Here is a 55514-nt window from a genome sequence, read left to right as displayed (position 1 = left end):
TTCAACACGATGGCCGACCGGGTCGTCGAACTGCTCGCCACGGAACGGGAGCTGGTCGCGGACCTCTCGCACCGCCTGCGGACCCCGCTGACCCGGTTGCAGCTGGAGGCCGAGCGGATCGCCGCGCAGGTCCCCGGCTACCGGGGCGAGGACCTGGAGGCCGCGATCGCGCACCTGGAGAGCGAGCTGGACTCGATCATCGACGCGGCCCGTACACCGCTGTCGGCCCCGTCCGACCGCCAGGGCCGCGCGCAGCGGTGCGACGCGTCGGCCGTGGTGCGCGGGCGGGTCGAGTTCTGGTCCGTCCTGGCGGCGCAGCAGGGGCGGGAGTGCCGTCTGGAGGCGACGGCGGAGGCGACCGCGGTCCCGCTCGGCGAGGACGACCTCGCGGCGGTCGTCGACGCGTTGATCGGCAACGTGTTCAGGCACACCCCGCAGGGCACGGCGCTGGCGGTGCGGGTGGAGCGCGGCGCCCGGGCGGTGCTGCTCACGGTGGACGACGCGGGGCCGGGGATCAGCGACCCGGACACCGCCCGGGCCCGCGGGGTGAGCGTCGGCGGCTCCACGGGCCTCGGCCTGGACATCGTGCAGCGGACGGCGGCCGCCGCGGAAGGCGGCATGGAGATCACCAGGGGCCCGCTGGGCGGGGCGAGGGTGCGGGTGACGCTCGGGCTCGCCGGCGGGCCGCCTGTGGGGGGAAGGAAGGCGGCCCGACGCGCGAGGCGTCACCCGCACCCGGTCTGAGGCCGGCCGGCCGCTCCAGCCGGCCGACCGGTCGGCGGTTCAGCGGGGTGTGCCGAAGTCCTGGGTCCACCAGGGACCGTCGGACGAGGTGTTCACGCCGACTCCGATCTGCTCGAAGCTGCAGTTGAGGATGTTCGCCCGGTGCCCCTCGCTGTGCATCCAGGCGTCCATCACGTCGGCGGCGGTCCGCTGGCCCACAGCTATGTTCTCGCCGAGGGTCGACCACTGGTAGCCGGCCGCCTCGACGCGCCCGGCCATGGTGGACCCGTCGGGCCCGGTGTGGGAGAGGACACCCGAGCGGGCCATCACGTCCGTGTAGTCCTGCGCGGCCTCGGTGAGCCGCTTCTCCAGCGTCACCGGACGGCATCCGGCCGAGGCGCGCTCCTCGTTGACCAGCCGGACGATCTCCTCGACCACCGAGTCGTCGCCGTCGGACCGGGTGGGCTGTGCCGCGACGGTCGTCTTCGCCGGTGACGGTGCCGCCGTGCGGGCCGGCGTGGCGGAGGGCCGCGGTGTGCGGGTCTGCCGCGAGGCCGGCTTGCGCCGCTCCGGGGTGGCGGAAGCGCTGGGGCTCGCGGTCGTCGGCGCCGGGCTCGCGGTCTCCGGGCGGGCGTCGGACGCGACAGGGTCGTCGCTCTCCCGGTCGCCGGCCGCCAGGGAGGCCCGGTCCTTGCCGCCGGCGCCGTTCCCGAACTGCGCACCGGCCCCGACCAGGGCGCCCGCGGCGACCGTCGCCACCGCGGCGGCCAGCGGCCAGGACCGCGCCGAGGGGGCCCGGCGGGCGCGGTGTCGTTTCCTGTGGGAACTCATGCTCGGGGGTACCTCCGGACGACGGGACTTCCACCGGGCACGTCGGAACGCGGCGTGCCGGGCACTGCGACCCTAGGCGCCCCGGGCGGAGAACTCGCCGGTCCGGAGCGGATCTTCAAGAACACATAAGGCTGCGCTCAGGTAGGGCACCGGTTCCACCGGCCCTCTCCGCCCGGGTGTGGGGAGCGTCACAGGGGCCCCGATGGGTGTCAGCACCCATATCGGCCCGGTTCGCCGGATGAAAGGATGAGGATCCACTGGGGGGCGAAACGGACAAGGAACCGGGCGGCGGCGCGCCGTCCGTGAAGGGAATCGAGCTGTGCCTGCTCCGCGGATGAGCACGACGCCATTGCCGGGCATCGGTGTCCGGTACGACCTCACCACGCGGGACCGGCGCCATCTGTCGGTGGTCGCCCACCGCGACGGATCGCGGACGGTGAACGTGTACCGCGTCGACGACCCGGACGCGTGCGCGCAGTCGCTGCGGCTGACCGGGGCCGAGGCGATGTCGCTGATCGACGCGCTGATGCCGACGCACCACAGCCCGAACCTGCTGCACACCACCGACCTCGGTCTGGTCGCGGAGCGGATCGAGCTGTCCGCGACCTCGCACTGGAACGGACGCCTGCTCGGCGAGACGCGGATGCGCACGGACACCGGCGCCTCCATCGTCGCGGTGCTGCGCAGGGCGGACGCCATCCCCTCCCCCGCACCGGACTTCCGCCTGTCGGGCGGCGACACGCTGATCGTGATCGGCACCCGTGAGGGTGTCGAGGCCGCCGCCGCGATACTCGGGCGGGAGTGAGCCCTTGCACTCCGCGGTCTTCCTCATCGAATTCGGCGCCATCATCCTCGGTCTGGGCCTGCTCGGCCGGGTCGCCGGCCGGTTGCGCTTCTCCCCCATCCCCCTCTACCTGCTGGCCGGCCTCGCCTTCGGCGAGGGCGGGATCCTCCCGCTGGGCACCAGCGAGGAGTTCGTGGCGATCGGGGCCGAGATAGGCGTCATCCTGCTGCTGTTGATGCTCGGCCTGGAGTACACCGCGAGCGACCTGATCGGGAACCTGCGGACGCAGTACCCGTCGGGCCTGGTCGACATCGCGTTCAACGCCCTGCCCGGCGCGGTGGCGGCGCTGCTGCTGGGCTGGGGCCCGGTGGCGGCGGTGGTGCTGGCGGGCGTCACCTGGATCTCCTCGTCCGGGGTCATCGCCAAGGTGCTGGGTGACCTCGGGCGGCTCGGCAACCGCGAGACGCCGGTCATCTTGAGCATCCTGGTCCTGGAGGACCTGGCGATGGCGGTGTACCTGCCGATCCTCACCGCCCTGCTGGCCGGTGTCGGCTGGGCGGCGGGCAGTGTGACGCTGGCCGTGGCGCTGGGCGCCGCGGGCCTGGTGCTGCTGGTCGCGGTCCGCTTCGGGCGCGTCATCTCCCGGTTCGTCTCCAGTGACGACCCGGAGAAGCTGCTGCTCGTCGTGCTGGGTCTGACGCTGCTGGTGGCGGGCATCGCCCAGCAGCTGCAGGTGTCGGCGGCGGTGGGCGCGTTCCTGGTCGGCATCGCGCTGTCCGGGGAGGTCGCCGAGGGCGCCCACTCGCTGCTGAGCCCGCTGCGTGACCTGTTCGCGGCCGTGTTCTTCGTCTTCTTCGGCCTGCACACCGACCCGGCCAGCATCCCGCCGGTCCTGCTGCCGGCGCTGGCGCTGGCGGTCGTCACCGCGCTCACTAAGATCGCCACCGGGTACTGGGCGGCGCGCCGCGCCGGGGTCGCGGTGCGCGGCAGGTGGCGGGCGGGCGGCGCGCTCGTGGCGCGGGGCGAGTTCTCCATCGTCATCGCGGGGCTGGGGGTGACGGCCGGCATCGAGCCCGCGCTGGGCCCGCTGGCCACGGCGTACGTCCTGCTGCTGGTGGTCTTCGGTCCGCTGACGGCCCGCTACACCGAGCCGCTGGCCCGGGCGCTGGCGGGGCGCCGCGCCCCGGCGCGCGAGACCGGCTCGGAGCCGGAGCGGACCCCGACCCCCGTCGCCGGGGACTGACCCCGCGCCGCGCGCACTGAGGCGGGAGCCCGGTGCCCGCGCGTTCCCCCGAGAGGAGGCCCTTGGGCCGTGTCGCTGTTCTGGCGGATCCTCCTGCTCAACGCCGTCGTGCTGGTGGTGGCGACGATGCTGCTGCTGGGGCCGGTCACGGTCTCCTCCCCCGTCCTGCCGGCCGAGGCGGCGGTGGTCGTGGCGGGACTGGTCGCGATGCTGGTCGCCAACGCCGTGCTGCTCCGGGTCGGGCTGGCCCCGCTGCGCCGGCTGACCCGTGCCATGGCGGCGGACCTGCTGCGACCCGGCAGCCGGACGGCGGCCGCCGGGCACGGCGAGGTCGCCGAGCTGATCACGACGTTCAACACCATGCTCGACCGGCTGGAGAGCGAACAGGCCGCCGGCAGCGCCCGCGTATTGTCCGGCCAGGAGGCCGAGCGGCAGCGCATCGCCCAGGAGCTCCACGACGAGGTCGGGCAGACGCTCACCGCGGTGCTGCTGCAGCTCAAGCACGTCACCGAGTTGGCGCCCGGCCCGTTGCGCGAGGAGCTGCACCAGGTCCGCGAGACCACCCGCGGGAGCCTGGAGGAGATCCGCCACATCGCGCGCCGCCTGCGGCCCGGTGTCCTGGAGGAACTCGGCCTGCCCAGCGCACTGCGGGCGCTGACCGCCGAGTTCACCTCCCCGGCACTGGGGGTGGGCCTGCGCCTCGACCCCGACCTGCCGGCCATGGGCGAGCAGACCGAGCTGGTCCTCTACCGGGTCGCCCAGGAAGGCCTGACCAACGCGGCCCGCCATGCGGGTGCCGGCCTGCGCGACCGTCTGGAACTCACCCGGTACGCGATCCGGGCCGGGCTGATCGAACCGTGAACGGAGGAACGATACTGGCGGAGTGCCTGTTTGAGTGGGCACCCATGCTCATGGTCACCACCAGCCGACCGGCGTGGGCAGGTAGGTGATGTCCGAGACCAGCTTGGCGCCCGGCTCCGCAACGGTGAAGTCGCGACCGACCAGGTCCGGCGACGGGCTACCTTGACCTGCTTCCTCCGGGACCTTCCGTCCCAGGATCAGGCCGTCCAGCTCACAGGGGGAACCTCATTCAGAGCCAGGCGACGTCGATGCGGAACCGGGGGATTTTCGGGCTCCGTGCGGTGCGTTCGACGAGCGTTGCCCTTCTTGCGGGGGAGCCTCCCAGGTCGCGGTGATGTCGCGGGCGACATCACGCAGGAGGTCGATGAGCATGTCCGCGAGTGGTGTGAGGCTGGCGTCGGCCTTGGTCACGGCGTAGAGCTGGCGGTGGGGCCTGGGGTGGGCCAGTTCGCGATGGGTCGTGCCGGGCGCATGGGTCAGGGCCAGGCGCGAGACCAGGGCCACCGCGATGCCCGTGCCGACGAGGGCCTGGGCGACGTCGTACGACTCGGTCTCGAACCGCACGGTGGGAGTGAAACCGGCCTCGCGGGCGGCGTCGTGGAACTGTTCGCGGGCGGCATGACCGGCCAGGATGGAGACCCACGATTCGTCGCGCAACTGTTCCAGGTGAAGTTCGGTGTCCGCGGGCTGCCCGGTGGCCAGCGGATGGTCATCGGGGAGGACCACGACCATCGGGTCCAACAGGAGCGGGTGGGCCCGTACATGTGGGGGCGGGGCGAGCGGCGTGCCCCAGGACGCGACGATGGCCACGTCCAGGCGCCCCGCGCTGATCTCGGCCGCTCCGCGTGCGGACCCCACGTCCACGACGGAGACGTCGGCGCCCGGATGGCGGTGTCGCAGAGTCGTCAGGGCCGGTGGCAGCAGGTGCAGGGCAGCCGCCTGGAACGTCCCGATCCTTAGACGGAGCGACAAGTGGCCGAGCAATGCGGCGAGTTCCGCCTCGGCCTTGTCCGATGCCTCCTCGACAGTATGACCGTGGGAGGCGAGCAGCGCACCGGCCGCGGTGAGCGTTGCCCCGCGAGGACCACGGATGACCAGCGGCACCTGCCAGTCGCGCTCGGCCTTCGCCACCTGCTGGGTGACCGCGGCGGGCGTGAGTTGGAGTGCGTGAGCCGCCGCCGTCAGGGAGCCGTGCCGCTCGATCAACGTCAGAAGTCGCAGCTGTCCCGGATCCACCACCATTCACTAATCCTAACGCTGCACCCTTCTTTTTTAACTTCTCTTAGGAGCGTGAGGCAGGAAGCCTGGTGGTGTACACCCATCGGCCGCTGTCCCCAGAAGGGGTTCCTTTCCCATGCCCACGCATGTGCCCGTTTTCATCGCCACCACCTTGCTGCTGGCGATGCTGCCCGGCGCGAGTGCAGCCCTGATGATCCGGCAGGTTCTGGAAGGCGGCCAACGTACGCTCCAAGGCACGCTCGCGGGCAATGCCACCGGCTTCGTGCTGTGGTCCACGGCTGCCGCGGCCGGTCTCTCCGCCGTCCTGCTGGCCAGCCCCACCGCGTACGCGGCGCTCCGGATCGCAGGCGGGATCGTGCTGATGTACCTCGGGGTGAAGACGCTACGGACCACGTTCAACACCACCGTGTCCACCACCCCGACCGACGAGGGCGAGCGCAGCACCGGCTTCGCGAGTGGATATCTCACCGGCCTGAGCACCAACCTCGGCAACCCCAAGGCGGGTGTGTTCGCCATCTCGGTGCTGCCCCAGTTCGTGACCGCGAAGGGCCCGGTGTTCCTGTCGACCGTCGCCTTGGGAGTCGTGTGGGCGCTCGTCAGCGCCTCCTGGTACATGTTGCTCACCTGGGCCGTCAGCCGAGGGCGCGACCTGGCGTCGAAGCCGACCGTCCTGCGGGGACTCAGCGTGGCCACCGGCGTCGTCCTGCTGGCGCTGGGCGCCGCGGTGGCAGCGGGCGTCTGAGGGCCGGGCCGGTACGTCTTCCGGCTCCCGGCCGCCCGAGCCGTCTGCCGCCGGCCATACTGACCTTTGAGATCGCCCGGTACGACCGGTGGCGACGAAGCACATCGAAACGATCGCCCCGGCTTCGCCGTAGCTCAGGCCCGGGGCAACGCGGGCAGTCCGCCCGACAGCACGGGAGCAAGGAAGCCTTTGACGTACGCCGTGACACCGGACGGAACCCGCATCGCCTACCAACTCCGTGGTCAGGGCGCGCCGTTGGTGCTGCTGGCGGGTCAGGCCAGCAACCACCACTGGTGGGACGCGGTTCGTACCGACTTCCATCCTGCTCGCAGCACCCTCACGCTCGACTACCGCGGCACGGGCGACAGCGACAAGCCCGACGCCCCCCACAGCACCGACCTGTTCGCTCGTGACGTCATCTCAGTCCTTGACGAACTCGGCATCGACCGGGCTGACGTCTACGGCACGTCCATGGGCGGACGAGTGGCCCAGCAGCTCGCGGTCCGCCACCCCCACCGGGTAGGCGCCTTGGTCCTCGGCTGCACCTCACCCGGCGGCCCCCACAGCGTCGAACGCGACAACGACGTCCGCAAAGCCCTGGCGCAACCTCAGCCCGGAGCCGCGCAACAGGCCCTGCTGGAGCTGATGTACACCCCCCAATGGCTCGCATCCCATCCCGGCCCGCACCACACGCTCGGCGACCCTCACATGCCCGCGCACGCCCGGCGCCGCCACCTCGTGGCCAGCAACCAGCACAACGCCTGGCACCTCCTGCCGGACATCAGCGCTCCCACCCTGGTCATCCACGGAACCGCCGACCTGCTCAACCCCACCGCCAACGCACCCCTGCTCGCCGACCGCATCCCCGGCGCCCGGCTGCACCTGATCCCCGATGGCCGGCACGCCTACTTCGAGGAGTGCCGCGCCCACGCCAGCCCGCTCGTCATGGACTTCCTCACCACCGCGCACAGGCCTTAACTGATCGTTTCAGAATGACGTGCGGAGTCGTCGGAGGCAGATGATGCTGCAGGCGAGTTCCAAGAGGCTCTGGTGAAGGTCGGCGCGGCGTTCGTAGCGGATCCTCAGTCGTTTGAACTGGTGAAGCCAGGCGGTTGGGTCGGCCGCGCGGTGAGGTGCTCGCCGTGGGGCGAGTCCTGTTCCGCGCGGCCTCCCGCCGAACCGGACATGGCGGTTTCCCCGGTCATCCGGCTCTCCGGTGACTACTGCGTGAGTGGTCTGGCCAGCCCTGTGTGGGCCGAGCCGAGGAACCTCCATGGCACAAGCAAGAGCGACATCCGCCGTGGCGTCCTGCACGGGAAACCGCACCGGCCGCCTGGCGAGGCCATCGCGTACACAGACCGAACCGCCCTGCTCCTGAGCTTCCTTGCCGAATTCTCTCGGGCCCCCGGACTGGCCGGCCGGAGCCCGCATCAGCCCCCACCGCATGACGTCAGTCGCCAAGGCCGTTCTCACCCTGGAGTCGCGAAGCTGAAAACGCTCACGTGCAGCGTCAGGCGGCCTCCTCCGCGGGCGTCACCGGCTCCCCCTCGGCGGGCGTGCGCGGTGCCGCGCGGTGGGGCAGCGCAAGCAGTGTCGCCCCGAGGGCGAAGGCGAGGGCGGGCAGGGCGGCGAAACCCCCGCCGGGGGCGAGTCCGTGCACGGACCAGTACGCGAGGGCGGCCGTGCTGAGGGCGAGGCCGGTCCAGAGGAGGGCGGGGCGGTCGTGGCGGGCGACGGCGGGTGGGGCGACGGCGCCGAACAGGCGGGCCAGCACGCGTTCCAGCGGCCGCAGTGCCGCCAGCACGCCCGCCAGGAACACCGCGAGCACCAGCAGCCAGGGCACGCGCAGGGCCCACCAGGCGGCGGTGCCGAAGGCGGCGCCTGGGGCGAGGCCGACAAGGTAGAACACCGCGGCGAGCAGCACAGGCAGCATGTGCCACAGATACAGGGTCATGCTCGCGCCGCCCAGGAATCCGACCGCCCGCCCGACGCGTGCGCCCTCCAGTGCCCGCCGGACGGCCGGCGCGGCCAGCAGGCAGCCGCCGGCCTGGGCCACGACCCAGGCCAGCATCGCGGGCGACGGCGGGTCGGTGTTACTGACGGCCTCCCCGGTGACCCGGATCAGGCTCACCGGGTACGGCCCGAGCGTGATCAGCGCTGTGAAGGCCGCAGCGCCGCCTGCCGCCATCGCAGCAGCGCGCCGGCGCGTCAACTGGCCGTCGCGCCAGCAGAACCCGAGCTGGTACGCCACGCACCAGACCAGTACGTAGTCGACCGGCCGGGTGGAAGCCGAGACGCTCGCGGTCACCGCGACCGCGCCCAGCACGGCCGGGACCCACGATCCCCAGCGCCGGTGTGCCGCGTGCAGCACCGGGGTCAGGGCGCTGAGCAGCAGATACACCGGGAGGAACCAGAACTGCATGGCCATCGCCCACCCCGCGAGCTCGAGCGTGTGCCGGTCCACCCCGGCCACCGAGCAGATCGCGACGGCGAGCAGCACCAGCCCGCAGTAGGCGGCCGCGGGCAGCAGCAGGCGCAGGGCCCTTCGGGCCACCCAGGGCGCCGCCGTGCCACCCGCGGCCCGGGTACGGACCCAGGAGCCGCCCGCCGCGTGGCCGCCGGCGAGGAAGAACAGCGGCATGATCTGGAAGCCCAGGGTCAGCCACTGCGTCCAGCGGATCTCCGCCAGGAGCTCGGGCGCCACGATGCCCCCGCCCGGCTCCCGGACGAGGGCGGTGATCAGCCAGTGGCCGAGCACGACCATGCAGATCGCCAGGGCCCGCAGGAAGTCGACGTACCGGTCTCGCTCCATGCCCGGTCATGCTGCCCGACCCCCGCCGGCGGCGCCGCAATCGGCGGCGACCGCAACCGTTTCGTGCCCACTGCGCGACCCGGCCGGCGTAATTCGCGTGGCAGGCACGCCTATCGGGGCGAGGCCGGCCGGCCGGTCGCGAGGAGAGGCAGTCGCTGATGGCGGGCGAGGAGCAGCAGGACGTTTCCCTGCGCCGGTCGGCGGCCCTGGTGACCCCGTGGCGCTGCGCACGACAACGATGCCTGCGGGGGACGGCGGTGCGCACGGCGGGGGACATCGGCATCGTCGAGTTCACGGCCGTCTGACCGCGCCGAGCGGCCGCCCTCACCGCAGCGTCGGTACGGCGCCGCCCTCCACCCGGGTCACCTCGACGCCGGACAGGCCGCGGCTCCACGCGGCGGTGATCCCGGCGAGGCCGGCCGCGTCGGGCGGGGCGGGGCCGAGGCCGACGGCGTAGTGGGCGGAACGAGGGCCGGTACGGAAGGGCCGGGGCCAGGCGTGGACGCCGCCGGTGCCGGCGTCCTCCAGCGCGGTGAGGAGCGCGCGGACGCGGCCCCGGACCCGGCCGAGGGTGTCCTCGAACTCCGCTTCCGTCGCGCCGTGGACGGCCAGCACCACCCAGGCCGCGTGCCGGCGGTGGAGCGGTGGCGGGGCGGTGAGGGCCGGCCGGGCAGCGGCGCCCGTGCCGGCCGCGGCATCCAGCAGTTCCCACGCGCGATAGAGCTCCTGGGCGAGCAGGTCGCGGCCGGCCGGGCCGACCTGCTCGGTGCAAGGACGGACGGGCTCGGTGGGGGTGGCGATGGAGACCGCGGGGCCCGATTGCCCGGCGGCGCCCACCGGTTGACGCCAGTCCCAGGCGGCCCAGGTGGCGAAGAAGTGCCGGAGCAGCTCGGCCCCGGCCAGGCCCGGGGCGTCGTGGACGGTGCGGGCGGCGAGCAGCGCCCAGGCCAGGCCGGGCAGGCCGCCGAAGGGCGCGCAGTCCAGGCCGCGCGCCCTGGCCCAGGCTTTGACGTCGCGGGCGAGAACCGCGAAACGGTCGTGGTCACCGGCGAGTCCGAGGATCGCGTCGGCATCGCTGACGGCGCTCAGCGCCACGGCGGCGGCCTCGCCGAGTTCGGCGCGGCAGGGCACTGCCTCGGCTGGGTCGTGGCCTCCGGTGGCGACGACGACGAGGTCGACGTCGAGACCGCCGACGCGGAAGCGCAGTCCCGGCACACGGGCGCCGGTCACCTCCCGTACACGGGTGGCCTCCGGCAGCGCGGCCGTCACCTTGTCCCGGACCGCCGCCGTGTCGGCGGTGCCCGGCAGCGCCGCGACGAGGTCGAGGTCGGCGCCGGGCAGTGCGCAGCCCATGCGGCGGGAGCCGGCGACATGGACCACACCGTCGTCCAGGGCGGCGGCCACGCGCCGGGCGGTCTCCTCCGCGTGCGGGAGGTCATCGGGGGTGTCGGCGGTGTCGGCGGTGTCGGCGGTGTCGGGCACCCAGCGCAGCTCCCCCGTGCCGAGTGCGACCGTGGCCCGGACCCCCATCGGTTCGTCCCCGCGCCGGGAGAGCAGGACGAGTTCGCCGACCTGTGCCGTCGTCCCGCGAAGCCGGGCCGCGCAATCGGCGGCGACCCGCAGCGGGTCCCGGGTGCGGCCGAGCGACAGATGCGGGGTGTAGCCCTCGGCGCGGCCCCGGCAGCGGGGGAAGCGGCGGGCGAGGGCGTGCTGGAGGACCGCCCAGGAGGTGCCGCCGTCGGCAGCCGGGTCGAGCCAGACGGTGGCGTCCTCGCGGCGCCCGAAGGTGTGCACCCCGTCCAGGCGGGCGGTGAAGGGACGGACGCCTGCCGCGGCCTCGGACAGCAGGCGTGCGGCACGCTCGAAGGCGGCCTCCGGCACGAACCCGAAGAGCAGGTTGACGTGCGGCGGCCAGCGGTGGATCTGCGGATCGTGCTCGCGGCGGACGGCCTGGATCGCGGGCCACAGCTCGTCCGGGGGCAGCCAGGCCACGGCGGTGCGCACGGTGGGCGGCAGGCCGAGGGCGCCTTCGGCCTCGGCCTGCGCGCCGGCGGCGAGGCAGAGGGTGACTTCCACACCGTAGTGGTCGGAGACGAACAGGCCCTCCTGCGTCGGGGTGTCGCCGCGCAGGGCGGCACCGGTGACGCGGGGTCCGCCCTCCCGCAGCAGGACGCGGTCGAGCCGGGAGGCACGGCCGCTGAGCGAGGAGACCGCCGCCAGCGGATTGACGGCCGGGTCGAAGGTGGGGGTGCGGTCGTGCGGCCCGTGCGCCTCGGTCCAGGCGTCGCGCAGGCCGAGGGCGAGCGACGGCCCGTCGCCTCCGTCGTTGAAGTCTCCGAGCAGCAGCAGGTCGCCCTCGACACCGGCGAGTCCCTCCGCGAGCCGGGCGAGTTCGACCTGCCTGCGGGCCGGACCGTCGTCGCAGTGGTCGCTGCTGAGGTGGGTGGCGGCGACCACGAGCGGTCCGGCGGACGTTTCGACGGTGATCGCGGCGACGGCCTTGTGCGGACCGAGGGCGTGCTGGGCGGCCTCCCGTACGGGCAGCCGGCTGAGCAGCAGCACCCCGGTGTCGTCGGTGTCGCGTCCGGCCGGGTCGGTGCCGAGGGTGTAGCGGGAGCGCACCCAGTCGGCCCGCAGCAGCGTGTCGAGCAGCGCGGGCTCGACCTCCTGGAGGGCGATGACGTCGGCGTCCGCCTCCTCCAGGGCGCGCAGCAGCAGGGGGCGGCGGCGGGCGGTGTCGATGCGGTGGCTGTCGTAGCGGTCCCACAGGGTGTTCCAGGTCAGGACGCGCAGCCGGCCGCCGTCGGCCGTTCCCGCCCGGCCGGGCGGGACCTGCTCGGCGGGCCGCCAGCGGTGCCCGTCCTCGTCCCAGGCGTGCGGGACGCGGGCCGTGAAGAACGGCGGCCGCAGCAGGCGAGGATCGCGGACGCGCCCGGCGTCGGTGGCGTCGATGCGGTCGGTGCCGGTGGCCCGGTCCCAGACCAGCTCTCCGTCCGCCTCGACGAACAGCACGCGGTGCCAGGGGATCTCGCCGCCGGGCACGAAGGCGGGCAGCGGGACCCGCTTGGGGGCGGCCCCGCGCTGGTGGACGCCGATCACGAAGCGCGCCGGGTCGAACCGGGCGTCCCAGCGGACGCGGTGGTAGATCTCCTCGCTGGTGCGCATGTCAGGCCTCCTGTCCGGGCGCGGCGCCGCCGAGCGAGCCGTCGGTGTCCTCGACGGTGCCGCCCGCGCCGACGTACCAGGTGCGGTGGGCCTCGCCGGGGTACGGCGGGGCGAACCGGCGGGCCTGCGCGGTCAGCACCGCGGCCGGCACCGGGTGGGCGCGGTCCGCGTTGCGCCGGGCCAGCTCCTCCTCGTCGACCAGGGTCACCACGTGCGTGACCAGGGCGTCGCGGCGGCGGGCCACCGCGTGCACCAGGGAGCGCTGGTGCGGGTTGAGTGACGTCGCGTCCCACACCACCGTCGCACGCCCGGTCAGGGCGCTGTCGAGCCGGCGCAGCCCCTCGCGCAGGACGTCGGCGTTGGCCCGCTGGTCGGCGCGGGAGCCGCGGGCGAGGCGCAGGTCGTCGAGAGCGATGCGGACGGCGGTGCCGGGCAGGGTGCCGGCGAAGGTGCTCTTGCCGCTGCCCGCGGGCCCCGTCAGGTGGATCAGGCGGGGGAACTGCGCGGAACGCCGGCGCCAGGTGGTGGCGACGGCCTCCTCTGCGCCCGCGATCCGGCCCGCGGCGTACCCGGCGCGGGCCTCCGCCCAGCAGCGGTCGGCGGCTTCGGTGTCCAGCCCGGCGAGAGCCGCGCGCAGTCCGTGGCGAAGGGAGCCGAACGGGTCGGGGCCGAGCAGGCCGGCCTCCTCGGCGAGCAGGGCCGACCATTCGGTCTGCTCGCGGGACTCGGCGTCGGGCGCCGCCGCGGCCGCCACGGCGTGCAGGACGCCGAGGTCTGCGGCGAGCGCCATGCGGGCGAGACCGGCCACGCGGTCCTCGTCGGGGTACGGGCGCTGCAGCGCCGGGTGGAGTCCGGCCAGGTCGGCCACGCGCCGGGCCTGCGGCATGCCGAGCGGTCCGGCGAGGCGGGCCGCCAGTCGGGCCCGGGGGATGTCGTGCAGCAGGGCGGCGAGCACCCCTGCGAGCCGGGCGTCCCCGGTGCGGCGAAGGACGTCCAGCCGGCCGGATACCTCGGCGGCGCGCTCCGCGGCCCCGGGGCCGGCGACGTCGAGCCCCACCGCGGCGGCGAGCGCGCCGGCGTCGGGAGCCGCGCCGGAGCGCACCGCCCACAGCGCGGCGGCCGGGCCCAGCCCGTTCTCGACGACGGGGGCGTGCATCCAGTGGGTGCCGGTCGTCACATGACCGGTGCGTACCCACTTGGCGACATGGCGGCCGAACTCCTCGTGACGGAAGCCGTCGACGGTACGGACGACGTAGCCCTCCTGGCGTGCGGTGTCCAGGCGCAGTGCGCGCAGCGCGCGTTCGTCGTACCTACCGCGCCACAGCACGGGTGGCACCGGGATACCGAGCCCCCGCAGGAATCGGACCGTGCGGTCCCAGTCCAGGCACCGGTCGCCGTCCCAGACGGAGAAGCCGTAGAACCAGCTGTCCAGTTGCTCGTAGCCGAGGGAGTGGCGGGCGTGCAGATTCTCGCCGCAAACGCGCAGGCCGGGCCGCAGAAGGGGGCCGATCCGCCCCTGGAGCGCCTTGACCCATGCCCGGGAGGGGTGGTGGGCCGAGTCGGGCGACCGGGCGTGCGTCCCGTCCCGGTGAAGCGTGGTGTTCTCGCCGTCGAGTTTCTCGGTGACGACGACCTCGCGGCCCCGGAGCGCGCCGGGGTCCCCGGCGCGTATGTCGTCCGGCGTGGCCCCGGGCGACCAGGGCAGGTGCGGCGTGCGTGGATAGTGCGTGCGCATGATGCCGGATTCCCCCGTGACGATGTGGTGCGCGCCCACTGTAGGAGCGGGGGAGCCGGCAAGCCACCGATTAATCGGGGCGCGCCACCAGGGAGGAGTGAATTCCGGGAAAACGAACGGTTAATGCGCGGCATCCCAATTCCCGATACATATTACCCAATTAATTTGGTGCTAAGTTCTGCCCGTGAACGATTCCGGCTTCCTCACGCTCAACAGGCTGCTCCCCCTGCCGACGCGTCGTCGGACCCTCCGGCCGGCGCTTTGGGGCGGGGTGATCACGGCCGTCGTCCTGCTCGGCTATTCGACGGTGACTTCGGGCATGAACGGGGACCTCAGGTACGTCCTCGCCTGCCTGCGCAGCGCGAGGGGCGGGGGATTCTCGGCATCGGACACCTTTGTGCACCGGCCACTCTTCTACCGCTGGTTCGTCGCCGGTCTCGACTCACTCACCTTCGGGTCGACCGCGAACCGCGAGATGATCATCCGCATCGTGGCCGTCCTGCTCTGCGTGGCGACCGGACTGGCCCTGCGAGCGGCGCTGGCCCGCCGGATCCCGCTGCGCGACGCGACGCTCACGGCGGCGGCGGTGGCTCTGGCGCTGGCCTTCGCCCCGAGGATCGACTTCCTGCAGCCCGAGTGGACGGCGACCCTGCTGTCGGTTCTGGCGATCGCCGCGGCCCTCGGCATCGAACGGCCGTGGCCGGCGGCCGCCGTGGCGGCGGTGCCGCTGGGCCTGGCGGTCTTGATGAAGTACTCCACCGCGGCCACCGCCCTGATGGCACTGCTGCTGCTCTTCGCCGTCGACCGGATGCGTGCGGTGCGGCTCGGCCTCGTCACGGGCGTCTCCTCGGTGGTGCTCTTCGGGATCAGCGTCCTGGCCGGCTCCCGGGAGTTGCAGTGGGCCAGGGACATGCCCAAGATCAACCAGGGCGCCCTCACCCGCAAGGGACTCCACCCCTCCTTCCTGCTCGACAAGTCCGCGTCCTTCCTCGTGGACCGGGCCTACCTCAGCCCCGTCGTCGCACTGCTCCCGGCGGCGCTGCTGCTGTTGCTGCTGTCCCGCCAGGAGGACCGCCGCCGGCGCGCCGAACTGGCCGCGTTGGCCGGCCTGATCGTCCTCGTGTGCGTAGCCGCGGTCGCGGTGCAGGGCAACTGGTTCGGCTACCACGCCGCCTCCCTCCCGGTGGGCGCCGCCGCGCTGTGGGGCCTCGCGGTCGCCTCCTGGTACCGGGCGTACGGCAGGCCACCGCTGTTCTTCACCGCGGTCACGGCGGTCTACGCGGCCTTCGTGCCGTTCGCCGAGCAGTCCCCGCACGCCGTGCAGGGTGTCGCCGCCGGCTGGGCGGCCGCCCTCGTCGCGCTGCTCGCCGCGACGGCAGACCTCCTGTTCGCCCCCAGGCCCGCCGTCCGCCCGGCCCGCCCCGGCCGGTTCGCGGCCGCCGCCGTCGCGCTCTCCGCGGTCGCCGGGGTCTTCTGCCTGGCCGCCGCGGTCTGGCCCGGCTCGCCGCAGCTGATGAACGCCGGCCGCGTCGTCTACGGCAACGGTTCCTTCGCCGCGCGGTCCGGCCAGACCGCGCTGGAGGCCGCCGAGGTCAACCGGCAGATCCCGCACGGTGCGCCCGTCCTCTACCTGGCCTTCGGCGACGTGGCGTACTACGTCGGTCATCCGACACCGTGCCGCTACCCCGTGCCGACGTTCCTGCAGCGCACCAAGTTCCTCCCGGACGTCGACAAGCTGCCGTCCTACAAGGAGAACCTCCGCTGCGTCACCGAGGACCCGGCCCCCTACGCGGTCCTGCAGCGCTCCTGGTTCCAGCTCGGCAACGTCGACAAGACCATGGCGGCCACGATCGAGGCCACCTACGAGTGCCCGCCCCTGAACGGCAACCCCCGCACCCCGGTGGTCTGCCGCCTGCGCTAGGCACCCGGCTCCCCGCCCCGCCCCCGGGGCCGCAAAATGCGTGGTGGGCTCGGGGGCGGGGCGGAATGATGGGCGGGTGACGTTCCTGGAGGTCGCCTGCGACGAGTCCGGCTCGGACGGCGAGAACCTGATCGGCGGGAACACGGACGTCTTCGCGCACGCGGGTGTGTGCGTCGCCGGCGAGGCCGCGGCCCGGGCGCTGGCGGAGGTGCGCGAGCGGATCCGCTCGCCCGCCGAGGAGTACAAGGCGAACCATCTGCTGCGAGACAAGCACCGGGCGGTGCTGGAGTGGTTCCTGGGGCCCGCGGGGCCGTTGGGCGGCGCCGCCTCGGTGCACCTGGTCGACAAGGCGTGGTTCGTGGTCGTGGCGGTCGTCGATGTGCTGGCCACGGGGCCGTCCGCGGCCGCCCTGGCGACCACGTTGTACCGCGAGGGACGCCGCACCGTGGACGCGGCGCGGTGGCGGGAGTTCCTCCGCGCCGCCAACGAGCTGGTGCGGACCAGGAACCACGAGGCGGGGGTGACACCCGTCGACCCGTTCCACCGCGCACTGGGGGCGCTGGATCCCGCGGACGGCGCCGCCGGCGCCCTTTCCGGGGTCGTCGAGGTGCTGCGGCGGGCCAGGCCGCGGGCGGAGGCGTTCCGGGCGCGGCTCGCGGCGGCCCCGGAGGCGGTGGATCCGCTGGACCCGCTCTTCCCCGCGCTGGAGCGGACGATAGCGCGCTGGAGCGAGGGCGGGGCACGGGTGCACGTCGTGCACGACCGGCAGAACTCGCTCACCGAGGAGCGGATCGCGCGGCTCGGGGCGTCCCTGGCACCGGACCGGCGGCCGGCGGGGCTGCGGCTGGCCGAGTCGCGCCACGACCCGCGGATCCAGCTCGCCGACTTCCTCGCCGGGGTGGCGCGGAAGCTGGCCTCGGACGAGCTGGCGGGCCGCGGCGACCCGGTGCTGATCGGTCTGCTGCGCCCCTACGTGGATCCGCTCTCGGTGTGGGGCGACGACCGCAGCTGGTCGCGGCTGGGGCCCGGCTCTTGCCCGGCCGGGCCCCAGCCGCCGGCGGCTCAGCTCGCGCCGATGAGCTTCGTGACGCGGTGCGCCAGCGCGATGGAGTAGCTCTGCCCGCGGTCCTGCGGGTAGATCTGCGCCATGGTGGCGAGCGTGACCCGGCTCATGTGGGTCCGGTGCTCCGGGATGAGCGAGCGGTACTCGGGGGTCACGACCGGCTGGGCGAAGGGAGCACGGGAGAAGTGCCACTCCTGGATCCACGAGCGCTCGAACTCCGGATTGAGCCGCTGCAGGTACGGGATGTACCGGTCCAGCAGCTCCGCGGGGGCGGTGGTGAACCGCCAGTCGTCCCGCGGCACGTAGTTGCCGACGTAGAGGAGGTGGCGGCCGCCGTACTCCGCGCGGTCGACCATCCGCGTGTGCTCCACGACGGCCAGGAAGGGGAAGTCCGGGTCGTTGATGTTGAGCCAGTAGTACGGGATCACGCTGCGGTCGAGCTCGAGCACGAAGCAGGTGGCGCCGAGGTACTGGTTGCGCCACACCGTGTCGTCGGAGGGGACGTCCGCGGCCTTGGCGAAGACGGGCTGCGGGACGGTGACGACGAGCTGGTCGAAGTCGTAGGACGCGCCGTCGCCAGTGGTGACGGTGACCTGCTCGGCACCCTCGGGCTGACGGATGGTCTCCACCTTCTTGCCAAACTCGACCTTGCCGCCGCGGGCGGCGACGGCGTCGCGCAGCGCGGCGTACACGCGCTCGAAGCCGCCGTGCACGTAGCCGAGTTCGAAGGTCCGGCAGTGCACGCGGGCCCACAGCCAGGCCATCGAGACCTCGTCGGCGCGGTCGCCGAACTTGCCGCGCAGCAGCGGCTCCCAGATGGTCTCGGTGGCCTTGCGGCCGGCCCGGCGGCGCAGCCAGTCCAGAGCGGTGAGGTCGTTGTAGCGCTCACCGCTGCGGACGGCCTTGAGCAGCGCGGAGGAGGCCCCGAAGCGCACGCCGTCGAGCAGCGAGAAGGAGGGGAAGCGCAGCATCTCCAGCGGGGTGCTGAAGGGGTGCAGCGTGCCGTCCCGGAAGACGCCGGTGGTGGGCTTGTGGAAGCGCAGGTCGCCGCCGAGGCCGAGCTCCTCGATGAGCTCGATGATGTCCCGGTCGCTGCGGAAGATGTGGTGGTAGTACCGCTCCAGCGGGACGCCCCCGACGGGGATCGACGCCGCGAGCCCGCCCAGCTCGTCGGCCGCCTCGAGCACCGTGACCTGGTGTCCGGCCTTGACCGCGTCGTACGCGGCGGTCAGGCCGGTCGCACCGGCACCGATGATGCCGAGATTCATCCGAAACTCCACTTTCTGTTGAGCACGAACTGGGTGGCCAGCACCAGGGGCAGCGAGCCCGCCTTGACGACGTTGGCGTCGATGCCGAGCCAGCTGGTGAAGATCTGGAACAGCACGTAGGTGAGGGCGATGCCGGTGAGGCCGACCGCGTAGAAGCGCAGGAAGCGCACGAACACCCGGTCCCGCTTGTCGAACGTGAAGATCGCGTTCAGCACGAAGTTGTTGGTGATGCCGAGGCTCGTGCTGATGACGTTGGCGACCTGCTCGTCGAGGCCGAGCACGTTGAAGAGCAGCAGGAAGGACACGAGGTCGAGGGCGACACCGCTGCCGCCGACCAGCGCGTAGCGGATCAGCTGCCGCAGGTCCCCCCGCCGGTCGGGACGCGCCGGAGCCGGGGCCGCGGTGTCCGCGCCCCCGGCCGCCTCAGTCGCCGTCATGCCCGAGGACCTCGCGGACGATGTACAGCGGCCGGTCCTGGGCCTCGCTGTATATGCGCCCTATGTAGCTGCCGAGCACGCCGATGGCGAGCATCTGGGTGCCGCCGAGGAACAGGGTGACGACCATGAGCATGGTCCAGCCGGACACCGTGATGTCGGGCCGGAAGATCTTCATGCCCAGCGCGTACAGGATGCCGAGGAGGGAGAAGGCGAGCACGAGGAAGCCCAGCCGGCTGATCAGCCGCAGCGGGACGGTGGAGAAGCTCGTGACGCCGTCGATGGCCAGGCGCGCCATCTTCCGCAGCGGGTACTTGGTCTCCCCCGCGAAACGCTCGTCGCGGTCGAACTGGACCTCGGTCTGCCGGAACCCCATCGAGGCGACCATGCCGCGCACGAAGCGGCTGCGCTCGCGGAAGCGGCGCAGCTCGTCGGCCGCCCGCCGGTCCAGGAGCCGGAAGTCGCCGGTGTCCAGCGGGATGTCCACCTCGGCCCAGCTGCGCAGGATGCGGTAGAACGCGTGCGCGGTGGTGCGCTTGAAGATCGTGTCACGCCGGGTGCGGCGGCGCGCGTGGACGATCTCGGCACCGGCGCGCCAGGCGTCGACCAGCTCCAGGCTGATCTTCGGCGGGTCCTGGAGGTCGGTGTCCATGATGATGACGGCGTCGCCCTTGGCCTCGTCCAGGCCGGCGGTGATGGCGATCTGATGGCCGAAGTTGCGGGCGAAGTCGACCACGCGCACACGGCGGTCGTTCTTCGCCAGGTCCCTGAGGATGGTCAGGGAGTCGTCGGCGGAGCCGTCGTTGACATACACGATCTCGTAGCGGAATTCCGGCCGCCCGGCGAGGGCCTTGACCAGCTCCTCGTGGAAATGGCGGATGCCGTCCTGCTCGTTGTACACGGGGAGGACGTACGAGATCAGTGCCGTTCCGCCCGATTCCGTCGCCGGCCGGCGGGCGACGGCGTTCGCGAATTCAGCGGTCTGCGTGGTCACCGTCGGTCCTCCGCACCGTGCACTGCGCGCACATGGGGATTCTCAAACATTTGGCAAACCTATGGATCGACTCTTAATCGAAGGCGAACAAAGCCTTTCCGGGACGACGCACCGAGTTGACGGCAGGGCGGCGCTCCGGTCACGGAATCACCGGTTCCGAATGGGGATGCGGGGAATTCCGGCCACCGCCGCTTCCGTCCTCGCGCGAACGGCCTGGAGTGGGCGGCCGTGGGTCAGCACTGCCGGAGGAAGGCGGCCTCGCCGCAGGGCCGGCAGGGCCGACCGCGCGTGGCTCAGCTCGCCCCGCCGGGGCGGCGGCGCAGCAGATAGGTGTCCATGATCCAGCCTTTGCGTTCCCGGGCCTCGGTGCGGGCCCTGAGGATGCGTTCCGAGGTCTCGGCGAGCGGGCCGGAGATGAGGATCTCGTCCTCGGTGCCGAGATAGGCGCCGTAGTGGATGTCCACGCCCTCCGGGTCGATCCCGGCGAAGGCGGCGCGGCCGTCGAGCATGACCACCACGTCGTCGGCGTCCTCGGGGAAGCCCTCGGACAGACGGCGGCCGGTGGTGATCTGCAGGGGGCGGCCGACCCGGGTGAGGGTGAGGCGGTGGCGGGCCGCGAGCGCGGAGACGCTGCTGATGCCGGGGACGACCTCGTGGGTGAAGGAACCGGGCCGGCGGGCGAGGACCTCCTCGACGACGGCGATCACGCTGTCGTACAGGGAGGGGTCACCCCAGACCAGGAAGGCGCCGGTCTCGCCGGGGCGGAGGTGGGCGTCGAGGAGTCCGGCCACCAGGTCGGCGCGGCGGCGACGCCAGTCCTCGACGGCCTCCGCGTAGCCGGGTGCGCTGCGGTCGCGCTCGGCGTCGGGGACCTCGACGAGACGGTGGCCGGGGCGGGCGTGCTCGTCCAGCATCCGGCGGCGCAGGCGGATCAGGTCCTGGCGCTCCTCCGGTTTCCCGAGGACGAGGAAGACGTCCGTACGGCCGATCGCCTTGACCGCCTGAAGGGTGAGGTGTTCGGGATCGCCCGCGCCGATGCCGATGACGAGGATGTGTCGCATGCGGTGATTGTGCCCTGCGGTGTGCCCGTGACGGCCATCGCGGCAACTGTTCCCAGGACGTCCTGTGATGTCCCTCACGCTGGATTGGGTGGTTACGGTGCGACTTAGTAGCCGGCCTTCGCGCGGCATATAACCTCCATCCGCAACGGAATGGGACATAATTCGCCCACGGGGCGACGGCATTCGATCCGTACGGCGTCATGGGCTGCCCCGGGGCGGGGTACGCGTTCTGAGTGCCCATCAGGTCTCCTCCGGACCTCGGATGCGGTGGCGCGGCACGCTCACACGCCAGTGGCATGAGGCGTCGCGGCTACGAGTCCGCGTAGTACCGATCTTTCATTGCCCGATGTTCGGGACGGTCCACACAATGGCCGGGCCCGCCAGCCGTCACGGCAGCTCAGGCGGGTTGTGAACACGCACGCCGACCCCTCGAGTGAGGTCACGCAATGACGAAGCACCGCCGGACGAAGCGATTCCGGAAGATAACCGTCGCCGCCCTCGCCGTCGCCGCCGTGGGTGTGCCCTCGGTGGCCATGGCCTGCGTCGGTGGCCAGCAGGGTCCGCGGTACGACCGGTCCCAGGGCCAGGGCCAGGGCCGCTGGAACCACGGCTCGTGGGCCGGGTCCTGGAACGGGTCCGCGGGCGGGTCCGGCAACGGGGCGTGGACGCAGGGCGGCCAGTGGGGCGGGAAGCCGTCCTGGGCACCGTCCACCGCTCCCTCGGCCCCCGCCTCCGCGCCGTCGTCCGCGCCGTCCTCGGCGCCCTCGTCGGCACCGTCCGCCGCGCCGGCCTCCCCGGGCGCGGGCTCCGGCGCCACGCTGACGGGTGCCTCGGCCACCGTGCTCGACCTGGTGAACAAGGAGCGGGCCAAGGCCGGCTGCACGGCCCTGAAGGTCAACGCCAAGCTGAACGAGGCCGCGCAGGACCACAGCAAGGACATGGCCTCGCACCGGAGCATGTCGCACACCGGATCCGACGGTTCGTCCCCCGCCGACCGCATCTCCTCGGTGGGCTACAACTGGAGCAGCTACGGCGAGAACGTGGCCTACGGCTACTCCTCGGCGTCCAGCGTGATGAGTGCCTGGATGGCCAGCCCGGACCACAAGCGGAACATACTGGACTGCTCCTTCAAAGAGATAGGGATCGCGCTGGCACAGCCCGGCAACTACTGGACGCAGGACTTCGGCGCCGCGCGCTGAGGCAGAACGCCGGGAGGCCCGGCCGCCCCCGTGGCGGCCGGACCTCCCGGCGTGTGCGCGGTGGGCTCAGCGCAGGCCGCGGCCGAGCGCGTTGATCAGTTCACCGCCCGCGGTGTCCCCGCTCAGCTCCCAGAAGAAGGCGCCGCCGAGGCCCTGCCTCTTCACCCAGGCCGCCTTGCCGCGGAGGGTGAGCGGGGTGTCGTAGCTCCACCACTCCTGGCCGCAGCGGGCGTACGCGGTGCCGGCGACCACGCGCGTGGCCGGGCAGCGGGTCTTGAGCACCTTGTAGTCCTCGCTGCCCGGCTCCCAGGTGCCGGGGGCGGGTCCCGTGGCGTCGCCGCCGGGCGCGGTCTGCGTCACCCCGGTCCAGCCGCGGCCGTAGAAGCCGAGGCCGAGCAGGAGTTTGCGGGCCGGGATGCCGAGGCCGCGCAGCTTGTGGACGGTCGCCGCCGCGTTGGCGCCCTTCGCCGGGATCCCGCGGTAGGAGGTGAGCGGCGAGTGGGGGGCGGTCGGGCCGGTGGCCGACCAGGTGCCGAAGTAGTCGTAGGTCATCGCGTTGTACCAGTCGACGTACTTCGCGGCGCCCGCGTAGTCGGCGGCGTCGATCTTGCCGCCGTCGGAGGCGTCGGCGGTGATGGCGGCGGTGACCAGGTTCTTCTTGCCGAAGCGGTGGCGCACCGCGGCCATCAGGTCCGTGTAGGCGGTCGGGCCGCTGGTGTCGCAGGACATGCCGCAGGCGTTGGGGTACTCCCAGTCGATGTCGATGCCGTCGAAGACGTCGGCCCAGCGCGGGTCCTCGACGAGGTCGTAGCAGGAGTCGGCGAACGCCTCCGGGTCGGCCGCAGCCTGCGTGAAGCCGGGCGACCAGCTCCAGCCGCCGAAGCTCCAGAGGACCTTGATGTGCGGGTACTTCTTCTTCAGCTTGCGCAACTGGTTGAAGTTGCCGTGCAGCGCGCCTTCCTCGGTGCCGTCGGCGACGCCGTCCACGCTGCCGGCCGCGTCGTAGGGCTTCTGGTAGTCCGCCCAGGCGTCGCCGACGGCGCACTTGCCGTCCGTCACGTTGCCGAAGGCGTAGTTGATGTGGGTGAGCCGGGACGCGGCGCCCGAGGTGACGATGTTCTTGACGTGGTAGTCCCGGGCATAGACGCCCCAGTCGATGAAGTAGCCGACGACTTTCGACGTGCCCGCCGGGGCGTGCGGGGCGTGGTGGCCGTGGGACACCGCGGCAGCCGGCTGGGCCGCGGCGGGGCCGGTGACCAGGCTCGCGGTGAGCAGCGCCGTGCCGGCGGCGACGAGGCCGACCAGGGCTCTGCGGAACCGTGATCCCTGCGGTCTGGGCATGGAGTCACCTCTGGTGAGGAAGCGGTCGTGAGCGCGCGTGGGTGCGAGGACACCCTAGAAGGACTAGACCAATAAGGTCAATGGTCTGCACCAATACGGAAGTCCCCGCTTTCCGAGCGCTCATGACCGGCCGTCAGAGAGGCATCGGCGTCCAGGACCAGCGGTGGGTGCCCGGGCCGACCCGGTACGCCGGCAGGGTGAACGGCGGGCCCGGCTGCGGCGGGGACGACGGTCCTGCGTGGGGGTTCCCTTCCGGGGGTGGCCGGTTCGCGGTGGGGCGTGAGTCCGCCGGTGCCCCCACCCGCGCGCGGCCGTCCAGGCGGGCGGCCGTGGAGCCGGGCGTTCCGCCGCGGGCACGGGCCGGGCCTCGGTGAGGGTCTCCGTCCGGCCGGTGACGGTGAGGTGCCCTGGCCCGGGGGTGGGTTCGCCGGTCGTCGTGGGGCGGTGGGGGCCGCGGCGGCGAGCTGGGCTGGGACGTCGCCGGGGGTCTCCCGGCGGAAGCGGGGCCGGGCCCACGGCCGTCGGCTCGGGGTGGCAGCCGGGCAGCGCGTTCGGGAGGGCACGGACGGGGTGCGCACGCGGGCCGGAGTGCCCCGTGCGGGCGCGGCCCGCCCGCACGGGTCCGGCCCGAACAGGTCAGGACGGCGTCCGGGACCTGTTCGGGCGGAGGGATCCGGCTATGCGCACGGGGTGAGGCGCAGGGTGAGGATCTGGAACGGCCGCAGCGCCACCCGGATCCCTCCGTCGGGCCCGAGCTGCGCGCTCTCCCCCTCCAGCGGGCGTTCCAGCAGGTCGGTCACGCGCACCCGCTCCACCGGGAACGAGGCGCGCAGGGTGGTGGTGGCGCGGCCGCCGAGCGACTCGTACAGCCGGACGACCACGTCGCCGGAGCGGTCGTCGGCGAGCTTGACCGCCTCGATCGCGGCCCGCGTGCCGTCGAGCGTCACCAGGGGCGCGGCCGGTGCGGCGTCCACGGCCCCGGCGGTGACGCGCAGCGGCAGGTTGAGCTCGTAGCCGCCCGCCACCGCGTCCTCCACGGCCGCACCGGGGAGCAGCGCGTACGTCAGGCGGTGCGTGCCCTGGTCGGCGTGCGGGTCGGGCACGCGGGGCGCCCGGACGAGGCTGAGCCGCAGCGTGGTGGTGGTGCCGCCGTCCTCGCGTGAGGTGCGGCCGACATCGTGGCCGTAGGTCGAGTCGTTGAGCACGGCCACGCCGTAGCCGGGCTCCGCGACGTGCACCCAGCGGTGGCAGAAGACCTCGAACCGGGCCGCGTCCCAGCTGGTGTTGGTGTGCGTGGGCCGGAAGACGTGCCCGAACTGGATCTCGGCGGCGCTGCGGTCGGCGTGCACGTCCAGCGGGAAGGCCGCCTTGAGGATCTTCTCGCTCTCGTGCCAGTCGATCTCCGTCTCGAAGTCGATCCGCGGGCTGCCCGCGCGCAGCCGTACGGTCTGCGCGAGGCGGGAGCCGCCGAAGGACCGCTCGACGCGGAGGGCACCGACCAGCGGGCCCTCCTCCACGACGGTGATCGCGTCGACGGCCGTCAGGTCCGTGTACTGCCGCCGGTAGTGCCGGTCGATGTCCCAGGCGTCCCACTGGTTGGGCAGGTCGGTGTGGAGGCGCAGCAGGTTGCCGCGCTCGCCCGGGGCCAGCACCTCGCGGCCCGCGGTCAGGTCGAACACCGAGATCAGCAGCCCGTCGTCGTCGAGTTCGACGCGGACCAGCCCGTTGTCCAGGACGCGCTCGGTGACGGTCACCGTGCCGCCCGGCTCGGCCGCCACGAGGGGCCCCGCGCCCGAGGCGGGCAGCTGGGCGAAGACCGCCACCCGGCCGTCGGCGAGGGGCTGGACCCCGGCTCCGTCCGGCGCCGCCGGCACGGCGACGACCTCGGCCCGGGGCCGCGGGGAGGTGTTGAACACCCAGGGGGCCGACGGCCCGGTGCCGGGGTCGCCGGCCACCACCGCGGCGGCGCCGGCGATGATCGCCTCCAGCTCCTCCTTCAGGCGGGCGTAGGTCGCCTCCGCCTCGCGGTGCACCCAGGCGATGGAGGAACCCGGCAGGATGTCGTGGAACTGGTGGAGCAGGACCGTCTTCCACAGCCGGTCCAGGTCTTCGTACGGGTACGCGTACGAGGGGTCGCGCGTCGCGGCGGTGGCGGCCCACAACTCGGCCTCGCGCAGCAGGTGCTCGCCGCGCCGGTTGCCGGACTTGGTGCGCGCCTGGCTGGTGTAGGTGGCGCGGTGCAGCTCCAGGTAGAGCTCGCCGGACCACACCGGGGCGTCCTCGTACTCGGCCCGGGCCTCGCGGAAGAAGGTGTCCGGGTCCTGGACGACGACCTTGGGCGAGCCCTCCAGGTCGCGCAGGCGCCGGGCCTTCTCCAGCATCTCCCGGGTGGGGCCGCCCCCGCCGTCGCCGTGGCCGAAGGGGACCAGGGAACGCGTGCCGCCCCCCTTGTCGGCGTAGTTGCGCACGGCGTGGGCCATCTCCTCGCCGGAGAACACCGCGTTGTAGGTGTCGACCGGGGGGAAGTGCGTGAAGATGCGGGTGCCGTCGATACCCTCCCACCAGAAGGTGTGGTGCGGCATCTTGTTCGTCTGGTTCCACGAGATCTTCTGCGTGAGGAACCACTCCATCCCGGCCAGCCGGGCGAGCTGCGGGTAGGCGCCGGTGTAGCCGAAGGAGTCGGGCAGCCACACCCCCCGGCACTCGACGCCGAACTCCTCGGCGAAGAAGCGCTTGCCGTGGATCAGCTGGCGGGCCATCGCCTCGCCGCCCGGCAGGTTGCCGTCGGCCTCGACCCACATGCCGCCGACCGGCACCCAGTTGCCGGCCTTCGCCGCCTCCTGCATGCGGCGGTACACCTCGGGGTTGCGCTCCTTGACCCAGGCGTACTGCTGGGCCTGGGAGCAGGCGAAGACCAGCTCCGGGTAGTCGGCGGCGAGCGCGGTGACGTTGGAGAAGGTGCGGGCGGTCTTGCGCTTGGTCTCACGCAGCGGCCACAGCCACGCGCTGTCGATGTGGGCGTGGCCGACCGCGGACAGCGTGTGCGCGCTGGCGTGAGCGGGCCGGGACAGCACCCCGGCGAGTTCGGCACGGGCCGCGGCGGCGGTGCCGGCGACGTCGGCGATGTCGAGGGCGTCGAGCATCCGTTCCAGGGCGCGCAGCAGTTCGTGGCGGCGCGGCTCGTGTGTGGACAGCTCGCGCATCAGCTCGCCGGCGACCTCGATGTCCAGGACGAGGTGCCACACGTCCTCGTCGAGCACGGCGAGGTCGGCGCGGGCCATCGTGTACAACGGGTCCGCGGGCGCGGTGAGCCGGTCGCCGAGCGGTGTCGGCAGGAAGCCCTTGGCGAGGATGTCGGGGTTGGCGGCGGCCTCCAGCAGCAGTTCCACCGGTTCGCCGCCGGCCGCGGGGTTCGCGACGGGCACGTACTGGTTGCGCGGCTCGATGCCCTTGACCGGGGTGCCTGAGGCGTCGTGGACCAGGGCCTCGGCCTGGCCGCCGGGCCAGTCGCCGATGAAGCCGAGGTCGAAGACGGCCTCCACACGGCGGCCGGCCCACTCGGCGGGGACGGTCCCCCGGGCACGTATCCAGCTGGTCGACCAGGGGGTGCCCCAGCGGTCGCCGGTCGCGAAGGGCACGTACTCGGCGGCCAGCGCCTCGCCCACGGGTACGGGCTCGCCGTCCACGTGCCACGCGGTGAGCGTCAGCGGCACCGACGCGGCGTACACCGCGGGGCGGATGCGCTGTTCGAGGACGCGGTCGAGGCGCGCCTCGACCTGCTTGCGGTCGTCGTGCATGGTGCTGGTCCCCTCAGTCCCGGAGGTAGGCGAGTCCGGGTACGTGCTTGCGGTAGCCGTCGAGCAGGCGCTGGGCGACGGCGACGGAGTCGACGAGCGGGTGCAGCGCGAAGGCGCGCAGGGCGGCGGCCCGGTCGCCGGTGGTGGCGGCGGTGATGACGTCGCGCTCGACGGCCTTGACGGCGGTGACCAGGCCGGCGGCGTGGCCGGGCAGCGGGTCGCCGACGATGGGGCGGGCGCCGTTGGCGTCCACGTGGCAGGGCACCTCGACGACGGCCTCGGCGTCGAGCGGCTCGAGGGCGCGGCGGTTGCGGACGTTGAGGATCAGCGTGGCGCGCTCGTCCAGGGCGATGGCCCGCATCAGGGCGAGGGCGACCTTCTCGTAGCCGCCGGACTCCAGGTCGCACGAGTCGCGCTCGCCGGCGCCCGCGGCCTCCCGGACGTCGGCGCCATAGGTGGTCTCGCGCTCCAGGCGGGTGGCGTCCCAGGCGGCGAAGGGCTCGGTGCCCGGGGCGCGCATCTTCTCGTAGAAGCGCTGCTGCTGCTCCAGGAGGAAGGCGCCGCGGGTGTGCTCGGCGTCGCGCGCGGCGGCGACCACCTCGCGGTTGGAGTAGTAGTAGTTCAGGTACTCGTTGGGTACCGAGCCGAGGGTGCGCAGCCAGTCGGCGCCGAAGAGCTTGCCCTCCTCGAAGGAGGTGAGCGCCGCCTCGTCGGCGAGCAGGCGCGGCAGCAGGTCGACGCCGTCGACGCGCACCGCCCGCAGCCAGCCGAGGTGGTTCAGGCCCGCGTAGTCGAACCAGGCCCGGCCGGGGTCGATGCCGAGGGCGCGCGCCACGCGCCTGCCGAGGCCGACGGGCGAGTCGCAGATGCCGATGACGCGGTCGCCGAGGTGGTGGGACATGGCCTCGGTGACCAGGCCGGCGGGGTTGGTGAAGTTGATGACCCAGGCGTCGGGGGCGAGCCGCGCGATGCGGCGGGCGATGTCGACGGCGACCGGGACGGTGCGCAGCCCGTAGGCGATGCCGCCGGGGCCGACCGTCTCCTGGCCGAGTACGCCCTCGTCGAGGGCGACCCGCTCGTCGACGACGCGTCCGGCGAGACCGCCGACGCGGATCGCGGAGAACACGAAGTCGGCGCCGGTGACGGCATCGTCGAGATCGGTCGTGACGGTGACCTCGGGCGCGTCGGGGTGGCCCTGCGCCTGTTCCCGCAGGACCCGGACGATGGCGTCCAGGCGCGCGGGGTCCAGGTCGTGCAGGGTCACGTGGGTGACGCGGCCCTCCGCGCGGTCCTCCAGCAGGGCGCGGTAGACCAGCGGGACGCGGAACCCGCCGCCGCCGAGAATCGTGAGCCTCATACCTCGACCACCTCCACCCCCGCCTCGCGCAGCGAGGTCCGGGTCGTCGCGTCCGCCGGGGCGTTGGTCACCACGACGTCGATGTCCTCGGGCCCGCACACCCGGGCCATGCCGGTGCCGGGGAACTTCCCGGCGTCCGCCACGAGCACCACCTGGTCGCTCGCCGCGATCATGGCCCGTTTGACGGGCACCTCCACGGCGGTCGTGTCCAGTATCTGCCCGCCCGGACGGATGCCGCTGGTGCCCAGGACCAGCCGGTCGGCCCGGACCTGGCGAAGGTTGTCCTCGGTGAGGAAGCCGACCAGCGAGCGGTACTCGCGGCGCACGACCCCGCCGAGCAGCACCAGTTGCACGTCCTTCTCGTCCTGCAGTTCCTCGTAGACCGCGAGGTTGCTGGTGATCACCGTGAGCGAGCGGCCCCGCAGGTGCCGGGCAACCCGCAGGGCGGTCGTCCCGATGTCCAGCAGGACGGTCTCGCCGTCCTGGATGATCTCGGCGCAGCGGACGGCGATGGCGTCCTTGGCCTCGACACGGACCGCGGCGACGTCGGGGAACGGATCGTCCTCGCCGGTCAGCGGGACCGCGCCGCCGTAGACCCGCTTCAGCAGGCCCTCGTCCTCGAGCTGGATGAGGTCGCGGCGGATCGTGGCCTGGCTGGCGCCGATCCGCTCGGCCAGCACGCTCACCGAGGTGGGGCCGTCCGACCGCAGCGCGCGGAGGATCAGCTCATGTCGTCGGTCGGGGAGCATGCCACGAACCCTACCCGGACTCTGTGCAAAGTCAATCAAAGTCGAGCAAGTTTGTGATTGACCCTTGTCAAACCACTGCACAGCATGCGAGCTCTTGCCTACGTCAGGCCGGGCGTCCCCCCGTCCGGGCCTGGACCGGGGGGACACACGCCGGCAGCACCCGGGAGGAGGCAGCCGATGTCTTCCTGTCCGGGCTGCTCTTCTTCGACCTGGGGTCCACCGGGCTCCCCACGCCGCCCACCCCGGGCGCCGAGGTGTGGACCAGGGATTTCATCGCGGGCGCGACCGAGGGCGCCGTCCGCGGCTGACCCGCCGCGAACACCCGGGCGCCGCGGCCGGCCGCGGCGCCCGGCGTCCGACCGGGAGCGCCTCCGCCAGGCCGTCAGCCCGTGCGCACCGTGACGACGCCGGTCCGGGTGGTCGCGGTGATCCGGTGCGGCGACGAGGGGTCGGCCGGCACGCTCACCTCCCGCATCCCGACGTCGGCCGTGGCATGGACGTCGTAGGAGCGGCCCGCGGGCACGGTGACCGTGACCGCGCCGTTCCCGGTGCCGGCGTCGACCTCCTTCGGCGCTGCCGTGAACGCCGCCTCCACCGTGCCGTTCGCGCTCTTGAGGGTGGCCTCCCGGGCGCCCAGTGAGGCACCCCTGACGCCGCCGTTGCGCGTCGTGAGGTCCACCGGCCCGGTGACGCCCTCCACGTCGACGTCGCCGTTGTCGAGTCTGACGGTGACCGGCATGGCGGCGGGGACCGTCACCGTGTAGTCGACCCTGCAGGGGCTGCTGTCCCCGCAGCCGGAGCCGACCAGTTCCAGGGTCCCGTCCTCCACGCGGTGACGGGTGGTGGGCTTCACGGCGCCGTACTCCAGCGTCTCCACCACCGACACCGGCCCGCTGCCCGCGGTGACGCGGACGGTGCCGTTCACATTGCGCACGCTCAGCGCCCTGGCGCCGGATACCTCGTACGCGTGCGGCGAGGGCGAGGAGGGCGCGCCACCGCCGGCGTCCGCGCTCGCTCCGGTGCCCGCGCCGGGCACGGACGCCGACCCGGGAGCCGGGCCCGCGGGCCGTGCCCGCTCGCCACCGCCCGAGTCGCAGGAGGCGAGGAACCCACCCGCCACGAGGGCGAGCACTGCCGCCCCGACACGCCAACTCTTCACCACGGCCTTCTCCTTGCCCGTCGTCACCCTCCCTCCCCTGGGGAGCATATCGCCGCGAACACGGCATTCCCGATCCTCCGTCGGGGTGACTGGCCCGCCCGGCCGGGGGTACGCGCGCATCCATCGGGAGCGTCGCACCGGGTGCGGCGAACGGGTGGCGCGCCGACGTCCTCGCCGGCCGTCACCGCGGGGCCGGCTCAGTGGCCGCCACGACGGCGGCGATGGTCATCGCCGAGTGGCCGTGGCCCGCGCTGTTCCGGGTGGTGTGGCCGGGCGGCTCCACACGGCACGACCGGGCCCCGCTCACGGCGCTCGGCTTCATGCTGTCGATCGCCGGGGCGCCGCCCGCGCCGGCCGCGGGCGGCGCCTCGTGGGGGTCGCCTGCCGGTCGTCCGCCGGCCGGTCTACCGGCCGGGCCAGGTCCAGTCGGCGACCTCGGGCAGGTCCGTGCCGTGCTCGCGGATCCACGCGTGGTGCCGCAGCCGGGCGTCATCCATCAACTGCCTTACCGGTGCGGCTCGCACCGCGAGCCCCGGCACGCGGTCGATGACGTCCATGACCAGCCGGAAGCGGTCGAGGTCGTTGCGGACGACCATGTCGAAGGGCGTGGTCGTGGTGCCGATCTCCTTGTAGCCGCGGATATGCAGGTGGGCGTGCCCGGCACGGCGGTAGGCGAGGCGGTGGATGAGCCACGGGTAGCCGTGGTACGCGAAGATCACCGGCTTGTCCCGGGTGAAGAGCGCGTCGTAGTCCGGGTCCGCCATGCCGTGCGGGTGCTCCTCCCTGGGCAGCAGCCGGGCCAGGTCGACCACGTTGACCACCCGTACGGCCAGCGCGGGCAGGTGACGGCGGATCAGTGACACGGCGGCCAGCACCTCCTGGGTGGGGACGTCCCCCGCGCAGGCGAGGACGACATCGGGGTCGCGGTTGCCGTCCTCGGTGCCCGCCCACTGCCACACGCCGGCGCCGCGGGCGCAGTGGGCGCGGGCGGCGTCGAGGTCGAGCCAGTCGAAGCAGGGCTGCTTGCCGGCGACGACGACGTTGACGTAGTCACGGCTGTGCAGCACGTGCTCGGCGGTGGACAGCAGGGTGTTGGCGTCCGGCGGCAGGTAGACCCGCACGACCTCGGGCGCCTTGTTGAGGATGTGGTCGATGAAGCCGGGGTCCTGGTGGGAGAAGCCGTTGTGGTCCTGCCGCCACACGTGCGAGGTCAGCAGGTAGTTCAAGGAGGCGATGGGCCTGCGCCAGGCCAGTTTCCGGGTGGTGCGCAGCCACTTGACGTGCTGGTTGACCATCGAGTCGACGATGTGGACGAAGGCCTCGTAGCAGGAGAACAGCCCGTGCCTGCCGGTGAGGAGATAGCCCTCCAGCCAGCCCTGGCAGGTGTGCTCGGACAGGATCTCCATGACGCGGCCGTGCCGGTCGAGGTGTTCGTCGACGGGGAGGACCTCGGCCTGCCAGGCCTTGCCGCTGGCCTCGTAGACCGCCTGGAGCCGGTTGGAGGCGGTCTCGTCGGGACCGACGAGCCGGAAGTCGCGGCGTCCGGCGGTGTCGGCCATGACGCCTTCCAGCAGGCCGCCGAGGATCCGGGTGGGCTCGTGCAACGTCACGCCCGGCTTGTCGACCTCGACGGCGAACCGCTCCAGGGGCGGTACGGGCAGGTCGCGCAGGAGCAGCCCGCCGTTGGCGTACGGGGTGGCGCCGAGCCGCAGGTCGCCGTCGGGGACGCAGGCCAGCACCTGCGCGGTGGGCGAGCCGTCCTCGTCGAACAGTTCCTGCGGCCGGTACGAGCGCATCCACTCCTCGAGCTGCCGCAGGTGCTGGGGGTTGTCGCGGACCGCGGCCATCGGCACCTGGTGCGCGCGCCAGGTGCCCTCCACGGGCAGGCCGTCGACCTCGGCCGGGCCGGTCCACCCCTTGGGCGTGCGCAGTACGATCACCGGCCAGCGCGGGTGCCCGCGCTCACCGCCCTCGCGCGCGGCGGCCTGGATCTGCGCGATGCGGTCCAGGGCGGTGTCCATCGTCTCGGCCATCGCGGCGTGCACGGCCATCGGGTCGTCCCCGGTGACGTGCAGCGGCTCGTGGCCGTAGCCGCGCAGCAGTTCGTCGAGCTCGCTCTCCGGGATCCGGGCGAGCACGGTGGGATTGGCGATCTTGTAGCCGTTCAGATGCAGGACCGGCAGGACGGCCCCGTCGTGGACGGGGTCGAGGAACTTGTTGGAGTGCCAGGACGCGGCGAGCGGCCCGGTCTCGGCCTCGCCGTCGCCGATCACGCAGGTCACCACGAGTTCGGGGTGGTCGAAGGCGGCACCGTAGGCGTGCGAGAGCGAGTAGCCCAGCTCACCGCCCTCGTGGATCGAGCCGGGGGTCTCCGGCGCGACGTGGCTCGGCACGCCCCCGGGGAAGGAGAACTGCCGGAACAGCCGGTCCATGCCCGTCGCGTCACGGGGGACGTCCGGGTAGGTCTGCGAGTACGTACCCTCCAGCCACGAGTTCGCCAGGACGGCGGGCCCGCCGTGCCCCGGCCCCCAGACGGCGAGTTCCCGCTGCCCACGGGCCTTGATCACCCGGTTGAGGTGGGTGTACACGAGGTTCAGGCCGGGTGAGGTGCCCCAGTGGCCGAGCAGCCGTGGTTTCACGTGTTCGGGGCGGAGCGGTTCGGCCAGGAGCGGATTGCCCATCAGGTAGATCTGGCCGACTGCCAGGTAGTTCGCGGCGCGCCAATGGGCGTCGAGGGCACGGAGCTCCTCGTCGTGCATGGCTTCCTCCGAAACGTCGGGTACGGGAGACCTCTCCTTCCCAGACTCGGCATTTGCGATGACGGTCCGCTAGGGCCGGATGGGGCCTCTTCCGGTGCCCGGACGCCGACGGGGGTGTTCGGCACGGGGCCTGATCTGGAGCGCGCGTGCCGCAGGAGGCGACAGGGAAGATCGCGGATTGAGCGGATCCGGGCGAACAGGACCGCTTTCGGGGCATCCCCGGCGCGGCCCGCCGAACTCGGGGACGAGTCGGGGCGGGGCCTGCTGCTGGTGGAGGCCCTGGCCACGGGGTGGGGCACCCGGCCGTCCAACGAGGGCAAGACGGTCTGGTTCACCCTCCGGCTGCCGCAGGGGTGACGCTCCGTCCGGCACCGCGGGCCGCCTCGGCCACCTCGACGAAGTGCGGGTTGTGCATCACGCCGAGCAGGTTGCCGAAGGGGTCGAGGACCGCGCCCGCGACGAAGCCGTGGCCGTGGTCGCGCGGTGCCTCCTGTGGGCGGGCGCCCAGGGAGAGCAGGCGTTCCCAGGTCGCCTGGACGTCGTCGACGTGCCAGTAGGCCACGACGCCGGCGGGCGCGGAGGCCGTGCGGGAGACGCCCAGCTCCTGGCTGTGGTCGCCGAGACGGAACTCGATGTAGTCCGGGGTGTCGAAGTAGGGCTCGATGCGCAGCAGTTCGGTGTACCAAGCCTTCGCGGCCGCGAGGTCCCCGGCGTGGTAGCGAATGGTGGCCAGGCCACGGAATGTTGTCGTCATGCCGTCATGCTCGCGTGGATCGCGGCCCGTTCCGGTCCGCATTGCGCGGGCCGGGGCCCGGACGGCGGTGCGAGCCCGGTCGCGGCCGCGCGCCGCCGGTCCCGGCCCGCGGCCCGTCCGTAGCATCGGGTCCATGGCAACCCTGTGGGAGCTCATGCGCGACTGCATCCCCGACGACCACGCCCGCCAGGTCACGTCGCGCTTCTACCTCGACCAGGCCATGTCCTGCGCCCACGCACCGGACCGGGTGGTGGACCTCGGCTGCGGCCGCGGCACGTCGGCCGCGCTCTTCCGCCGGCACAACCCCAAGGTGCGCTGGGTGGGGGTCGACATCAGGGACTCCCCCGAGGCACGGCAGCGCACGGCCGGCGGGGAAGCGGTCCTCCACTACGACGGCGTCCGGCTGCCCTTCCGCACCGGCGCCGTCCCGCTGATCTACTCGCACCAGGTGTTCGAGCACGTCTCCCGGCCGAGGGAGCTGCTGGCCGAGATCGGCCGGGTGTTGCGGCCGGGCGCGGTCTTCATCGGCAGTACCTCGCAGTTCGAGCCCTACCACTCCTTCAGCCTCTGGAACTACACGCCGTACGGCTTCCGGGTGCTGGTCGAGGAGGCCGGGCTCGCCCTGGAGGAGATCCGGCCCTCGCTGGACGGGGTGACCCTCATCATGCGCTCGTACCACGGCAGGCCGCCCGAGTACGGCCGGTACTGGGACGAGGCGTCGCCGCTGAACGCCGAGATCGACACCTGGGCGCAGCGGACGAAGCGGGGCGCCGCCCTGGCGAACCTCCGCAAGCTCACCTACTGCGGGCAGTTCGCCTTCCGCGTCCGCAAGCCGGCCGCCGCCACCGCCTGACGCCCGGTCACGACGCCGGGGACAGCGCCTCCGGGCTCAGGTCTCCCGGGCGGGAGTGGCCGGACAGGGCGAGGGTGAGGTCGAACTCGGCCAGCACGCAGCGGATGACGTGCTCGACGCCCGCTTGACCGTCCAGGCCGAGGCCGTAGGCGTAGGGGCGGCCGAGGAGGACGGCGGTGGCACCGAGGGCGAGGGCCTTGAAGACGTCGTCGCCGGTGCGGACACCGCTGTCGAAGAGGACGGCGAGCCGGTCGCCGACGGCGCGGGCCACCGCGGGGAGGGCGTCCGCGGCGCCGATCGCTCCGTTGACCTGGCGGCCGCCGTGGTTGGACACGACGACGCCGTCCATGCCGGCGTCGGCGGCCAGGCGTGCGTCGTCGGGGTGCTGCACGCCCTTGAGGACGATCGGGCCGTCCCAGTTCTCGCGCAGGAAGGCGAGGTCGGGCCAGGTCTTGCCGGGGTCGGCGAACATGCCGACGAAGCGCAGGACGGCTGCGTTCAGGTCCTCCTCGACGGGCTTGGTGAGGCCGGCGAGGAATGCGGGGTCGGTGAAGTAGTTGGCGGTGCCGATGCCCTTGAGGAAGGGCAGGTACGCCTGGTCCAGGTCCCGGGGCCGCCAGGCGAGCAGCGGGGTGTCGAGGGTGACGAGCAGCGCGGTGTACCCGGCGGCCTTGGCGCGGCCCAGGAAGCTGCGCGTCACCTCGCGGTCCTTGGCCCAGTACAGCTGGAACCAGCGTTCCGCGTCGCCCATGGCCTCGGCGACCTCCTCCATGGGCGTGCTGGACGCGGAGGAGAGCACGAAGGGCACCCCCTGCGCCGCGGCGGCACGGGCGGCAGCGCGCTCGGCGTCGGGGTGCACGATCGACAGCACGCCGACCGGGCCCAGCGCGAGCGGGGCGCTCAGCGTGCGGCCGAGGACCTCCACCGTCAGGTCGCGCGCGGACACGTCGCGCAGCATGCGCGGCACGATCCGCAGCCGGTCCAGGGCCTCGCGGTTGGCCCGTTCGGTTCGGCCGCTGCCCGCGCTGCCGGCGACGTAGCCGAAGGGCCCGGCGGCCAGGCGCTCGGCGGCCAGTTCCTCCAGCCGCGTCAGGTCGGTGGGGAGGGCGGGCAGCACGCCCGCGAGCCCGTTGAGGTAGATCTCGTACTGGTGGTCCGCCCGGTCGCCCATTCCTGTCCCGTCTGTCGGTGCCGAGACCAGGACTGTGTCAGGACCTGTCCGCCGCGTCCACCGTCCGGTCAGGCCTGCGGCAGTTCGGCGGCCATGTCGGCGCGCACGGCGGCGTTGCGGCGGCCCACCACGGCCCCCGCCGTGAGCGCGCCGACGGTGAAGCAGGCCGCGACCGTCCAGACGTTGTCCAGCACGTGGCCGGTGAGCCGGTCCAGTGAGTAGCGGCCCGGTCCGGCCAGGCCCACGGCGGCGGCGGTGTAGCCGAGGAACGCCGGGTACTCGAAGCCGCCCGAGGCGGAGAAGAAGCCGGCCGGCAGATGCACGGAGACAGCGCCGGCCATCCCGCCGGCGGCGGCCGCGCCGGCGGCCGGGGTGGCCAGGCCGAGCGCCAGCAGGGTGCCGCCGCCCGCCTCGGCGAGGCCCGAGGCGAGCGCGCTGAGCCGGCCGGGCCGGAAGCCCATGGACTCCATCGCCTCGCCCGTGCCCTCCAGGCCGTGGCCGCCGAACCAGCCGAAGAGCTTCTGGGAGCCGTGGGCGACGAGCACCGCGCCCGCCCCCAGGCGCAGTGCGAGCAGTCCGAGGTCCTTGCGGCGGCTGTCGGGCATGGCGGGGTCCTTCCGGGGCGGTGCGGGCGCGTACGGCCAGTCTGGACGCCCGCCGCGGGGCGCGCCGCCCGCGGTGGGCCGTCCGGGCGGTCAGGAGGCGATGGCCACGGCCCGCCGTACGCAGTCCTCCGAGCCGAGGGCACGCAGCATGAAGTCGGCGAGGTCTGCCCGGCTGACCCGGGAGGCCAGGCCGAGCCGTAGGTCGGGGCCGGTGCGGTAGACGCCGGAGTAACGGCCGCCGGTGATGACCGCGGGCCGCACGATGGTCCACAGGTCGCCCTCGGCGCGGATCAGCTCCTCCTGGCGGTCCTTGTCCCGCATGATGGCCGGGATGACCAGTGAGGTCGCGAACCGGTGCACACCGCGCCCGCCCGGTCCCGACCCGTAAGCGCCGACGGCCACCAGCCGCCGTACGCCGAGCGCCCGCATGGCGGGGAGAATGCGCCGCATGCCGTCGGCGCAGATGGTTCCGCCGCGCGGGGAGCGGGTGCCGAGGGCGCTGAGCACCCCGTCGGCGCCCGCGATCACGCGGCCGACGGCCTCGGCGTCCCGGACGTCGCCGGGCACGACCGTCAGCCGTTCGCGCGGGGGGAGCGCGGCGGGGTCGCGGGCCAGGGCGGTGACCTCGTGGCCCGCGTCGAGGGCCTGCGCCACGAGCTCGCGTCCCACATGGCCGGTGGCTCCGAAGATCGCGATACGCATGTCGGCGTCGCTCCGGGTCGGGGTAGGGTCACCCGCCATCCTGGGTCACCACCCGGCGGGCGGCTACTTCAGAAGGCGCGACATCCTGCGGTCGGCGAGCGGCTTCCCGCCGGTCTGGCACGTGGGGCAGTACTGCAGGGAGGAGTCGCTGAAGGAGACCTCGCGGATCGTGTCGCCGCAGACGGGGCACGGCTCGCCCGTGTGCCCGTGCACCCGCAGCCCGGTCTTCTTCTCGCCCTTCAGGTCGCCCGCCGCCAGGCCGCGGGAGCGTTCGACGGCGTCCTGGAGGGTGGTGCGCAGCGCTTGGTACAACCGGCTGACCTCCTCCTCGGAGAGGTTCGCCGCGAGTGCGTACGGCGACATCTTGGCGGCGTGCAGCACCTCGTCCGAATAGGCGTTGCCGACACCGGCGATGACGCCCTGGTCGCGCAGGACGCCCTTGATGCGGCGGCGTTCGCCGGAGAGCAGGGCCGCGAAGACGCCGAGCGTGAAGGCGGGGCCGAGCGGTTCGGGGCCGAGGCGGGCGATGCCGGGGACGTCCTGCGGGTCCCGGACGCAGTGGACGGCCAGCCGCTTCTGCGTCCCCGCCTCCGTCAGGTCGAAGCCGGCGCCCTCCGGTTCCGCCATCAGCAGCCGCAGCGCGAGCGGGCCCTTGCCGGGGCGGGGCGGGGTCGCGGGCAGGTCGTCCCTCCAGCGCAGCCAGCCGCCCCGGGCCAGGTGCACGGCGAGGTACGGGCCCGCTCCGGCGTCGGTGGTGAAGACGAGGAACTTGCCACGGCGCCCGACAGAGGTCACGGTGCGCCCGTGCAGCGCGTCCAGCGGCGGCTCGTAGGTCTTGAGGACGCTCACCGCCACCGGCAGGACCCGGGCGATGGCGTGGCCGGCCATGCGGCCGGTGAGGAACCCGGCCAGGGCCTCGACTTCGGGCAGCTCCGGCATGCGACCAGTGTGCGCCCGGGAACGGTGGGGTGCGAGACGGCGACCGGACGGCTCCGCCCGCTTGCGGCGTCAATACCGCACCATGAACAGACAGTTGGATGTTCGGTAGAACTGGACATCGGGACGCCGGGTGTGAATGATCGCAGCCATGGCCGATTCTCTCCCCCTGCCCGCCGAGGCACCGAACCACCCGGACCCGGGTGCGCTGGACCCCACCGAGGTGATTCCCCGGCCGCAGCCGGTGGAGGCCGGTGAGGCCACGGAGGTCAGGGTCATCAGCGGAGAGGTCGTCGGAGGCCGCCATCGCGGGCAGCGCCGTGGTCCCGGCCGCGGCTCGCTGGGCACCGCCGTGCTGACGGCGACCGGCGCCGTCGCGGGCCTGTCCATGCTGATGCCGCACGGCGGCGCCGGCAACGTCGCGGAGGCCGCCCAGGAGTCGGTGAGGGCCGTGCCGGACGGGGCCGTCGAGGACGCCATCGTGCCGACGGCGGCGGGCGCCGCCGTCTCCGCCGAGACCCCGGAGGCCGGGACGAAGGCGTCGACGAAGCCCGCGTCGACGGGCACGGGCACCTCGGCGGGCACCGGCGCCCGTGACACCGCGCGGACGGACGCACCGGCCCCGGGCCGCCACGCACGCGTCAGCGGCACCTGGGACAGCGAGGACTGGCAGGAGGCCGTGACACGCGCCATCGCCGCGCACCGCTCGGGCGAGCGGGGTGGCTTCGGCGGACGGCACCGTGCCGACGGCGGCACCGGCTGGAACGCCTACGGCGGTGGCCAGTGGGACGGCGGACGGCAGGGCGACTGGTACCGGGGCGGCTGACGTCGCTTCCGGGCTCACGTCGTTCCACAGTTGACGTGGGCTGCGTGCGTCAGGGCGGCCCCTGCTCGGGCCAGATCGTCTTGCGGCCGGGCGTCTGCCGGGATCCGCAGCGCTGGGTGAGCCGGGCAACGAGCGGCAGGCCGCGGCCGCCCTCGTCGAAGATCCGGGGCGGCGCAGGTGCGGGGCGGTGCTGCTGGTGTCGCAGGCCTCGCAGATCACGGTGGCGTCGCGGATCAGCCCGAGTCCCCGCCATGACCAGCACCGCCCTCAACCGCCGCACCGGTCCGCACCGGCGGCTCACCCGCCCCGCTTCCCCGGCGACCCGGCGCCGCGCCCGGGGCCGTCGGTGTCCCGAGTGCCGCCGGCCGCTTTCGCGGTCGGGCCGGCCGAAGTCGGCCCGACGTGCTCCTCCCCTCCTCCGTGCCGCCCGTGGCCGGTGCGCCTTCTCATGGGTCGTCCTCGCCCTCACGGCCGTTCCCTCAGCATGATCCCCTCGGGCACTCTCGAGCGGCGTGCGCGGCGGCGGCGCGGCGCACACGGCACGGGGCCGCCGCTTCACCCGCGGTCGCCCTCTGGGCAAGGCCCTCCGTACGCACGAGACTGAGGCCAGGCGAGTGTGAGGAGTGGCACAGGTGACGGTGAAGGTCGACGGGCCACTGACGGCCTCCCCCCGGCTCGCCTCGCCCTGGACGCGCGGCGCGGCGGCCGCGGCGGCAGGGGCGCTGCCGGCGCTGGCCTTCCCGGCGCCGTCGCTGTGGTGGCTGGCGTACGTCGCCCTGGTGCCCTGGATGCTGCTGGCGCGCGCCGCGCCGACGGGGCGGCGGGCCGCGCTGGACGGATGGCTGGGCGGGGCCGGCTTCATGGTGGCCGTGCATCACTGGCTGATCCCGAGTCTGCACGTCTTCATCGTGCTCATCGCCCTTCTGCTGGGGGCCCTTTGGGCGCCGTGGGGATGGCTCGTGCGGCGGCTGCTCGGGGGCACGCCAGGCCGCCGCCCGGTCCTGGCGGCGGTGGTGCTGGTGCCTTGTGCCTGGCTGCTGGTCGAGCTGGTGCGGTCGTGGGAGTACCTGGGCGGGCCGTGGGGGCTGCTGGGGGCGAGCCAGTGGCAGGTGCCGCCGGCGCTGCGGCTGGCCTCGATCGGGGGCGTGTGGCTGGTCAGTTTCCTGGTGGTGGCGGTGAACACGGCGCTGGCCGCGCTGCTCGCGGTGCCCTCGTGCCGGGCCGCCGCCGGGTCCGCGCTGGCGACCGCGGCGGTGGGGACGACGGCGCTGTGGGCCTGGGCCCCGGTCCCGTCCCGCAGCGGGGAGTCCGTGCGGGTGGCGGTGGTGCAGCCGGGGGTGATCAACGGGCCGCAGCCACGCTTCGACCGTGGGGAGCAGCTGACCCGGACGCTCGCGGGCCGGGGCGTGGACCTGGTGGTGTGGGGGGAGAGCAGCGTCGGCTTCGACCTGTCGGCACGCCCCGACCTGGCGGACCGGCTGGCCGCGCTGTCCCGGGACGTCGGCGCCGACATCCTGGTCAACGTCGACGCCCGGCGGGAGGACGGCCTCGGGATTTCCAAGACCTCGATGCTGATCGGCCCGTCCGGGCCGGTCGGCCCGGGCTACGACAAGATGCGGCTGGTGCCCTTCGGCGAGTACGTGCCGGCCCGCACCGTGCTGGGCTGGACGACCTCGGTGGGCAGGGCGGCCGGGGAGGACCGCATCCGCGGTGACCGCCAGGTCGTCATGGACGCGGGCACGGTGCGGCTGGCGCCCCTGGTCTGCTTCGAGTCGGCGTTCCCCGACATGAGCCGGCACCTGGCGGACGACGGGGCGCAGCTGCTGGTGGCGCAGTCCTCCACGTCCTCGTTCCAGGACAGCTGGGCACCCGCGCAGCACGCCTCGCTGGCGGCGCTGCGCTCGGCGGAGACCTGGCGGCCGATGGTGCACGCGACGCTGACCGGGGTCAGCGTGGTCCACGACGCCCGCGGCGAGCGGATCGGCCCGGCACTCGGCACGTCGCGCGGTACGGCGCAGGTCTACGACGTGCCGCTGAGCTCCGGACGCAGCCCGTACGACCGGCTCGGGGACTGGGTCCCCCGGCTGGCGGTGCTGCTGCTGACCGCGTCGGGGGTGTACGAGACGGCGCTCAGGAGGTCTGCTCGGTCACGGCGGTGACGACGCGCTCGCACAGTTCGTGGGTGAGCAGCGCGTCGCGGGCGTCGAGGGGCCTGCCGTGCCGTACGGCGTCGAGGAACGCGAGGGCGATCCCCTCTATGCCGCGCTGGCGGGCGACGGGAACCCAGTCGCCGCGGCGGCGGACGGTGGGCTGGCCCTTGTGGTCGACGACCTCGGCCAGGTTGAACACCTGGCGCTTGCTGTCCTGGCCCATCACCTCCAGGACCTCCTCGTTGGAGCCGCTCATGCGGTTCATCACGCCGATCGCGGTGAATCCGTCTCCCGACAGCTGCAGCGTGACGTGGTGGAGCAGCCCACCGCGCACCCGCGCCCGGACGTCGGTGTGCTCGACGGGGCCCGGCAGGAGGAAGCGCAGGGTATCGACGACGTGGATGAAGTCGTCGAAGACGACGGTGCGCGCGGTGTCCGGATGTCCGATGCGGTTCTTCTGCATGACGACCAGGTCGCGCGGGTGGTCGGCGCACTGCACGTAGCCAGGCGCGTGGCGGCGGTTGAAACCGACCGTCAGCCCGACGCCGCGCTCCTCGGCGAGCCGCACCAGGTGCTCGGCCCCGGCCAGGTCGTAGGCGAGGGGCTTGTCGACGTAGACGGGGACGCCGGCGGCGATGAGGCGTTCGGTGATCTCGACGTGCGTCTCGGTGGGCGCGTGCACGAACGCCCCGTCGAGTCCCTGGTCGAGCAGGGCGCCGAGGGTGTCGTGGCGATGCGCGGCCGGGACCCGGTGGGTGTCGGCGACGGCGTCGAGGGTGGCGCGGGTGCGGGTGTGCAGGTGCGGTTCGACCCCCGGCTGGGCGGTGAGCACCGGCAGGTACGCCTTGCGCGCGATGTCGCCGAGTCCGATGACCCCGATCCTGAGGGGTTCCATGTGCCGCTCCCGCCTACGTCTGCCGTGCCTGACCTGTGCCGTCGGCAGCATACGGGCCGGTCGGCGGCCGCCGGTCGGCGATCCCGTCGAGGCCGCGCGGCGCCAGGCGCGGGCCGACCGGGTTGACGGTGGCGAACCTGGCCCGGGTTGGGCGTCATGGCGTGCGCGGCGTCGCCGAGCCGGGCGACGCGCCCCGGTGGAAGGGCGGCAGCGGCGTCGCGAGGTGGTGGACGTGGTCGCGGAGCACGGTCCCGGGGGCGGCGGAGGCGATGAGTTCGGGAATCGGGTGGTGCCGTCCGCCGCACAGGCGCCGCGGCTCTGTCCGTTCGTCCCCGTCGAGGGCGCCGGGCGGTTCCACAGCGGTGGCGTGGCAGTGGACGCGGCCGCCGGTGAGCGGACGGTGCCCCACAGCCGGCCGCGCCCCCAGGTCTCGTCCGACAGGTACGCGGCGGGCGCCGGGCGGCGTCCCGTCACCTCGGCCGGGGCGAGCCGGCCACCGGCCACACCGCCGCCCGCCCCGGGCCGAGTTGCGCGCGGGAGCGGCCGACCTGCTACGGGGGATGGTCGGCGGCCGTTCCGGCGGTTGATGCGTCGACGTTGTCAGAGACCCCCGCCATCATGGCGGCCATGACGACGACACCGGAGCGCACCGACCCGCCCTACATCGCCGACGAGCGCACCATGCTGGAGAGCTGGCTGGACTTCCACCGCGACACCCTCGCGATGAAGTGCGCCGGCCTGGACGACGAACAGCTGCGCACCGCGAGCGCGCCCCCCTCGGACCTCAGCCTGCTCGGCCTGGTCCGGCACATGGCCAGCGTCGAGCGCGGCTGGTTCCGCACCGTCCTCGCCGGCGAGGACGTGCCTCCGCTCTACCTCACCGAGGAGGACCCCGACGGCGAGTTCCACGGCCTGGACGACGCCGACACCGCCGAGGCCTTCGCTACCTGGCGCGCCGAGATCGCGCGCGCCCGCGAGCTGACCCGCGGCCGGTCGCTCGACGACGTCGGGTCGCGCCGCGGCAGGCACGAGGTCTCCCTGCGCTGGATCTACGTCCACATGATCGAGGAGTACGCCCGCCACAACGGCCACGCCGACCTGATCCGCGAGCGCATCGACGGGGTCACGGGCGACTGACGCCTCACTCCGGCACCCGGTGCAGCACCTCGTCGCAGAGGACGCCCGGGTCGCCGGAGCTCACGCACAGGCGGGTGTCGTCGCGCCAGTCCTCGACGACCCCCAGCCCCGAGAACCCGTCGAGCTCCACATAGCGGTGGTGGAACGTCCAGGTGCCGCCCGTGGTCGTCACCCCGTCGACCCACCGGCCCGGGGTGAAGACCTGGGCGGGCATCCGGGAGGCGGAGAAGTGCCCGTCCGCGTCGAACCGGATGGAACCGTCCCCGTCGTCCGTCACCCAGGTACCGAACAGCGCGCTGCGCGAGGCGACGGAGGCCGGGGCCACGTCCGCCGCCAGGAGGTGCTGGATCAGCCCGACGTCGGCGACCATGCCGAGCACCAGTCCGGCCGCCCACGCCGCCGCTTCGGCCCGGCGACGCGCCCTGCCCGTGCGCGGCCCCGTCCATTCCGTCCATGCCATCGGCATCCCCCTCGGCCCGGGCCGGGCGACGACCCCCGTGCGTCGCCCGGCCCGGGCGACGTCACTCGCCCAGGTTCGGGATGCGCCAGTCCACCGGGTCGTGGCCCTGCGCCTTGAGCGCCTCGTCGATCTGGGTGAAGGGGCGGCTGCCGAGGAAGAGCTTGGCCGACAGCGGCGACGGGTGGGCGCCCTGGACGACCGCGTGCCGCTCGGTGTCGATCAGCGGCAGCTTCTTCTTGGCGTGGTTGCCCCACAGGACGAAGACCGCCGGGTCGGGCCGGGACGCGACGGCCTTGATGACCGCGTCGGTGAACTTCTCCCAGCCCTTGCCCTTGTGCGAGTTGGCCGTGGCCTCGCGCACCGTCAGCACCGCGTTGAGCAGCAGCACGCCCTGCTCGGCCCATGGCATCAGGTAGCCGTTGTCCGGGATCGGGTAGCCGTACTCCTCCTTCATCTCCTTGAAGATGTTCCGCAGCGAGGGCGGCGTCTTGACGCCGGGCCGCACGGAGAAACAGAGGCCGTGCCCCTGGCCCTCGCCGTGGTACGGGTCCTGACCGAGGATCAGCACCTTCACCTTGTCGTAGGGAGTGGCGTCCAGGGCCGCGAAGACCTGCTCGCGCGGCGGGAAGACCTTGTACTTCCCGCGCTCCTCCTCCACGAACTCGGTGAGCTGGGTGAAGTAGGGCTTCTCCAGCTCCTCACCGAGGACGGCCTGCCAGGACTCGGGCAGCGTGATGGGCACGTCGGGAACCTCCGGTACGCGATCCGTTACTGGGGACGAACGTACCGTTCCGCACTGACAATCCGTCCGGCCGGGTGTCGTCGACCGTGGTGCCGAGGGGTAGGGCGCCCCGGCACAGGGTGCTGACCTTCGGCCCGGCGCCGCCTGCCGGTGTGCGGTGTCGCATGGTGCGCACTCCTCGGATACGGGGAAGTCCCTGGTGCCGGCCGCCGCGGCGGCGGCCGGTACCAGGGACCGTGCACGTGGGAGTGCGGACGAACGCAGGCCTCAGGCGCCGACGCCGGCGTTGAGGAAGATGCCGCCGTCCACGACAAGGGTCTGGCCGGTGATCCAGGCCGCCGCGTCCGAGAGCAGGAAGGCGGCGGCGCCGCCGATGTCCTCGGGCACGCCGAGCCGCCTCAGCGGGTACGCGGCCGCCGCCTGTTCCTCGCGGCCCTCGTAGAGGGCGGAGGCGAACTTGGTCTTGACGACCGCGGGGGCGATGGCGTTGGCACGGACGCCGGGAGCCATCTCGGAGGCGAGCTGCAGCGTGAGGTTGACCATCGCGGCCTTGCTCATGCCGTACGCGCCGATGAAGGGGGAGGCGCTGATGCCCGCCACGGAGGCGATGTTGACGATCGCGCCGCCGTTGTCCTTCATCCACGCCTTGTACGTCTGCTGGGCGAAGCCGAGCGCGGAGATGACGTTGGTCTCGAAGACCTTGCGGGCGACACCGAGGTCGAGCTCGGCGAGCGGGCCGAAGACCGGGTTGGTACCGGCGTTGTTGGCGAGGTAGTCGACGCGGCCGAAGGCCTCCATCGTGCGCTCGACGACCTCGGCCTGGTGCGCCTCGTCGTGGGCCTTGCCGGCCACGCCGAGGGCCCGGTCGGCGCCGAGCCGTTCGACGGCCTCCTTCAGCGCCTCCTCGTTACGGCCGGTGATGACGACGCGGTCGCCGCGGGCCACGAGGGCCTCGGCGATGCCGTAGCCGATGCCGCGGCTGGCGCCGGTGACGATCGCCACGCGGCCGCCTGCGGGCTGGGTGCTCATGATGCGGGTCTCCTGTCGCTGGTCAGTCGAGCGGGCCGCCGGCCACGTACAGCACCTGGCCGGACACAAAGCCCGCGTCGTCGCCGGTGAAGAAGGCGATGGCGTTGGCGACGTCGTCGGGCCGGCCGACCCGCTGCACCGGGATCTGGGTGGCGGCCGCGGCCTGGAACTCCTCGAAGCCCATGCCGATGCGGGCGGCGGTGGCGGCGGTCATGTCGGTGACGATGAAGCCGGGGGCGACGGCGTTGGCGGTCACGCCGAACTTGCCCAGCTCGTGCGCGAGGGTCTTGGTGAAGCCCTGCAGGCCCGCCTTGGCGGCGGAGTAGTTGGCCTGGCCGCGGTTGCCGAGGGCGGAGGACGAGGACAGGTTGACCACCCGGCCGAACTTCGCGTCCACCATGTGCTTCTGGACGGCGCGGGTCATCAGGAAGGCGCCGCGCAGGTGCACGTTCATGACCGTGTCCCAGTCGGCCGCGCTCATCTTGAACAGCAGGTTGTCGCGGAGCACGCCCGCGTTGTTGACGAGGATCGTCGGCGCCCCGAGCTCCTCGGCGACGCGCGCGACCGCGGCCGCGACCTGCTCCTCGTCGGAGACGTCGGCGCCGACGGCGACGGCCCGGCCGCCCGCCTTGGTGATCTGCTCGACGGTGTCCTTGCACGCGGTCTCGTCGAGGTCCAGCACGGCCACGGCGCGGCCCTCGGCGGCCAGGCGCACGGCGGTGGCGGCGCCGATGCCGCGCGCCGCCCCTGTCACGATCGCTACGCGCTGCTCGGTGGTCGACATCTGCTCTCCTCAGCCCTGTGGGGAGCGGTCGCGCAAGTGAGCGACCGCTTAGTACGTCCCGTAGCCGAAACCGTAGGAGCGCGGTGACCCTGTGTCAACGCCCACCGCGCCGATGTGGCTCAGCGCACCAGAAGATCCAGCAGACGGTCCACCTCGGCCTCGGGGTCCTCGGTCAGCCCGGTGTGGATCGGGCCCGGCTGCACGATGGTGCTGCGCGGCGCCGTCAGCCACCGGAAGCGCCGCCCGGGATCGTCCTCCGCCGCCTGCCCGGCCCGCTCGCCGCCCGCGCAGACGCCCTCGTACCCGCGCAGCGCGGCCCGTACGCCTGCGACGTCCACGTCCGGGTCGAGGCAGCGCAGCCGGGTCTCGTCCAGGTGGACGCGGGCACCCACAAAGGACTTGGCGCGGCAGTAGACCAGCACGCCCGCGTTGATCACCTCGCCGCGCTCGATCCGCGGCATCACGCGCACCAGCGCGTACTCGAACACATCGCGCCCGCTCGCCGTGCTCACTTGGCGGCCTTCCCCTCGACCCAGGTGCGCAGCCACTCCGGCGGCGCCTGCTTCTCCTGCTGCTTCGGGGCGAGGGTGATCCGCTCCCCCACGGTGCCGGCGCGCGCCAGCAGCACCCGCTCGTAGGCGCGCCGCACCTCCTCCGGGCCCGCGAAACCGGGCTCGTCCAGCAGCCACTCGTCGGGGATCTGCGCGGTGACCTCGCGCAGCAGCGCCTCGTCCACGCGCGGGGCGAGGTCGCGCGCGGCGGCCTCGACGTCCGGGGAGAACCGGGCGAGGGCGTGGTCGGCCGCGTCGTAGGGCTTGTCGGCGGCCTGGTCGGCGCCCTTCCAGTTGTGGTGGAAGATCAGCGAGGCGCCGTGGTCGATCAGCCAGAGGTCCTTGTGCCAGACCAGCATGTTCGGGTTGCGCCACGAGCGGTCGACGTTGCCGACGAGCGCGTCGAACCACACGACCCGCCCCGCCTCACCGGACTCCACCTCGAAGACGAGCGGGTCGAAGCCGAGCGCGCCGGGGAGGAAGTCCATGCCGAGGTTGAGACCACCACTGGCCTTCAGCAGGTCCTGGATCTCCTGGTCCGGCTCGCCGAGCCCGATCACCGGGTCGAACTGGAACCGCACCAGCACCGGCACCCGCAGCCCCAGCCGCCGGGCGAGCTCCCCCGCGATCACCTCCGCGACCAGCGCCTTGCGGCCCTGGGCCGCCCCGATGAACTTCACCACATAGGTCCCCAGGTCGTCGGCCTCGACGACCCCGGGCACCGATCCGCCCTCACGCAACGGCGTGACGTAGCGGATCCCGGTCACTTCCTCCATGGGCGCATCCTAATGACCGGCCTCCCACGGCCACGCCGCGCCATGGCTGGGACCCGACGCGAGCGCCGCGGGTCCCGGCCCTCCCGCTCCGGGTCCCGAAGGGCCGATCCGCCGTACTCTGGAAGCACCCCCCTCTGCGTCCCCGGCGGACGCACAGGGCCCCGGTCTCTGTGGCGGAGACCGGGGGCTCCTTCGCCTCTGGCCCCGGTTCCCCTTCAGCTCGTCCACGTCGTTGTACGCGAAGAAGACCTCCCGGTCCACAGGCGTGACGGGGCGGCCGGCGTACCGGCGGCCCACGTGATCCGGAGGCCGAACGCGTGGCCTCCACGCGCTCGGGCATCTCGTGCGAGCGGTGCCCGGACCATCCGGTGTTCCGGTCCGAAGTAACGGGCTCGAGGGGACTTCGGCTCCGGCACCGGCCGCCACGTGAGATTTCCCGGGGAATGGTTGAACGGCTCACCCATCTCGTCCGTACGTCAGGGCAGGGCGTGACTTGCGCTCCCGGGCCCCGGCAGGCGGTCCGGAACGGACGAGGCAACAGGATGTGTGACGCATGGCCGAGACGACTGGCATCGCAGGAGCTCCGACCCGCCGCGCCGTGGTCGCCGGAGTGGGTGCGGCGGGACTCGCGGCCGCGCTGGCGGCGTGCGGTGACTCCAACGACTCCGCGGGCGCCTACAGCCCTGCCGCGCCCCCGCAGGGCGGCGACCAGGGGGCCGGGGGGTCGGCCCCCGCCGGCGGCGGGGCGCAGGCGGCGCTGGCCAGGACCACGGAGATCCCGGTCGGCGGCGGCAAGATCTTCGCGGACGAGAAGGTCGTCGTCTGCCAGCCCGAGGCGGGCTCCTTCAAGGCGTTCTCCGCGATCTGCACCCACCAGGGCTGCGCCGTCAACGAGATCGCGGGCGGCACGATCAACTGCCCGTGCCACGGCAGCAGGTTCAGCATCAAGGACGGCAGCGTGGCAGGCGGCCCCGCGACCCAGCCGCTGCCGGCGGCGAACATCAAGGTGGAGGGGGACTCAGTGGCCCTGGCCTGAGTCCCCGGGACCCGGCCCGGACCGTTTCCGGCTGCCGACGACCTCGTCGGCGGTGGTGACCGTGGCGAGGAGCGCGAGGGTGTGCCGGACCATGTCCGCGGTGTACGTCTCCGGCACCGCGGCGATGGCGTCGGCGGGCACGACCGCCTCGTAACCGGGGTTGACCGCCTCGAAGACGGCGTTGGGAACGGCCATGTCGGCCGACACCCCGGTGCCGACGACCGTGCGCACGCCGAGGTTGCGCGGCACGGCGTCGAGGCCGGTGCCGGCGACCGGCGACAGCCCGTGCAGCCGTCGCGCGACGAAGCCGCCGGCACCGGCCGGTACTCCTCGGCGAGCTCGACGGCCGGCGTGCCGGCGACCTGGAGCGCGGGCAGCCGCTCGGCGGCGCGGAGGATCCGCGCTGTGCGGCTGGACCCGCCGTCGGCTCGGCGTTCGGCGGTCGGGTGCACCACAACGTACGTCGTCCGGTCGGCACTCAGACGTCGGCGGCCGCCACGTCCTCCCCCGCCCGGCGCAGGGCCTCGACGGCGGCGCGGATGGCGGGGCGGCGGTCGGCGTCGGAGCGCCAGACGGCGTAGATGTGCCGCTTCATGGTGTGCCGCACGCGGATGGCGCGGACCCCCGCCGGGAGCGGGCCGCGGCCGAGGCGCGGGAGGACGGCGACGCCCAGTCCGGCGGCGACGAGGGCGAGGACCGTGGGGTGCTCCTCGGCGTGGTGGGCGATGCGCGGCTCCACGCCCTTGCCTCGCAGGGTGAACAGCAGCCACTCGTGGCAGAACCCGCCGTCCGGCCAGGCGATCCAGTCGTCGCCGGCGAGTTCGCCCAGGTCGACCTCGTCGCGGCCGGCCAGGGGATGGCCCTGCGGGACGACCACGTCGGCGATGTCGTCGAGCAGCGGCTCCTTGGCCAGGCCCCCGGGCAGCGAAAGCGGCTTGTTGTACCAGTCGAGGACGACCGCGAGGTCGATGTCGCCGCGGACGAGCCGGGCCAGCGCGTCCTGGGGCTCCATCTCGTGGACCATCGCGCGCAGCTTGGGGTGGTCGCGCCGCGTCGCGGCGAGCGCCTGCGGGAACAGGCCGCGCACCGAGGTGGGGAAGGCCCCCATGCGCAGCTCGCCGACCGCGGCGCCGCGGTGCGCCTCCAGGTCTGAGTGGGCGAGCTCGACGAGGGAGAGGATGCGGTCGGCGTGCCCGGACAGCAGTCGGCCGGCGTCGGTGAGCCGGACCCCACGGCCGTTCTTGGCCAGCAGGGTCTGTCCCGTCTCGCGTTCGAGCTTGCCCATCTGCTGGGAGACGGCAGAGGTCGTCACGTGCAGGACGTCCGCGGCGGCGCTCACCGAGCCGTACGTGGAGATCGCGTGCAGGACGCGCAGGCGCTCGAGGTTCAACATGTAAGCAAGTCTACGTGATCACCGGCAGGTTTTCTCGCTTGTCCTAAGAGGTTCAATCCGTCATGGTGATGGCCATGAGCGCACCCAGCACCCGCCGCCCGGCCGCCGTGGCCGCCCCGTCAGCCGCCGACACCCCATCCGCCACCGCCACCACTGCGCGCCGCCGCCCCGTCGTGGACTGGCGGGTCAGCTGGGCCGCACTCGCGCTCATCTGGGGTTTCAGCTTCCTGTTCATCAAGGTGGGCACCGAGGCCTACGCCCCGCTGCAGGTCGCGCTCGGCCGCATGGCGTTCGGCACCGCCGTGCTGGCCGCCGCCTTCGCCGTCAAGCGGGAACGGCTGCCGCGCGGCGCGCGCGCCTGGGGGCACATGGCGGTCGCCGCGCTGCTGCTGAACACGGTGCCGTTCACGCTCTTCGCCTACGCGGAGCTGACCATCCCGTCCACACTCGCGGGCATCTGCAACGCCACGACCCCCCTGTGGAGCATGGTGCTGTCGGTGGTGGCACTCTCGGAGGACAAGCCGACCCGGCAGCGGGTCGCGGGTGTCGGCATCGGCTTTGTGGGCGTGCTGACGGTGCTCGGCGCCTGGCAGGGCTTCTCCGGCACGGATCCCGCGGGTACCGCGATGGCGCTGGGTGCCTCCGCGAGCTACGCGGTGGGCTGGATCTACGTGCGCCGCACCCTGAGCGGCAGCGGCAACTCGGCGCTGTCGATGTCCTCCACGCAGCTGCTCCTCGGCACGGTCCAACTGGCCGTGCTGACCCCGCTTTTCACCTCTGTGCCCGCCTCGTTCCCGCTGTGGCCGACGCTGTCGGTGGTGGCCCTGGGCGCGCTGGGCACCGGGATCGCCTTCCTCCTGCAGTACGGGATCGTCGCGGAGAAGGGCCCGACCATCGCCACGATGGTGACCTACCTGATCCCGGTCATCGCGACCGCGGCCGGTGTCGCCCTGCTGGACGAGCACCTGACGTGGAACGAGCCGGTCGGCGCCGTCGTGGTGCTGGCCGGCGCGGCACTGACCCAGCGTCGCCCGGCGGGCTGAACCACCTGCCGATCAGCCGAAGCGCCCGGCGCGGTGCGGCCGGACGGCGTCGGCTACGGCGTCGGCCAGGGCCGGGACCTCGTCCGGCGTGACCGGCGAGACGGTGATGCGGATGCCCGGCGGGGAGTCGAGGCGGAAGCGGGCGCCGGGCGCCACGGCCCAGCCCGCCTGCAGGAGCCGCGCGACCGCCCCCGTCTCGTCGGGCACCGGCACCCAGACGTTCATGCCGCTGCGGCCGTGCGCCGCGACGCCGCGGTCGGCCAGCGCCCGTACCAGCGCCTCGCGGCGCGCGGCGTAGGCGGCGGAGACGGCCGGGACGTCGACCGCGCCGGTGCGCCACAGGTGGGCGACGGTGTGCTGCAGCAGATGGCTGACCCAGCCGGGCCCGAGCCGGTAGCGGCCGCGGACCCGGTCGACGGTGACGGGGTCACCGGTGAGGACGGCCAGGCGCAGGTCGGGGCCGTAGGCTTTGGCGGTCGAGCGGACCAGCATCCAGTGCGCGGTGCTCTCGGCGAGCGGGTGCAGCGGCAGTTCGGTCAGGCCGTTCACATGGTCGTCGTCGATGACGAGCACCTGCGGGTGGCCGCTGAGGACCGTGCGCAGTTCTCCGGCGCGGGCCGCGGAGAGCGTGGCGCCGGTCGGGTTCTGGCCGCGGTCGGTGACGATCAGCGCCCGCGCGCCCTGCCGCAGGGCGGCGTCGACGTCGTGCGGCAGCGGGCCGTCGTCGTCGACGCCCACCGGGAGGGCGCGCAGCCCGAGGGCCGGCACGAGGTCGAAGACGCTGCCCCAGCCGGGGTCCTCCACCGCCACCGCGTCCCCGGGCCGCAGGTGGGCGGTGAGCGCGCGCTCCATGGCGTCGAGTGAACCGGAGGTGAGGGCGACCGGGCCGGCCGGTACGCCGTCGGCGTCGAAGGCGGCCCGCGCCAGCGCGGCGAGCTCGTCCTCGACCGGTGCGTGCCCGTAGAGCACGGGCTGCCGCGCGCTGCGTGCGGCCGCGACGGCCAGCGCCTCACCGAGCGGGGGCAGCAGTGCGGTGTCCGGGTTGCCGGTGGACAGGTCGCGCACCCCGGCCGGCACCTCCGGGCGGATCTCGTCCCGCGCGGTGGTGGCCGGACGACGCCGGACCCGGCTGCCGCGCCGGCCCGCGGTCTCGATGACGCCGCGGTCGCGCAGCAGGCGGTAGGCGGCCGCGACGGTGTTGGGGTTGACGCCGAGTCCGGCGGCGAGCTCCCGCAGCGGCGGCAGCGCGGCGCCCGGCGCGAGGGCGCCCTCCCCGATGGCCCGTTCGACGCTCGCCGCGATCTCCGCTGCGCCCCGGCCGGTGAACGTGTAATCTCCTAGCACAAACGGCATTATGCACTAGTGCAAAGGATCGCGCCATGTCCGCCACGCCCTCCGCTGCCGACGCGTACGCTCCGACCGACCGCACGGTCCCGACCCGCAGCCGCGAGCGCGCCACGTACGACCGCGACCTGGTGCACGCGATCCTCGACGCGGACTACCTCTGCCACCTCGGCTTCGTCCGCGACGGGGCTCCTGTCGTGCTGCCGACCCTCTACGCCCGCGTCGGCGAGCGGCTGTACGTGCACGGCTCCACCGGCTCCCGTCCGCTGCGCGGCGCCGGCGAGGCGACCGGCCTCCCGGTCTGCCTGACCGTGACACACCTGGACGGGCTCGTGCTGGCCCGGTCCGCCTTCAACCACACCGTCAACTACCGCTCCGTGGTGGTGCACGGCGTGGCCCGCCAGGTCACCGACCCCGCCGAGCGCTCCGCCGCCCTGGACGCCCTGGTCGACCACATCATGCCCGGCCGCGCCGCCGACTCCCGCCCGGCCAACGCCAGGGAACTGGCCGCCACCGCCGTCATCGCCCTCGACCTGCGCGAGGTGTCGGCCAAGGTTCGCACCGGCGGCCCGGGCGACGACCCCGAGGACCTGACGCTCCCCCACTGGGCGGGCGTGCTGCCCGTCACCCGCGCCTACGGGCCGCCCGAGCCGGGCGACGACCTCGACCCGTCGATCGCCGTCCCCGGCTACCTCACCGCGCGCTGAGAGGAGCCCCGCGCATGCTCGTCCACCCCTGGGACGCCCCCGCCGACGAGGCCGAGTGGCAGGACTGGCTGGCCGCGCACGACTTCGGCCAGCTCGCGGTCAACGGTCCGGGCGGCGAGCCCCCGTTCGTCCAGCCGCTGCACTTCGCCTACGACGCCGGACGGCGCGAGGCGGTCACCCACCTCGCCCGCCCCAACCCCCTGTGGGCCGCGCTGGAGACCCACCCCCGGGTGACGCTCAGCGTCGTCGACGACTACACCTTCATCCCCGGCCCCTGGCACGCCCCCGAGGGCACCCCGCCCGAGCACGGGACGCCCACCAGCTATTACGCGGCCGTGCAACTGTTGTGCGTGGCCCATCTCGTGGACGACCCGCAGGAGAAGGCGGACCTGCTGCACCGGCAGCTCGCCCACTTCCAGCCGCGCGGCGACCACGCCCCCGTCGTCCCCGGCCAGGCGCCGTTCGGCCGGATACTGCCCGGCATCCGCGGGCTGCGGCTGGAGGTCACGGACGTCCGCGCCAAGTTCAAGTTCGGCGGGAACAAGCCGCGCGAGACGCAGTGGCGGGTGACCGGCCTGCTGGCCGGGCGGGGAGGTCCGGGCGACGACGCCGCCCGGACCCAGCAGTTGCGCCGCCTCGGGCAGCGAGACTAGTCGTCCATCGCCGCGCCGAACCGGGCGTTCTGGTAGGGCGCGCCGATCGAGCCGCCGCCGTACGCCCAGCTCCCCGGCAGCTTGAGACCGCCGGACCCGGCCGAGAACACCCACACCACACCGTCGTTGGTGTTCTCGCCCGGGGCCGCGACGAGCAGGCCGTAGTAGCCGTCGCGGTTGGGGTCGGTGAAGGAGACCTGGGCGCCGAACTTGTCGGCCTTCTCGGCGGCGCCCGGGACGCCCGCGGTGTTCTGGTTGACGTCCAGGACACCGGCCGTGGTCAGGCCCCGCGCCGAACCGCGCAGCACCCACACGGCCCCCGCGTCGGCGACTCTGCCGATGTCCTCGCCGGAGGCGCCGATCGCCACGTCCGCGTAGCCGTCGCGGTTGACGTCCCCGACGGAGAGGTCGGAGCCGAAGCCGTCACCGCGCTCCGCGACACCCGGCACGCCGGCGGTGTCCTGGGTCCACCACACGGGCGGGCTGCCCGGGCCCTCCTGCCCGACCGGCCCGTCCGGGCTGCCGTAGTAGACGCCGACCATGCCGCCGGTCATCGACTCGCCGCCGTCGTCGGGGCTGTGCGGCTCCCCGGTGACCAGGTCGTCGAAGCCGTCGCCGTTGATGTCGCCGGAGGCGACGACCGGGCCGCCGCGCAGGGCGGTGACGGGCAGCGGGTCGATGTCGTCGCTGAGGATGACGTACGACCAGCCGTGGCCCGGCTCGCCGCCCACGCTGGGGCCCGAGACCACGAGGTCGGCCAGGCCGTTGTCGTCGTAGTCGCCGGTCGTCAGGGAGGTGGGGGTGATGCCCGGCCCCTCGGCCTGCCGGGCGAGCGGAGTGCGCCGCCGGTCCTTGAACGGTGTGAACGACCCCCCGCCGCCGTCCTTGCGGGCCGCGGCCTGCGGCGCGGACTCGTACTGGTGGAGGGACAGCCCCACCCTGTCGATCACCGCGAGCAGGTCGCCGGGGACGTACGTGGTGAAGTGCCCCGCGGCCAGGGCGCTGCCGAACCGGTCGCCCTTGGCGGCGTGGTCGGACTGCAGCCAGTCGCTCGCGGCGCCGGACAGCCCCTTCGCCGAGCCCCACAGGACCACGACGCCGCCCGCGTCGGCGCCGACGCCGGTCAGGTCCTCGCCGGGGATGCCGACGACGGCGTCGTCGTAACCGTCCCCGTCGAGGTCGCCACTGGCCACGGCCCGGCCGAAGGCGTCGCCGGTCTCGGCGGCGCCGGGCACGCCGGAGGTGTTCTGGCTGAAGACGCGGGCGCTGGTGGTGACCCCCTTGGGACCGCCGTACTGCACGGTGACGACGCCGGCCCCTGACCGGCCGCCCACGGTGGCGCCGGGGGCACCGGTCAGCACGTCCTCGTACCCGTCGCCGTTGAAGTCCCGGTTGCGGTCGCCCGCGTGCGTGCCGCCGGGGGTCCCGGCGACGGAGGCGGGCGCGGCGGCGATGGCCGCGCCCGTGATGAGGAGAAATGACGCCGCGGTGACCGCAGCCGAGCGGTTCTTGCGCATGAGCGGCTCCTTCGCTCAAGAACGACCGGGCGGTGCGGGGGTGTCCGGAAAGAGCCCGTTTCCTTGTCCGGCGCGGTGTTTGACACGCCGTGGGACGGAATGGTTGTGCGGACCGCGAATCCGGCACGGGTGCCGGGCACGGCCGGCACCCGTGGGTGCCGGGGGAAGTGGGGGGTGCGGGGTCGGGGGGGGGGGGGGGGGGGGGGGGGGGGG

General features: G+C 73.5%; 48 protein-coding genes and 3 pseudogenes (1 of these 51 running past the window's edge). 18 read left to right on the top strand and 33 right to left on the bottom strand.

Annotated elements, in window-relative coordinates; genetic code table 11:
• Positions 1 to 744, top strand: partial view of a sensor histidine kinase gene (locus AC3EUJ_RS27265; RefSeq protein ID WP_431965822.1) — the 3' portion only. It extends 618 nt beyond the left edge of the window; only the last 744 of its 1362 coding nucleotides appear in the window; its start codon lies beyond the left edge, outside the window; its stop codon occupies positions 742 to 744.
• Between the two features lie 39 nt (positions 745 to 783).
• On the opposite strand, the gene AC3EUJ_RS27260 is transcribed toward AC3EUJ_RS27265, so the two are convergent.
• Positions 784 to 1554, bottom strand: a complete 771-nt coding sequence (locus AC3EUJ_RS27260; protein ID WP_431965820.1) for a CAP domain-containing protein — start codon at positions 1552 to 1554, stop codon at positions 784 to 786.
• Positions 1555 to 1873: 319 nt separating this feature from the next.
• On the opposite strand from AC3EUJ_RS27260, the gene AC3EUJ_RS27255 reads away from it, so the two are divergent.
• The 3 genes and pseudogenes from AC3EUJ_RS27255 to AC3EUJ_RS27245 all read left to right on the top strand — a co-directional run.
• Entirely contained in the window at positions 1874 to 2359 is a 486-nt protein-coding gene (locus AC3EUJ_RS27255) for a cation:proton antiporter regulatory subunit (RefSeq protein ID WP_488180970.1), read from the top strand.
• 4 nt (positions 2360 to 2363) lie between these two features.
• Positions 2364 to 3581 carry a cation:proton antiporter gene (locus AC3EUJ_RS27250; RefSeq protein ID WP_431965816.1) on the top strand — a complete coding sequence of 406 codons (1218 nt, stop codon included), beginning with the start codon at positions 2364 to 2366 and terminating at the stop codon, positions 3579 to 3581.
• 69 nt (positions 3582 to 3650) lie between these two features.
• Positions 3651 to 4379, top strand: a pseudogene (locus tag AC3EUJ_RS27245) (HAMP domain-containing sensor histidine kinase); the annotation flags it as partial.
• 288 nt (positions 4380 to 4667) lie between these two features.
• Here AC3EUJ_RS27245 and AC3EUJ_RS27240 read toward each other — a convergent pair.
• The gene (locus tag AC3EUJ_RS27240) at positions 4668 to 5684 is read right to left on the bottom strand and encodes a LysR family transcriptional regulator (RefSeq protein WP_431965814.1); all 1017 of its coding nucleotides are present in this window, start codon (positions 5682 to 5684) and stop codon (positions 4668 to 4670) included.
• 112 nt (positions 5685 to 5796) lie between these two features.
• On the opposite strand from AC3EUJ_RS27240, the gene AC3EUJ_RS27235 reads away from it, so the two are divergent.
• Together AC3EUJ_RS27235 and AC3EUJ_RS27230 are read left to right on the top strand one after the other, a co-directional pair.
• The gene (locus AC3EUJ_RS27235; protein ID WP_431965812.1) at positions 5797 to 6423 is read left to right on the top strand and encodes a LysE family translocator; all 627 of its coding nucleotides are present in this window, start codon (positions 5797 to 5799) and stop codon (positions 6421 to 6423) included.
• 189 nt (positions 6424 to 6612) lie between these two features.
• Positions 6613 to 7401 carry an alpha/beta fold hydrolase gene (locus AC3EUJ_RS27230; protein WP_431965810.1) on the top strand — a complete coding sequence of 263 codons (789 nt, stop codon included), beginning with the start codon at positions 6613 to 6615 and terminating at the stop codon, positions 7399 to 7401.
• Positions 7402 to 7410: 9 nt separating this feature from the next.
• On the opposite strand, the pseudogene AC3EUJ_RS27225 reads toward AC3EUJ_RS27230, so the two are convergent.
• Both AC3EUJ_RS27225 and AC3EUJ_RS27220 read right to left on the bottom strand, forming a co-directional pair.
• A pseudogene (locus AC3EUJ_RS27225) lies at positions 7411 to 7533 on the bottom strand (IS5/IS1182 family transposase); the annotation flags it as partial.
• 400 nt (positions 7534 to 7933) lie between these two features.
• The gene (locus AC3EUJ_RS27220) at positions 7934 to 9235 is read right to left on the bottom strand and encodes an acyltransferase family protein (protein WP_431965808.1); all 1302 of its coding nucleotides are present in this window, start codon (positions 9233 to 9235) and stop codon (positions 7934 to 7936) included.
• A gap of 158 nt (positions 9236 to 9393) precedes the next feature.
• On the opposite strand from AC3EUJ_RS27220, the gene AC3EUJ_RS27215 reads away from it, so the two are divergent.
• Positions 9394 to 9540, top strand: a complete 147-nt coding sequence (locus AC3EUJ_RS27215; RefSeq protein WP_431965806.1) for a hypothetical protein — start codon at positions 9394 to 9396, stop codon at positions 9538 to 9540.
• Positions 9541 to 9559: 19 nt separating this feature from the next.
• On the opposite strand, the gene AC3EUJ_RS27210 is transcribed toward AC3EUJ_RS27215, so the two are convergent.
• Positions 9560 to 12400 carry a poly(A) polymerase gene (locus AC3EUJ_RS27210; protein ID WP_431965804.1) on the bottom strand — a complete coding sequence of 947 codons (2841 nt, stop codon included), beginning with the start codon at positions 12398 to 12400 and terminating at the stop codon, positions 9560 to 9562.
• Position 12401: 1 nt separating this feature from the next.
• Complete coding sequence (locus AC3EUJ_RS27205; RefSeq protein WP_431965802.1) at positions 12402 to 14135, bottom strand: RNA ligase family protein; 1734 nt, start codon at positions 14133 to 14135, stop codon at positions 12402 to 12404.
• A gap of 184 nt (positions 14136 to 14319) precedes the next feature.
• On the opposite strand from AC3EUJ_RS27205, the gene AC3EUJ_RS27200 reads away from it, so the two are divergent.
• Both AC3EUJ_RS27200 and AC3EUJ_RS27195 read left to right on the top strand, forming a co-directional pair.
• Complete coding sequence (locus AC3EUJ_RS27200) at positions 14320 to 16056, top strand: hypothetical protein (protein ID WP_431965800.1); 1737 nt, start codon at positions 14320 to 14322, stop codon at positions 16054 to 16056.
• A gap of 76 nt (positions 16057 to 16132) precedes the next feature.
• A complete protein-coding gene (locus tag AC3EUJ_RS27195) occupies positions 16133 to 17170 on the top strand; it encodes a hypothetical protein (protein WP_431965798.1) in 1038 nt (345 codons plus the stop codon).
• On the opposite strand, the gene AC3EUJ_RS27190 is transcribed toward AC3EUJ_RS27195, so the two are convergent.
• The 4 genes from AC3EUJ_RS27190 to cobF form a co-directional block, all read right to left on the bottom strand.
• Positions 17119 to 18387: an NAD(P)/FAD-dependent oxidoreductase gene (locus tag AC3EUJ_RS27190; RefSeq protein ID WP_431965797.1), complete on the bottom strand. Its 1269-nt coding sequence runs from the start codon at positions 18385 to 18387 to the stop codon at positions 17119 to 17121. The two genes, AC3EUJ_RS27195 and AC3EUJ_RS27190, sit on opposite strands and share 52 nt — an antisense overlap.
• Positions 18384 to 18824 carry a GtrA family protein gene (locus AC3EUJ_RS27185; RefSeq protein ID WP_431965795.1) on the bottom strand — a complete coding sequence of 147 codons (441 nt, stop codon included), beginning with the start codon at positions 18822 to 18824 and terminating at the stop codon, positions 18384 to 18386. Before AC3EUJ_RS27185 ends, AC3EUJ_RS27190 begins: the two co-directional genes overlap by 4 nt.
• A complete protein-coding gene (locus AC3EUJ_RS27180; RefSeq protein WP_431965793.1) occupies positions 18811 to 19815 on the bottom strand; it encodes a glycosyltransferase family 2 protein in 1005 nt (334 codons plus the stop codon). The genes AC3EUJ_RS27185 and AC3EUJ_RS27180 overlap by 14 nt, the downstream gene beginning before the upstream one ends.
• 293 nt (positions 19816 to 20108) lie before the next feature.
• Positions 20109 to 20876: a precorrin-6A synthase (deacetylating) gene (gene cobF, locus AC3EUJ_RS27175; RefSeq protein ID WP_431965791.1), complete on the bottom strand. Its 768-nt coding sequence runs from the start codon at positions 20874 to 20876 to the stop codon at positions 20109 to 20111.
• A 446-nt stretch (positions 20877 to 21322) separates the two neighbouring features.
• Here cobF and AC3EUJ_RS27170 point away from each other — a divergent pair, with 446 nt between their 5' ends.
• Entirely contained in the window at positions 21323 to 22075 is a 753-nt protein-coding gene (locus tag AC3EUJ_RS27170) for a CAP domain-containing protein (protein ID WP_431965789.1), read from the top strand.
• A 66-nt stretch (positions 22076 to 22141) separates the two neighbouring features.
• On the opposite strand, the gene AC3EUJ_RS27165 is transcribed toward AC3EUJ_RS27170, so the two are convergent.
• The 7 genes from AC3EUJ_RS27165 to AC3EUJ_RS27135 form a co-directional block, all read right to left on the bottom strand.
• Positions 22142 to 23416: a glycoside hydrolase family 18 protein gene (locus AC3EUJ_RS27165; RefSeq protein ID WP_431965787.1), complete on the bottom strand. Its 1275-nt coding sequence runs from the start codon at positions 23414 to 23416 to the stop codon at positions 22142 to 22144.
• Positions 23417 to 24093: 677 nt separating this feature from the next.
• Entirely contained in the window at positions 24094 to 27213 is a 3120-nt protein-coding gene (locus AC3EUJ_RS27160; protein ID WP_431965785.1) for an alpha-mannosidase, read from the bottom strand.
• 13 nt (positions 27214 to 27226) lie between these two features.
• Positions 27227 to 28570 carry a 6-phospho-beta-glucosidase gene (locus tag AC3EUJ_RS27155; protein WP_431965783.1) on the bottom strand — a complete coding sequence of 448 codons (1344 nt, stop codon included), beginning with the start codon at positions 28568 to 28570 and terminating at the stop codon, positions 27227 to 27229.
• On the bottom strand, positions 28567 to 29319 hold the full coding sequence (locus AC3EUJ_RS27150; RefSeq protein ID WP_431965781.1) for a DeoR/GlpR family DNA-binding transcription regulator: 753 nt from the start codon (positions 29317 to 29319) through the stop codon (positions 28567 to 28569). Before AC3EUJ_RS27150 ends, AC3EUJ_RS27155 begins: the two co-directional genes overlap by 4 nt.
• A gap of 382 nt (positions 29320 to 29701) precedes the next feature.
• Positions 29702 to 30505, bottom strand: a complete 804-nt coding sequence (locus AC3EUJ_RS27145; RefSeq protein ID WP_431965779.1) for a DUF4097 family beta strand repeat-containing protein — start codon at positions 30503 to 30505, stop codon at positions 29702 to 29704.
• A 377-nt stretch (positions 30506 to 30882) separates the two neighbouring features.
• A complete protein-coding gene (locus AC3EUJ_RS27140; protein WP_431965846.1) occupies positions 30883 to 33297 on the bottom strand; it encodes a phosphoketolase family protein in 2415 nt (804 codons plus the stop codon).
• Positions 33298 to 33568: 271 nt separating this feature from the next.
• Positions 33569 to 33991 carry a VOC family protein gene (locus AC3EUJ_RS27135; protein ID WP_431965777.1) on the bottom strand — a complete coding sequence of 141 codons (423 nt, stop codon included), beginning with the start codon at positions 33989 to 33991 and terminating at the stop codon, positions 33569 to 33571.
• A 133-nt stretch (positions 33992 to 34124) separates the two neighbouring features.
• Between AC3EUJ_RS27135 and AC3EUJ_RS27130 the strand changes: the two genes are divergently transcribed.
• Positions 34125 to 34844 (top strand): class I SAM-dependent methyltransferase, encoded by a 720-nt coding sequence (locus AC3EUJ_RS27130; protein WP_431965775.1) that lies wholly within the window; start codon positions 34125 to 34127, stop codon positions 34842 to 34844.
• Positions 34845 to 34851: 7 nt separating this feature from the next.
• On the opposite strand, the gene AC3EUJ_RS27125 is transcribed toward AC3EUJ_RS27130, so the two are convergent.
• From AC3EUJ_RS27125 to AC3EUJ_RS27110, 4 genes are all read right to left on the bottom strand, one after another.
• Positions 34852 to 36015: a lactate 2-monooxygenase gene (locus AC3EUJ_RS27125; RefSeq protein WP_431965773.1), complete on the bottom strand. Its 1164-nt coding sequence runs from the start codon at positions 36013 to 36015 to the stop codon at positions 34852 to 34854.
• A 68-nt stretch (positions 36016 to 36083) separates the two neighbouring features.
• The gene (locus AC3EUJ_RS27120; protein WP_431965771.1) at positions 36084 to 36620 is read right to left on the bottom strand and encodes a DoxX family protein; all 537 of its coding nucleotides are present in this window, start codon (positions 36618 to 36620) and stop codon (positions 36084 to 36086) included.
• Between the two features lie 90 nt (positions 36621 to 36710).
• Positions 36711 to 37322 carry an NAD(P)-dependent oxidoreductase gene (locus AC3EUJ_RS27115; protein WP_431965769.1) on the bottom strand — a complete coding sequence of 204 codons (612 nt, stop codon included), beginning with the start codon at positions 37320 to 37322 and terminating at the stop codon, positions 36711 to 36713.
• Positions 37323 to 37385: 63 nt separating this feature from the next.
• On the bottom strand, positions 37386 to 38261 hold the full coding sequence (locus AC3EUJ_RS27110) for an Fpg/Nei family DNA glycosylase (RefSeq protein ID WP_431965767.1): 876 nt from the start codon (positions 38259 to 38261) through the stop codon (positions 37386 to 37388).
• A 148-nt stretch (positions 38262 to 38409) separates the two neighbouring features.
• On the opposite strand from AC3EUJ_RS27110, the gene AC3EUJ_RS27105 reads away from it, so the two are divergent.
• Both AC3EUJ_RS27105 and lnt read left to right on the top strand, forming a co-directional pair.
• A complete protein-coding gene (locus AC3EUJ_RS27105) occupies positions 38410 to 39084 on the top strand; it encodes a hypothetical protein (RefSeq protein WP_431965765.1) in 675 nt (224 codons plus the stop codon).
• 632 nt (positions 39085 to 39716) lie between these two features.
• Complete coding sequence (gene lnt, locus AC3EUJ_RS27100; protein WP_431965763.1) at positions 39717 to 41243, top strand: apolipoprotein N-acyltransferase; 1527 nt, start codon at positions 39717 to 39719, stop codon at positions 41241 to 41243.
• Here lnt and AC3EUJ_RS27095 read toward each other — a convergent pair.
• Entirely contained in the window at positions 41215 to 42129 is a 915-nt protein-coding gene (locus AC3EUJ_RS27095; RefSeq protein WP_431965761.1) for a Gfo/Idh/MocA family protein, read from the bottom strand. The genes lnt and AC3EUJ_RS27095 overlap by 29 nt on opposite strands.
• 154 nt (positions 42130 to 42283) lie before the next feature.
• Entirely contained in the window at positions 42284 to 42538 is a 255-nt protein-coding gene (locus AC3EUJ_RS27090; RefSeq protein ID WP_431965759.1) for a hypothetical protein, read from the bottom strand.
• Between the two features lie 209 nt (positions 42539 to 42747).
• On the opposite strand from AC3EUJ_RS27090, the gene AC3EUJ_RS27085 reads away from it, so the two are divergent.
• Positions 42748 to 43266, top strand: a complete 519-nt coding sequence (locus AC3EUJ_RS27085; RefSeq protein ID WP_431965844.1) for a DinB family protein — start codon at positions 42748 to 42750, stop codon at positions 43264 to 43266.
• Between the two features lie 4 nt (positions 43267 to 43270).
• On the opposite strand, the gene AC3EUJ_RS27080 is transcribed toward AC3EUJ_RS27085, so the two are convergent.
• From AC3EUJ_RS27080 to AC3EUJ_RS27055, 6 genes are all read right to left on the bottom strand, one after another.
• Complete coding sequence (locus AC3EUJ_RS27080; protein ID WP_431965758.1) at positions 43271 to 43726, bottom strand: hypothetical protein; 456 nt, start codon at positions 43724 to 43726, stop codon at positions 43271 to 43273.
• Positions 43727 to 43787: 61 nt separating this feature from the next.
• A complete protein-coding gene (locus AC3EUJ_RS27075) occupies positions 43788 to 44468 on the bottom strand; it encodes a uracil-DNA glycosylase (RefSeq protein WP_431965756.1) in 681 nt (226 codons plus the stop codon).
• Between the two features lie 267 nt (positions 44469 to 44735).
• Positions 44736 to 45497 carry an SDR family oxidoreductase gene (locus tag AC3EUJ_RS27070; protein WP_431965754.1) on the bottom strand — a complete coding sequence of 254 codons (762 nt, stop codon included), beginning with the start codon at positions 45495 to 45497 and terminating at the stop codon, positions 44736 to 44738.
• A 22-nt stretch (positions 45498 to 45519) separates the two neighbouring features.
• Entirely contained in the window at positions 45520 to 46281 is a 762-nt protein-coding gene (fabG, locus tag AC3EUJ_RS27065; RefSeq protein ID WP_431965752.1) for a 3-oxoacyl-ACP reductase FabG, read from the bottom strand.
• 119 nt (positions 46282 to 46400) lie between these two features.
• Complete coding sequence (locus tag AC3EUJ_RS27060) at positions 46401 to 46793, bottom strand: DUF3037 domain-containing protein (RefSeq protein WP_431965750.1); 393 nt, start codon at positions 46791 to 46793, stop codon at positions 46401 to 46403.
• A complete protein-coding gene (locus AC3EUJ_RS27055; protein WP_431965748.1) occupies positions 46790 to 47608 on the bottom strand; it encodes a HipA family kinase in 819 nt (272 codons plus the stop codon). Before AC3EUJ_RS27055 ends, AC3EUJ_RS27060 begins: the two co-directional genes overlap by 4 nt.
• Positions 47609 to 48161: 553 nt before the next feature.
• Between AC3EUJ_RS27055 and AC3EUJ_RS27050 the strand changes: the two genes are divergently transcribed.
• Positions 48162 to 48644 carry a Rieske (2Fe-2S) protein gene (locus tag AC3EUJ_RS27050; RefSeq protein WP_431965746.1) on the top strand — a complete coding sequence of 161 codons (483 nt, stop codon included), beginning with the start codon at positions 48162 to 48164 and terminating at the stop codon, positions 48642 to 48644.
• On the opposite strand, the pseudogene AC3EUJ_RS27045 reads toward AC3EUJ_RS27050, so the two are convergent.
• Positions 48627 to 48983, bottom strand: a pseudogene (locus tag AC3EUJ_RS27045) (isochorismatase family protein); the annotation flags it as partial. The gene AC3EUJ_RS27050 and the pseudogene AC3EUJ_RS27045 sit on opposite strands and share 18 nt — an antisense overlap.
• 139 nt (positions 48984 to 49122) lie before the next feature.
• Positions 49123 to 50037: a LysR family transcriptional regulator gene (locus AC3EUJ_RS27040; RefSeq protein ID WP_431965744.1), complete on the bottom strand. Its 915-nt coding sequence runs from the start codon at positions 50035 to 50037 to the stop codon at positions 49123 to 49125.
• Positions 50038 to 50111: 74 nt separating this feature from the next.
• Between AC3EUJ_RS27040 and AC3EUJ_RS27035 the strand changes: the two genes are divergently transcribed.
• Complete coding sequence (locus AC3EUJ_RS27035; protein WP_431965742.1) at positions 50112 to 51080, top strand: DMT family transporter; 969 nt, start codon at positions 50112 to 50114, stop codon at positions 51078 to 51080.
• 12 nt (positions 51081 to 51092) lie between these two features.
• Here AC3EUJ_RS27035 and AC3EUJ_RS27030 read toward each other — a convergent pair whose 3' ends face one another.
• Positions 51093 to 52433 (bottom strand): aminotransferase class I/II-fold pyridoxal phosphate-dependent enzyme, encoded by a 1341-nt coding sequence (locus tag AC3EUJ_RS27030; RefSeq protein WP_431965740.1) that lies wholly within the window; start codon positions 52431 to 52433, stop codon positions 51093 to 51095.
• Positions 52434 to 52459: 26 nt separating this feature from the next.
• Here AC3EUJ_RS27030 and AC3EUJ_RS27025 point away from each other — a divergent pair, with 26 nt between their 5' ends.
• Together AC3EUJ_RS27025 and AC3EUJ_RS27020 are read left to right on the top strand one after the other, a co-directional pair.
• The gene (locus tag AC3EUJ_RS27025; RefSeq protein WP_431965738.1) at positions 52460 to 53131 is read left to right on the top strand and encodes a pyridoxamine 5'-phosphate oxidase family protein; all 672 of its coding nucleotides are present in this window, start codon (positions 52460 to 52462) and stop codon (positions 53129 to 53131) included.
• A 14-nt stretch (positions 53132 to 53145) separates the two neighbouring features.
• Complete coding sequence (locus tag AC3EUJ_RS27020; protein WP_431965736.1) at positions 53146 to 53784, top strand: FMN-binding negative transcriptional regulator; 639 nt, start codon at positions 53146 to 53148, stop codon at positions 53782 to 53784.
• Here AC3EUJ_RS27020 and AC3EUJ_RS27015 read toward each other — a convergent pair.
• Complete coding sequence (locus tag AC3EUJ_RS27015; RefSeq protein ID WP_431965734.1) at positions 53781 to 55301, bottom strand: FG-GAP repeat protein; 1521 nt, start codon at positions 55299 to 55301, stop codon at positions 53781 to 53783. The two genes, AC3EUJ_RS27020 and AC3EUJ_RS27015, sit on opposite strands and share 4 nt — an antisense overlap.
• Between the last annotated feature and the right edge of the window lie 213 nt (positions 55302 to 55514).

Source organism: Actinacidiphila sp. bgisy160, from assembly GCF_057707815.1.
The sequence above is the reverse complement of the archived record's forward strand: the minus strand, read 5'-3'. Positions and strand labels throughout refer to the sequence as shown.

What these genes read in the sequence shown, in the direction of transcription:
- AC3EUJ_RS27035 (WP_431965742.1), top strand. Translation starts at nt 50,112, where the DNA reads ATGAGCGCACCCAGCACCCGCCGCCCGGCCGCCGTGGCCGCCCCGTCA.
- AC3EUJ_RS27095 (WP_431965761.1), bottom strand. Translation starts at nt 42,129, where the DNA reads ATGGAACCCCTCAGGATCGGGGTCATCGGACTCGGCGACATCGCGCGC.
- AC3EUJ_RS27115 (WP_431965769.1), bottom strand. Translation starts at nt 37,322, where the DNA reads ATGCGTATCGCGATCTTCGGAGCCACCGGCCATGTGGGACGCGAGCTC.
- AC3EUJ_RS27025 (WP_431965738.1), top strand. Translation starts at nt 52,460, where the DNA reads ATGTCCGCCACGCCCTCCGCTGCCGACGCGTACGCTCCGACCGACCGC.
- AC3EUJ_RS27185 (WP_431965795.1), bottom strand. Translation starts at nt 18,824, where the DNA reads ATGACGGCGACTGAGGCGGCCGGGGGCGCGGACACCGCGGCCCCGGCT.
- AC3EUJ_RS27235 (WP_431965812.1), top strand. Translation starts at nt 5,797, where the DNA reads ATGCCCACGCATGTGCCCGTTTTCATCGCCACCACCTTGCTGCTGGCG.
- AC3EUJ_RS27040 (WP_431965744.1), bottom strand. Translation starts at nt 50,037, where the DNA reads ATGTTGAACCTCGAGCGCCTGCGCGTCCTGCACGCGATCTCCACGTAC.
- AC3EUJ_RS27110 (WP_431965767.1), bottom strand. Translation starts at nt 38,261, where the DNA reads ATGCCGGAGCTGCCCGAAGTCGAGGCCCTGGCCGGGTTCCTCACCGGC.
- AC3EUJ_RS27210 (WP_431965804.1), bottom strand. Translation starts at nt 12,400, where the DNA reads ATGCGCACCAGCGAGGAGATCTACCACCGCGTCCGCTGGGACGCCCGG.
- AC3EUJ_RS27190 (WP_431965797.1), bottom strand. Translation starts at nt 18,387, where the DNA reads ATGAATCTCGGCATCATCGGTGCCGGTGCGACCGGCCTGACCGCCGCG.
- AC3EUJ_RS27070 (WP_431965754.1), bottom strand. Translation starts at nt 45,497, where the DNA reads ATGAGCACCCAGCCCGCAGGCGGCCGCGTGGCGATCGTCACCGGCGCC.
- AC3EUJ_RS27020 (WP_431965736.1), top strand. Translation starts at nt 53,146, where the DNA reads ATGCTCGTCCACCCCTGGGACGCCCCCGCCGACGAGGCCGAGTGGCAG.
- AC3EUJ_RS27105 (WP_431965765.1), top strand. Translation starts at nt 38,410, where the DNA reads ATGGCCGATTCTCTCCCCCTGCCCGCCGAGGCACCGAACCACCCGGAC.
- fabG (WP_431965752.1), bottom strand. Translation starts at nt 46,281, where the DNA reads ATGTCGACCACCGAGCAGCGCGTAGCGATCGTGACAGGGGCGGCGCGC.
- AC3EUJ_RS27050 (WP_431965746.1), top strand. Translation starts at nt 48,162, where the DNA reads ATGGCCGAGACGACTGGCATCGCAGGAGCTCCGACCCGCCGCGCCGTG.
- AC3EUJ_RS27120 (WP_431965771.1), bottom strand. Translation starts at nt 36,620, where the DNA reads ATGCCCGACAGCCGCCGCAAGGACCTCGGACTGCTCGCACTGCGCCTG.
- AC3EUJ_RS27080 (WP_431965758.1), bottom strand. Translation starts at nt 43,726, where the DNA reads ATGGCATGGACGGAATGGACGGGGCCGCGCACGGGCAGGGCGCGTCGC.
- AC3EUJ_RS27030 (WP_431965740.1), bottom strand. Translation starts at nt 52,433, where the DNA reads ATGCCGTTTGTGCTAGGAGATTACACGTTCACCGGCCGGGGCGCAGCG.
- AC3EUJ_RS27165 (WP_431965787.1), bottom strand. Translation starts at nt 23,416, where the DNA reads ATGCCCAGACCGCAGGGATCACGGTTCCGCAGAGCCCTGGTCGGCCTC.
- AC3EUJ_RS27260 (WP_431965820.1), bottom strand. Translation starts at nt 1,554, where the DNA reads ATGAGTTCCCACAGGAAACGACACCGCGCCCGCCGGGCCCCCTCGGCG.
- AC3EUJ_RS27155 (WP_431965783.1), bottom strand. Translation starts at nt 28,570, where the DNA reads ATGAGGCTCACGATTCTCGGCGGCGGCGGGTTCCGCGTCCCGCTGGTC.
- cobF (WP_431965791.1), bottom strand. Translation starts at nt 20,876, where the DNA reads ATGCGACACATCCTCGTCATCGGCATCGGCGCGGGCGATCCCGAACAC.
- AC3EUJ_RS27135 (WP_431965777.1), bottom strand. Translation starts at nt 33,991, where the DNA reads ATGACGACAACATTCCGTGGCCTGGCCACCATTCGCTACCACGCCGGG.
- AC3EUJ_RS27055 (WP_431965748.1), bottom strand. Translation starts at nt 47,608, where the DNA reads ATGGAGGAAGTGACCGGGATCCGCTACGTCACGCCGTTGCGTGAGGGC.
- AC3EUJ_RS27170 (WP_431965789.1), top strand. Translation starts at nt 21,323, where the DNA reads ATGACGAAGCACCGCCGGACGAAGCGATTCCGGAAGATAACCGTCGCC.
- AC3EUJ_RS27220 (WP_431965808.1), bottom strand. Translation starts at nt 9,235, where the DNA reads ATGGAGCGAGACCGGTACGTCGACTTCCTGCGGGCCCTGGCGATCTGC.
- AC3EUJ_RS27125 (WP_431965773.1), bottom strand. Translation starts at nt 36,015, where the DNA reads ATGGGCGACCGGGCGGACCACCAGTACGAGATCTACCTCAACGGGCTC.
- AC3EUJ_RS27130 (WP_431965775.1), top strand. Translation starts at nt 34,125, where the DNA reads ATGGCAACCCTGTGGGAGCTCATGCGCGACTGCATCCCCGACGACCAC.
- AC3EUJ_RS27160 (WP_431965785.1), bottom strand. Translation starts at nt 27,213, where the DNA reads ATGCACGACGACCGCAAGCAGGTCGAGGCGCGCCTCGACCGCGTCCTC.
- AC3EUJ_RS27215 (WP_431965806.1), top strand. Translation starts at nt 9,394, where the DNA reads ATGGCGGGCGAGGAGCAGCAGGACGTTTCCCTGCGCCGGTCGGCGGCC.
- AC3EUJ_RS27205 (WP_431965802.1), bottom strand. Translation starts at nt 14,135, where the DNA reads ATGCGCACGCACTATCCACGCACGCCGCACCTGCCCTGGTCGCCCGGG.
- AC3EUJ_RS27015 (WP_431965734.1), bottom strand. Translation starts at nt 55,301, where the DNA reads ATGCGCAAGAACCGCTCGGCTGCGGTCACCGCGGCGTCATTTCTCCTC.
- AC3EUJ_RS27150 (WP_431965781.1), bottom strand. Translation starts at nt 29,319, where the DNA reads ATGCTCCCCGACCGACGACATGAGCTGATCCTCCGCGCGCTGCGGTCG.
- AC3EUJ_RS27240 (WP_431965814.1), bottom strand. Translation starts at nt 5,684, where the DNA reads ATGGTGGTGGATCCGGGACAGCTGCGACTTCTGACGTTGATCGAGCGG.
- AC3EUJ_RS27085 (WP_431965844.1), top strand. Translation starts at nt 42,748, where the DNA reads ATGGCGGCCATGACGACGACACCGGAGCGCACCGACCCGCCCTACATC.